This is a genomic window from Salipiger sp. IMCC34102 (assembly GCF_004145405.1).
Classification (GTDB): Bacteria; Pseudomonadota; Alphaproteobacteria; order Rhodobacterales; family Rhodobacteraceae; genus Loktanella.
In genome coordinates this window covers 112,015-166,824 of sequence record NZ_SELQ01000005.1, presented here as the reverse complement: position 1 = coordinate 166,824, position 54,810 = coordinate 112,015, and the positions used below count along the sequence as shown (strand labels likewise).

The 54,810-nt window shown below is 68.3% G+C and carries 56 protein-coding genes and 1 tRNA gene (2 of these 57 cut by a window edge); 35 read left to right on the top strand and 22 right to left on the bottom strand.

All coding sequences use genetic code 11. From position 1 onward, the window contains the following. On the bottom strand, positions 1-1,565 hold the 5' portion of the coding sequence (gene metG, locus EU805_RS12180) for a methionine--tRNA ligase (protein ID WP_129764252.1). 178 nt of this gene lie to the left of the window's left edge; 1,565 of the gene's 1,743 nt are visible here — the first part of the coding sequence; it begins with the start codon at positions 1,563-1,565; its stop codon lies beyond the left edge, outside the window. Between the two features lie 69 nt (positions 1,566-1,634). After that, positions 1,635-2,387 carry an SDR family NAD(P)-dependent oxidoreductase gene (locus tag EU805_RS12175; RefSeq protein WP_129764251.1) on the bottom strand — a complete coding sequence of 251 codons (753 nt, stop codon included), beginning with the start codon at positions 2,385-2,387 and terminating at the stop codon, positions 1,635-1,637. Between the two features lie 224 nt (positions 2,388-2,611). Here EU805_RS12175 and EU805_RS12170 point away from each other — a divergent pair, with 224 nt between their 5' ends. The 5 genes from EU805_RS12170 (at position 2,612) to EU805_RS12150 (ending at position 7,013) form a co-directional block, all read left to right on the top strand. Beyond that, complete coding sequence (locus EU805_RS12170; protein WP_129764250.1) at positions 2,612-3,655, top strand: aldo/keto reductase; 1,044 nt, start codon at positions 2,612-2,614, stop codon at positions 3,653-3,655. A 179-nt stretch (positions 3,656-3,834) separates the two neighbouring features. Beyond that, positions 3,835-4,743 (top strand): 3-keto-5-aminohexanoate cleavage protein, encoded by a 909-nt coding sequence (locus tag EU805_RS12165; RefSeq protein WP_129764249.1) that lies wholly within the window; start codon positions 3,835-3,837, stop codon positions 4,741-4,743. Further along, entirely contained in the window at positions 4,740-5,255 is a 516-nt protein-coding gene (locus tag EU805_RS12160) for a lipocalin family protein (protein WP_129764248.1), read from the top strand. The genes EU805_RS12165 and EU805_RS12160 overlap by 4 nt, the downstream gene beginning before the upstream one ends. Then, a complete protein-coding gene (locus tag EU805_RS12155) occupies positions 5,252-5,551 on the top strand; it encodes a hypothetical protein (protein WP_129764247.1) in 300 nt (99 codons plus the stop codon). Before EU805_RS12160 ends, EU805_RS12155 begins: the two co-directional genes overlap by 4 nt. A 1-nt stretch (position 5,552) precedes the next feature. Continuing rightward, on the top strand, positions 5,553-7,013 hold the full coding sequence (locus EU805_RS12150) for a carnitine 3-dehydrogenase (RefSeq protein WP_129764246.1): 1,461 nt from the start codon (positions 5,553-5,555) through the stop codon (positions 7,011-7,013). 6 nt (positions 7,014-7,019) lie between these two features. Here EU805_RS12150 and EU805_RS12145 read toward each other — a convergent pair whose 3' ends face one another. From EU805_RS12145 to EU805_RS12135, 3 genes are all read right to left on the bottom strand, one after another. Continuing rightward, positions 7,020-7,709 (bottom strand): NUDIX hydrolase, encoded by a 690-nt coding sequence (locus EU805_RS12145; RefSeq protein ID WP_129764245.1) that lies wholly within the window; start codon positions 7,707-7,709, stop codon positions 7,020-7,022. Further along, complete coding sequence (locus EU805_RS12140) at positions 7,687-8,082, bottom strand: DUF983 domain-containing protein (RefSeq protein ID WP_129764244.1); 396 nt, start codon at positions 8,080-8,082, stop codon at positions 7,687-7,689. Before EU805_RS12140 ends, EU805_RS12145 begins: the two co-directional genes overlap by 23 nt. A 269-nt stretch (positions 8,083-8,351) precedes the next feature. Further along, on the bottom strand, positions 8,352-9,749 hold the full coding sequence (locus tag EU805_RS12135) for a diguanylate cyclase (protein WP_129764243.1): 1,398 nt from the start codon (positions 9,747-9,749) through the stop codon (positions 8,352-8,354). A 75-nt stretch (positions 9,750-9,824) separates the two neighbouring features. Between EU805_RS12135 and EU805_RS12130 the strand changes: the two genes are divergently transcribed. The 3 genes from EU805_RS12130 (at position 9,825) to EU805_RS12120 (ending at position 11,590) form a co-directional block, all read left to right on the top strand. Continuing rightward, entirely contained in the window at positions 9,825-10,118 is a 294-nt protein-coding gene (locus EU805_RS12130; RefSeq protein ID WP_242494140.1) for a DUF3572 domain-containing protein, read from the top strand. Then, positions 10,115-10,816 carry an HAD family hydrolase gene (locus EU805_RS12125; RefSeq protein ID WP_129764242.1) on the top strand — a complete coding sequence of 234 codons (702 nt, stop codon included), beginning with the start codon at positions 10,115-10,117 and terminating at the stop codon, positions 10,814-10,816. Before EU805_RS12130 ends, EU805_RS12125 begins: the two co-directional genes overlap by 4 nt. 159 nt (positions 10,817-10,975) lie before the next feature. Further along, the gene (locus tag EU805_RS12120) at positions 10,976-11,590 is read left to right on the top strand and encodes a fasciclin domain-containing protein (protein WP_129764241.1); all 615 of its coding nucleotides are present in this window, start codon (positions 10,976-10,978) and stop codon (positions 11,588-11,590) included. A gap of 189 nt (positions 11,591-11,779) precedes the next feature. Here EU805_RS12120 and EU805_RS12115 read toward each other — a convergent pair whose 3' ends face one another. Beyond that, positions 11,780-12,811: a M42 family metallopeptidase gene (locus EU805_RS12115; RefSeq protein ID WP_129764240.1), complete on the bottom strand. Its 1,032-nt coding sequence runs from the start codon at positions 12,809-12,811 to the stop codon at positions 11,780-11,782. A 263-nt stretch (positions 12,812-13,074) separates the two neighbouring features. On the opposite strand from EU805_RS12115, the gene EU805_RS12110 reads away from it, so the two are divergent. The 4 genes from EU805_RS12110 to EU805_RS12095 all read left to right on the top strand — a co-directional run bounded on the left by EU805_RS12110 (position 13,075) and on the right by EU805_RS12095 (position 15,892). Then, positions 13,075-13,578: a YbjN domain-containing protein gene (locus tag EU805_RS12110; protein WP_129764239.1), complete on the top strand. Its 504-nt coding sequence runs from the start codon at positions 13,075-13,077 to the stop codon at positions 13,576-13,578. Positions 13,579-13,807: 229 nt separating this feature from the next. Beyond that, positions 13,808-14,626, top strand: a complete 819-nt coding sequence (gene proC / locus EU805_RS12105; protein ID WP_129764238.1) for a pyrroline-5-carboxylate reductase — start codon at positions 13,808-13,810, stop codon at positions 14,624-14,626. Continuing rightward, complete coding sequence (locus EU805_RS12100; RefSeq protein WP_129764237.1) at positions 14,616-14,957, top strand: tRNA-binding protein; 342 nt, start codon at positions 14,616-14,618, stop codon at positions 14,955-14,957. Before proC ends, EU805_RS12100 begins: the two co-directional genes overlap by 11 nt. Continuing rightward, entirely contained in the window at positions 14,954-15,892 is a 939-nt protein-coding gene (locus EU805_RS12095) for a D-glycerate dehydrogenase (RefSeq protein WP_129764236.1), read from the top strand. Before EU805_RS12100 ends, EU805_RS12095 begins: the two co-directional genes overlap by 4 nt. A 24-nt stretch (positions 15,893-15,916) precedes the next feature. Here EU805_RS12095 and EU805_RS12090 read toward each other — a convergent pair whose 3' ends face one another. Then, positions 15,917-16,405, bottom strand: coding sequence for a cytochrome b (locus tag EU805_RS12090; protein ID WP_129764235.1), 489 nt, complete (start codon positions 16,403-16,405; stop codon positions 15,917-15,919). A 32-nt stretch (positions 16,406-16,437) separates the two neighbouring features. Further along, positions 16,438-17,037: a thymidine kinase gene (locus tag EU805_RS12085; protein WP_129764234.1), complete on the bottom strand. Its 600-nt coding sequence runs from the start codon at positions 17,035-17,037 to the stop codon at positions 16,438-16,440. A 104-nt stretch (positions 17,038-17,141) separates the two neighbouring features. Between EU805_RS12085 and EU805_RS12080 the strand changes: the two genes are divergently transcribed. After that, complete coding sequence (locus EU805_RS12080) at positions 17,142-17,972, top strand: aldo/keto reductase (protein WP_129764233.1); 831 nt, start codon at positions 17,142-17,144, stop codon at positions 17,970-17,972. A 19-nt stretch (positions 17,973-17,991) separates the two neighbouring features. Here the strand turns inward: EU805_RS12080 and EU805_RS12075 are convergent, their stop codons facing one another. Then, complete coding sequence (locus EU805_RS12075; RefSeq protein ID WP_129764232.1) at positions 17,992-19,110, bottom strand: beta-ketoacyl-ACP synthase III; 1,119 nt, start codon at positions 19,108-19,110, stop codon at positions 17,992-17,994. A gap of 124 nt (positions 19,111-19,234) precedes the next feature. On the opposite strand from EU805_RS12075, the gene EU805_RS12070 reads away from it, so the two are divergent. Further along, complete coding sequence (locus tag EU805_RS12070) at positions 19,235-19,828, top strand: DUF805 domain-containing protein (RefSeq protein WP_129764231.1); 594 nt, start codon at positions 19,235-19,237, stop codon at positions 19,826-19,828. Positions 19,829-19,831: 3 nt separating this feature from the next. Here EU805_RS12070 and EU805_RS12065 read toward each other — a convergent pair whose 3' ends face one another. Next, a complete protein-coding gene (locus EU805_RS12065; protein WP_242494139.1) occupies positions 19,832-20,104 on the bottom strand; it encodes a hypothetical protein in 273 nt (90 codons plus the stop codon). Positions 20,105-20,553: 449 nt separating this feature from the next. Beyond that, positions 20,554-23,886: a carbamoyl-phosphate synthase large subunit gene (carB, locus tag EU805_RS12060; protein ID WP_129764229.1), complete on the bottom strand. Its 3,333-nt coding sequence runs from the start codon at positions 23,884-23,886 to the stop codon at positions 20,554-20,556. Between the two features lie 273 nt (positions 23,887-24,159). Here carB and aspS point away from each other — a divergent pair, with 273 nt between their 5' ends. Further along, entirely contained in the window at positions 24,160-25,938 is a 1,779-nt protein-coding gene (aspS, locus tag EU805_RS12055) for an aspartate--tRNA ligase (protein WP_129764228.1), read from the top strand. Position 25,939: 1 nt separating this feature from the next. Beyond that, positions 25,940-26,353 (top strand): acyl-CoA thioesterase, encoded by a 414-nt coding sequence (locus tag EU805_RS12050; protein WP_242494138.1) that lies wholly within the window; start codon positions 25,940-25,942, stop codon positions 26,351-26,353. Positions 26,354-26,533: 180 nt separating this feature from the next. Here the strand turns inward: EU805_RS12050 and EU805_RS12045 are convergent, their stop codons facing one another. Beyond that, positions 26,534-27,127 carry a L,D-transpeptidase gene (locus EU805_RS12045; protein ID WP_129764227.1) on the bottom strand — a complete coding sequence of 198 codons (594 nt, stop codon included), beginning with the start codon at positions 27,125-27,127 and terminating at the stop codon, positions 26,534-26,536. Positions 27,128-27,298: 171 nt separating this feature from the next. On the opposite strand from EU805_RS12045, the gene EU805_RS12040 reads away from it, so the two are divergent. From EU805_RS12040 to EU805_RS12030, 3 genes are read left to right on the top strand one after another with little or no spacing between them, the layout of a single operon-like run. Then, positions 27,299-28,684 carry a DUF1800 family protein gene (locus EU805_RS12040; protein WP_129764226.1) on the top strand — a complete coding sequence of 462 codons (1,386 nt, stop codon included), beginning with the start codon at positions 27,299-27,301 and terminating at the stop codon, positions 28,682-28,684. A gap of 2 nt (positions 28,685-28,686) precedes the next feature. Then, entirely contained in the window at positions 28,687-29,877 is a 1,191-nt protein-coding gene (locus EU805_RS12035) for a DUF1501 domain-containing protein (protein ID WP_129764225.1), read from the top strand. Continuing rightward, positions 29,874-30,599, top strand: coding sequence for a GNAT family N-acetyltransferase (locus EU805_RS12030; protein ID WP_129764224.1), 726 nt, complete (start codon positions 29,874-29,876; stop codon positions 30,597-30,599). The genes EU805_RS12035 and EU805_RS12030 overlap by 4 nt, the downstream gene beginning before the upstream one ends. Positions 30,600-30,701: 102 nt before the next feature. Here the strand turns inward: EU805_RS12030 and EU805_RS12025 are convergent, their stop codons facing one another. Next, positions 30,702-31,421: a response regulator gene (locus tag EU805_RS12025; RefSeq protein WP_129764223.1), complete on the bottom strand. Its 720-nt coding sequence runs from the start codon at positions 31,419-31,421 to the stop codon at positions 30,702-30,704. Between the two features lie 143 nt (positions 31,422-31,564). On the opposite strand from EU805_RS12025, the gene mce reads away from it, so the two are divergent. Both mce and EU805_RS12015 read left to right on the top strand, forming a co-directional pair. Continuing rightward, positions 31,565-31,969: a methylmalonyl-CoA epimerase gene (gene mce, locus EU805_RS12020; RefSeq protein WP_129764222.1), complete on the top strand. Its 405-nt coding sequence runs from the start codon at positions 31,565-31,567 to the stop codon at positions 31,967-31,969. Further along, positions 31,969-32,256 (top strand): DUF1467 family protein, encoded by a 288-nt coding sequence (locus tag EU805_RS12015; RefSeq protein WP_129764221.1) that lies wholly within the window; start codon positions 31,969-31,971, stop codon positions 32,254-32,256. Before mce ends, EU805_RS12015 begins: the two co-directional genes overlap by 1 nt. A gap of 1 nt (position 32,257) precedes the next feature. Here EU805_RS12015 and EU805_RS12010 read toward each other — a convergent pair whose 3' ends face one another. The 4 genes from EU805_RS12010 to EU805_RS11995 are packed head-to-tail and all read right to left on the bottom strand — an operon-like array spanning position 32,258 to position 34,937. Then, on the bottom strand, positions 32,258-32,968 hold the full coding sequence (locus tag EU805_RS12010) for an EI24 domain-containing protein (protein ID WP_129764220.1): 711 nt from the start codon (positions 32,966-32,968) through the stop codon (positions 32,258-32,260). Beyond that, the gene (locus tag EU805_RS12005; RefSeq protein WP_129764219.1) at positions 32,965-33,543 is read right to left on the bottom strand and encodes a nitroreductase family protein; all 579 of its coding nucleotides are present in this window, start codon (positions 33,541-33,543) and stop codon (positions 32,965-32,967) included. The genes EU805_RS12010 and EU805_RS12005 overlap by 4 nt, the downstream gene beginning before the upstream one ends. Positions 33,544-33,600: 57 nt before the next feature. After that, on the bottom strand, positions 33,601-34,701 hold the full coding sequence (locus EU805_RS12000; RefSeq protein WP_129764218.1) for a class II histone deacetylase: 1,101 nt from the start codon (positions 34,699-34,701) through the stop codon (positions 33,601-33,603). Then, positions 34,698-34,937 carry a hypothetical protein gene (locus EU805_RS11995; RefSeq protein ID WP_129764217.1) on the bottom strand — a complete coding sequence of 80 codons (240 nt, stop codon included), beginning with the start codon at positions 34,935-34,937 and terminating at the stop codon, positions 34,698-34,700. Before EU805_RS11995 ends, EU805_RS12000 begins: the two co-directional genes overlap by 4 nt. Positions 34,938-35,063: 126 nt before the next feature. Between EU805_RS11995 and EU805_RS11990 the strand changes: the two genes are divergently transcribed. Next, the gene (locus EU805_RS11990) at positions 35,064-35,756 is read left to right on the top strand and encodes a M48 family metalloprotease (RefSeq protein ID WP_129764216.1); all 693 of its coding nucleotides are present in this window, start codon (positions 35,064-35,066) and stop codon (positions 35,754-35,756) included. Positions 35,757-35,887: 131 nt separating this feature from the next. Here EU805_RS11990 and EU805_RS11985 read toward each other — a convergent pair whose 3' ends face one another. From EU805_RS11985 to putA, 4 genes are all read right to left on the bottom strand, one after another. Next, complete coding sequence (locus EU805_RS11985; protein WP_129764215.1) at positions 35,888-36,460, bottom strand: poly-gamma-glutamate hydrolase family protein; 573 nt, start codon at positions 36,458-36,460, stop codon at positions 35,888-35,890. A gap of 43 nt (positions 36,461-36,503) precedes the next feature. Continuing rightward, positions 36,504-37,454, bottom strand: a complete 951-nt coding sequence (locus EU805_RS11980; protein WP_129764214.1) for a class II glutamine amidotransferase — start codon at positions 37,452-37,454, stop codon at positions 36,504-36,506. Between the two features lie 206 nt (positions 37,455-37,660). After that, positions 37,661-38,374, bottom strand: coding sequence for a rhomboid family intramembrane serine protease (locus EU805_RS11975; protein ID WP_129764213.1), 714 nt, complete (start codon positions 38,372-38,374; stop codon positions 37,661-37,663). Positions 38,375-38,458: 84 nt separating this feature from the next. Next, positions 38,459-41,914, bottom strand: coding sequence for a bifunctional proline dehydrogenase/L-glutamate gamma-semialdehyde dehydrogenase PutA (gene putA / locus EU805_RS11970; RefSeq protein ID WP_129764212.1), 3,456 nt, complete (start codon positions 41,912-41,914; stop codon positions 38,459-38,461). Positions 41,915-42,042: 128 nt separating this feature from the next. Between putA and EU805_RS11965 the strand changes: the two genes are divergently transcribed. Beyond that, complete coding sequence (locus EU805_RS11965) at positions 42,043-42,507, top strand: Lrp/AsnC family transcriptional regulator (protein ID WP_129764211.1); 465 nt, start codon at positions 42,043-42,045, stop codon at positions 42,505-42,507. A gap of 126 nt (positions 42,508-42,633) precedes the next feature. Beyond that, positions 42,634-42,719, top strand: a tRNA-Leu gene (locus EU805_RS11960). A 32-nt stretch (positions 42,720-42,751) separates the two neighbouring features. Here the strand turns inward: EU805_RS11960 and EU805_RS11955 are convergent. Then, positions 42,752-43,615, bottom strand: a complete 864-nt coding sequence (locus EU805_RS11955) for a hypothetical protein (protein WP_129764210.1) — start codon at positions 43,613-43,615, stop codon at positions 42,752-42,754. Between the two features lie 117 nt (positions 43,616-43,732). Here EU805_RS11955 and miaB point away from each other — a divergent pair, with 117 nt between their 5' ends. The 11 genes from miaB to aroA all read left to right on the top strand — a co-directional run. Continuing rightward, positions 43,733-45,043 carry a tRNA (N6-isopentenyl adenosine(37)-C2)-methylthiotransferase MiaB gene (miaB, locus tag EU805_RS11950; RefSeq protein ID WP_129764209.1) on the top strand — a complete coding sequence of 437 codons (1,311 nt, stop codon included), beginning with the start codon at positions 43,733-43,735 and terminating at the stop codon, positions 45,041-45,043. 225 nt (positions 45,044-45,268) lie between these two features. After that, positions 45,269-45,799 carry an OmpA family protein gene (locus EU805_RS11945; protein WP_129764208.1) on the top strand — a complete coding sequence of 177 codons (531 nt, stop codon included), beginning with the start codon at positions 45,269-45,271 and terminating at the stop codon, positions 45,797-45,799. A gap of 12 nt (positions 45,800-45,811) precedes the next feature. Continuing rightward, entirely contained in the window at positions 45,812-46,144 is a 333-nt protein-coding gene (locus EU805_RS11940) for a hypothetical protein (RefSeq protein ID WP_129764207.1), read from the top strand. Positions 46,145-46,270: 126 nt separating this feature from the next. After that, a complete protein-coding gene (locus EU805_RS11935; protein WP_129764206.1) occupies positions 46,271-47,278 on the top strand; it encodes a PhoH family protein in 1,008 nt (335 codons plus the stop codon). Beyond that, positions 47,275-47,805: an rRNA maturation RNase YbeY gene (gene ybeY, locus EU805_RS11930; RefSeq protein ID WP_242494137.1), complete on the top strand. Its 531-nt coding sequence runs from the start codon at positions 47,275-47,277 to the stop codon at positions 47,803-47,805. The genes EU805_RS11935 and ybeY overlap by 4 nt, the downstream gene beginning before the upstream one ends. Next, complete coding sequence (locus EU805_RS11925) at positions 47,802-48,671, top strand: transporter associated domain-containing protein (RefSeq protein WP_129764205.1); 870 nt, start codon at positions 47,802-47,804, stop codon at positions 48,669-48,671. Before ybeY ends, EU805_RS11925 begins: the two co-directional genes overlap by 4 nt. 5 nt (positions 48,672-48,676) lie before the next feature. Next, entirely contained in the window at positions 48,677-50,206 is a 1,530-nt protein-coding gene (lnt, locus tag EU805_RS11920) for an apolipoprotein N-acyltransferase (RefSeq protein ID WP_242494136.1), read from the top strand. Positions 50,207-50,271: 65 nt separating this feature from the next. Further along, positions 50,272-51,456, top strand: a complete 1,185-nt coding sequence (metK, locus tag EU805_RS11915; RefSeq protein WP_129764204.1) for a methionine adenosyltransferase — start codon at positions 50,272-50,274, stop codon at positions 51,454-51,456. A gap of 247 nt (positions 51,457-51,703) precedes the next feature. After that, entirely contained in the window at positions 51,704-52,453 is a 750-nt protein-coding gene (locus EU805_RS11910) for a dienelactone hydrolase family protein (protein ID WP_129764203.1), read from the top strand. Positions 52,454-52,528: 75 nt separating this feature from the next. Continuing rightward, positions 52,529-53,260, top strand: a complete 732-nt coding sequence (locus EU805_RS11905) for a tRNA (guanosine(46)-N(7))-methyltransferase TrmB (protein WP_129764202.1) — start codon at positions 52,529-52,531, stop codon at positions 53,258-53,260. Positions 53,261-53,495: 235 nt separating this feature from the next. Next, on the top strand, positions 53,496-54,810 hold the 5' portion of the coding sequence (gene aroA / locus EU805_RS11900; RefSeq protein ID WP_129764201.1) for a 3-phosphoshikimate 1-carboxyvinyltransferase. Its footprint extends 35 nt past the window's final position; 1,315 of the gene's 1,350 nt are visible here — the first part of the coding sequence; its start codon is at positions 53,496-53,498; the stop codon falls past the right edge of the window.

Sequence of the window (54,810 nt, the reverse complement as noted above, 5' to 3'; positions counted from 1 at the left end):
GCCATCTCGGGAATGAAGGGCGCCGAGAGGATGCCGTAGAGCCGGATCAGGTTCAGACCGTGGCGCACCTGGCAGGCGGCCTGTTCGGGGTCGGTTTTGAAGGTCGTCCAGGGGGCGGTCGATTGCAGGTACTCGTTGCCAGCGACCCAGATCGCGCGCAGTTCGGCGGCGGCCTTGCGGACCTCGATGGCATCCATGTGACGGACGTAGGCGTCCATGCGGGACTGAAGTTCTTGCGTAAGCTCGGCCTCGGCCTCTCCCGGGGTGCCGCTGTCGGGGACGGCTTCGCCGAACTTCGAGCGGCAGAACTTCGTGATCCGGCTGACGAAGTTGCCCAGTACGTCGGCCAGATCCTTGTTCACGTCTTGCTGGAACGCCTCCCACGTGAACTCCGCGTCAGAGGATTCGGGCGCGTGGGACAGAAGCCACCAGCGCCAGACGTCGGCGGGCAGGATCTCCAGCGCCTGGTCCATGAAGACGCCGCGCCCGCGGGACGTGCTGAACTGACCGCCGTCGTAGTTGAGGTAGTTGAATGACTTGATGTAATCGACCAGCTTCCAGTCCTGGTCCGCGCCCATGATCGTGGCCGGAAAGGACAGGGTGTGGAAGGGCACGTTGTCCTTGCCCATGAACTGCGTGTAGCGCACGTCGTCCGCGCCCCGGTCGGTGCGCCACCAGCTTTCCCAGAGGCTGTCCTTGTCCGCGCCGTCCCCGGGGGCGGGGGCCTTGCCCGCATCGACCCATTCCTGCGCGCAGGCGATATATTCGATGGGCGCGTCGAACCAGACGTAGAAGACCTTGCCTTCCATGCCCGGCCAGTCCTGATCGCCGCGCTTGACCGGAATGCCCCAGTGCAGGTCGCGGGTGATGCCCCGGTCCTGCAGGCCCTCGCCGTCGTTCAGCCACTTCCGGGCGATGGAGGTCGTGAGGACCGGCCAATCGGTCTTGCTGTCGATCCAGGCGGCGATGTCGCCTTTCAGCTTGGATTGCTCGAGGTAGAGGTGCTTGGTCGAACGCACCTCCAGATCCGTGGCGCCCGAGATCGTCGAGCGCGGGTTGATGAGGTCCGTGGGGTCGAGTTGCTTGGTGCAATTGTCGCATTGGTCGCCGCGGGCGTCCTCGAAGCCGCAGTTGGGGCAGGTGCCCTCGATATAGCGGTCGGGCAGGAATCGGCCGTCGGTGACGGAATAGACCTGGTCCTCGGTCACTTCGCGGATCAGGCCGCGCTCGGCCAGGCGGCCGGCGAACGCCTGGGTCAGCGCGTGGTTCTGCGGGCTGGAAGAGCGTCCGAAGTGGTCGAACGACAGACCGAAGCGCGCGGCGATATCGGCCTGCACTTCGTGCATGCGCGCGCAATAGTCTGCCACCGGCTCGCCCGCCTTGGCGGCGGCGAGTTCCGCGGGCGTGCCGTGTTCGTCGGTGGCGCAGAGGAACAGGACCTCGTTGCCGCGCGCCCGCTGGTAGCGCGCATAGAGATCCGCCGGCAGCTGGCTCCCCACCAGGTTGCCCAGGTGCTTGATCCCGTTGATGTAGGGAATGGCGGAGGTGATGAGATGGCGGGCCATGGCGGGCGGGTCCTTGCGTTTGGCTGCGCCGGACTTACCCAGACCATGGCCCGCTGGCAAGGCGGGGCGCTATCGCGCGGTGTAGCCGCCGTCGACGAGGTGATGAGAGCCTGTCACGAAGGAGGCCGCATCCGACAACAGGTAAACCACCATGGAGGCGATCTCGTCCGCTTCTCCCAACCGGCCCATTGGGTGCAGGCCGACCAGCCCTTCGCGGGTCTCGTCGTCGAGGTTCTCCTCGATCAGGGGCGTGTTGATGTAGCCGGGGCAGACCGCGTTGACGCGCACGCCGTCGCCCGCGTGTTCGAGCGCGGCGGCCTTCGTCAGCCCCACGACCGCGTGCTTGGCCGCGACGTAGGCGCAGGACCCTTGCGTGCCGACGGTGCCGAGGATCGAGGCCACGTTCACGATCGCACCGCCGCCGCTGTCCTTGATGGCCGGTATGCCGAAGCGCAACCCGTGGAAGACACCCGTCAGGTTCACGCCGATCACCTTGTTCCAACTGTCGACCGGATAGGCGCCCGTCGGGGCCTGCGCACCGCCGATGCCCGCGTTGTTGACCAGCAGATGCAACCCGCCGTCGGCCGCAATATCCTTCATCATGCCTTCGACTGCCGCGGCATCGCTCACGTCGCAGGCGATCGCGCGGGCCTGGCCACCCGCGGTCTCGATCCGGTCGACGGTCTTCTGTGCCGCGTCCTCTTCGAGGTCGGCCACGATCACGCGCGCGCCGCTTTGCGCCAGCTTCTCGGCGATGGCGGCCCCGATGCCGGAGGCGGCACCGGTCACGAGGGCGGTCTTGTCTGTCAGGCGGATATCCATGGGGCGTTCCTTCGTTTGTCGTCATCCGGGCAACGGTTGGCAACGGTCGCAGGTTCCTGCCGCGCACGTGTGCCGATCCTCCCGGCGACTTGGCGCCCATGAGCGCGCAATCCTGCCGGGCGCGCGATTCGACCCGGCCCTTTCGCCGGGCGGCGCGCCCCGTCGCCCTTGCGGCGGCTGTCGCAGGGCGTAGGGTTGCGCGCGACATGACTTGGAGATGCGACATGGACAGGCTGACACTGGGACGCTCGGACCTGAAGGTCACCGACTGGTGCCTGGGCACGATGACCTTCGGGACCCATACCCCGGCGGAAGACGCACACCGGCAGATGGACATGGCCCGCGACGCGGGCATCGATTTCCTCGACTGTGCCGAGATGTATCCTGTGAACCCGGTCGCCAAGGACACGGTCGGCCTGTCGGAGGAGGTGCTGGGCGACTGGTTCGCCCGGACGGGACGGCGCGACGAATGGGTCGTGGCGACGAAGATCTCAGGCGACAACGGCGGCTTCGTGCGGGACGGCGAAGGTTACGGGCCGCACAACATCGCGGACGGCATCGACGGGTCCCTGCGCCGGCTGAAGACGGACGTGATCGACCTCTACCAGATGCACTGGCCGCTGCGGGGCTCCTACGCGTTCCGGCAGAACTGGACCTTCGATCCCTCTGGCCAGGACCGGGCGCAGACGCTGGATCACATGCACGCGGTTCTGCGCGCGCTGGGCGAGGCGGTGCAGGCCGGCAAGATCCGCGCCATCGGGATGAGCAACGAAAGCGCCTGGGGCATGACGAAGTGGTGCGATCTGGCCGAAGAGCACGGCCTGCCGCGGATGGTGTCGGTACAGAACGAGTATTCGCTGCTCTACCGCCTGTTCGACACCGACGCGGCCGAAATGGCGGTGAACGAGGACATCACGCTTTTGTCCTTCTCTCCCCTGGCCTGCGGGATGCTGACCGGCAAGTACCAGAACGGCGCCCGGCCGGAGGGAAGCCGCATGGCGATCAACGGCGATCTGGGCGGGCGCAACACCGACCGGGTCTACGATGCCGTGCAGGCCTACCTCGATATCGCCGTGCGCCACGACCTCGATCCGGTGCACATGGCGCTGGCCTGGCAACGGACGCGGCCCTTCGCGGTTTCGGCCATCTTCGGGGCGACGACCTCCGCCCAGCTGGAGCGGACGCTGGCCGGGCGCGACGTCACGCTGTCGGAGGCCGTGCTGGACGAGATCGACACCGCCCACCGCGCGCACCCGATGCCTTACTGAGCGGACCGCGGGGCCATGGCCCCACGGACGATACCTTTGCCGCACCGCTGCGGGCGTCGGTCAGGGGTGGAGATTGCGGGACGCCTCGCCGGCGGGGCGGATATTTGTGGAACAGAGAATGCGGCCGCGCTTGCCGGGGCCGCGGTGCGCGCCGCAAGATCGCGGGACAGGAGAGCGAGATGCCGTTGCAGATGAACCGCGAAGTTTTCGTGACCTGCGCCGTGACCGGATCGGGGGCGACGCAGGATCGCTCGCCCCACGTGCCCCGTTCGCCGGAACAGATCGCCGAAAGCGCCATCGCCGCCGCCCGGGCCGGGGCGGCGATCGTGCATTGCCACGTGCGCGATCCCGACAGCGGTGCGCCCTCGCGGCGGCGCGACCTCTACCGCGAGGTGACGGAGCGGATCCGCGCCTCCGACGTCGACGTGGTGTTGAACCTGACCGCCGGGATGGGCGGCGACATCGTCTTCGGCGGACCCGAGCGTCCCCTGCCGCCGGCGGCGGGCACCGACATGATCGGCGCCTCGGAGCGGCTGGCGCATGTCCTCGACTGCCGGCCAGAGATCTGCACGCTGGATTGCGGCACGATGAACTTCGCCGAGGCCGATTACGTGATGACCAACACCCCCGGCATGTTGCGCGCGATGGGGGCCGCCATGACGCAGGCGGGTGTGCGGCCCGAGATCGAAGCCTTCGACACCGGGCATCTGTGGTTCGCCAAGCAACTGGTCGCCGAAGGAGTGCTCACCGCCCCGGCCCTGGTCCAGCTTTGCATGGGCGTGCCCTGGGGCGCGCCGGACGATCTGCAGACCTTCCTTGCGATGCGCAACGCCGTGCCCGACGACTGGACCTTCTCGGCCTTCGGGCTGGGACGGCACCAGATGCCTTTCGTGGCCGCAAGCGTCCTGGCCGGCGGGCACGTGCGCGTGGGGCTGGAGGACAACCTGATGCTGGATCGCGGCACCCTCGCCACCAATGCCCAACTGGTCGCGCGGGCGGTGGGCATCGTCGAAAGCCTCGGCGCGCGGATCCTGACGCCGGCGGAGGTGCGCACGCGCCTTGGCCTGACCCGGCGGGACCCGGCATGAGGGCGCTTGTCGGGATCCTGCTGTTGGCGGGCTGTGCCGCAAGCGACCCCGCGCCGGTCGCCGAGGCACCGACCAGAGGGTTTCGGGATGCCTCCGTCCCCGTGGCCTCGGCGGCGCTGTTCGATCCGGATCGGTTTGCGGGGGACTGGCAGGTCGTGGCGCGCTACCCAGACGCCGACGATTGCGCGGCGCGGTCCGTGAGCTACGCGCGTGTCACTCCGACACAGCTGACGCTGCGCGAAGACTGTGCGGACGGCAGCCAAAGGGCGGGGCGCGCGCGCCATGCGGGACCGGGACGATTGCAACTGTCGCCGGACCTGGGTGGCGGCGCGCGCTGGGTGCTTTGGGTCGACGAAGGCTATCGCACCGCGGTGCTGGCCGATCCGCAAGGCACCGGCGCGTGGATCCTGGACCGAGGCGCCGCGATCCCACCGGACCGGCTGGCCGCGGCACGGATCGTCCTTGATTTCAACGGCTTCGATCTGAAGCCCCTGCAAGAGGTGACCCCATGACACGACGTTTGACACTTTTGGCACTGATGGCCGTGGCGGGATGCGAAGGGGGGGCGATGCTCGGCGCCGACGCAGGCGGCGCGGTGCAGGAACGGCTGGTCATCGGATCGTCCATGTCCTTCGAGGATTGCCGCGCCGGGGGCGGACTGATCATCCGCGACGCGGGCAGCCCGATGATCGCCTGCGACCCCTCGGTCAAGCGGCGACCGGTGCCGCAGACCGCCCCGGACACGGCCGTGGATGACACCGACCTGAACGCCACGCTGGAGATGCAAGACCTGGCGGAGGCACGCTGAGATGACCCGCAAGGCGGCCATCGTCGGTGGCGGAGTCATCGGCGGCGGGTGGGCCGCGCGCTTTGCCCTGATGGGGTGGGAGGTTGCCATCTTCGATCCCGTCCCGGGCGCGCGGACCCGGGCGGAGTTCGTTCTGGACAATGCCCGCCGCGCCCTGCCGGGCTTGAGCGACAGCGCGATGCCGCGCGAGGGCGAGATCACCTTTGCCGCGACCCTCGAAGAGGCCGTCGCAGGCGCCGACTGGGTGCAGGAGAGTGTGCCCGAACGGTTGGACCTCAAGCACGCGACCCTGGCTGCGATCCAGGCGGCCTGCCCGGCAGAGGCGATCGTCGGATCCTCCACCAGCGGGTTCAAGCCGTCGGACCTGCAGAAGGGCAGCGTCCGGCCCGAGCAGATCGTCGTCGCGCATCCGTTCAACCCGGTCTATCTGCTGCCGCTGGTGGAGCTTGTGGGATCGCCCGCGACGCCCGGGGACACGCTCGACTGCGCGGCGGAGGTTCTGACCGGCCTTGGCATGTACCCGCTGCGCGTCCGGGCTGAGATCGACGCCCATATCGCCGACCGTCTTCTGGAATCCGTCTGGCGCGAGGCGCTCTGGTTGGTGCGCGACGGGATCGCCACCACGCAGGAGATCGACGAGGCGATCCGCATGGGCTTCGGTCTGCGCTGGGCGCAGATGGGCCTGTTCGAGACCTACCGCATCGCCGGTGGCGAAGCCGGCATGTCGCATTTCCTGGCCCAGTTCGGCCCGGCGCTGGCCTGGCCCTGGACACGGCTGATGGACGTACCCGAGCTGGACGACGCGTTGATCGCGAAGATCGCGGCCCAGTCGGACGCGCAGTCGGGCGCGAGGGACGTGCGCGCGCTGGAACGCATCCGCGACGACAACCTCGTCACGCTTCTGCGCGGGCTGAAGGCGCGCGATCACGCGGCGGGAGCGGTGTTGAACGCGCAGGATGCCCGGCTGGACAGGCTGCCGCGAACGCTGGACGCGGCGGATGTCTCGGCACCGCTGCCCACGGTCGCGCGTGCGGTGCCGCTCGACTGGACCGATTACAACGGGCACATGACCGAAGCGCGCTACCTGCAGGTCTTCGGCGACGCGACGGACCGCATGATGCTGCTCGTCGGATGCACGCCCGACTACGTGGCCGCCGGGCACAGTTTCTTCACGGCCGAGACGCATATCCGGCACCTGGGCGAGGTCCGGGCGGGCGAAGGCATCCGCGTCGACAGCCAGGTGCTGGAAGGCGCGGGACGCAAGATGCACCTCTTTCACCGGCTGTGGGGGGACGACCGCCTGCTTGCGACCGGCGAGCACATGCTGATCCACGTCGACCTTGCCACGCGGCGGGCCTGCGCGCCGCTCGAGGCCGTGGCAGGCTCGCTTGCGAAGCTGGCGCAGGCCCATGCCACCCTGCCGCGGCCCGAAGGGGCGGGACGCGCGGTGGGCCGCAAGTAGGGTATTCTAGATCGGGCTTTTGCCGCCCAACCGGGTGACGAGGTGCCGTTCGTCGTCGTTGCGGAAGTAGGGGATGCTGAGCGGCGCCTGCGGGTCGGCCAGGTGGGCGATCAGTTCCCTCAGCGCCACTTGCGTGATGAACGGCAGATCGAGGTCCCGGACGGAGGGAAGCGGGATCCAGCGCAGGTGCGACAGCTCTCCGTCGGCGGTGGCGAAATCGTCGGGATCGCTTGCCAGGTCTTCGGCCTCGGCCAGAAAGAAGCGAGCGTCGAACCGGCGTGGACGCCCCTGCGGCGTGACGGCCCGGAAGAAGTAGCGCAGGGTCTGCGGGTCCGGATGGTGGCCCGTCGCGGCAAAGGCCTGCCAGGGAGGCGGTGCATCGGGCCACGGCGCGGGTGTGCCCAGGATCTGGCCGGTTTCCTCGTAAAGCTCGCGGATCGCGGCGCAGGCAAGGTCGCGGGGCGGGCGGAGGCTTTCGTTCGACAATGCCTTCGTTTGGGCGTCGGGCAAGGCGGGGCCGGGCAGGCCCGCGTCGCAGTCCTCGACCCGGCCACCGGGAAAGACGAACTTGTCGGGCATGAAGACCGCAGCCGCGCCGCGCTGGCCCATCAGGACCGCGGGGTCCGGATCGCGCCGGATCACGATCACCGTGGCGGCATCGCGGATGGCGGGGTCAGTCGGGGCGGCCGAAACCATACATGCCCTTCGACCACTGGATGCCGACCACGAGGCCCTTCAGTCGTGGAAGAAGGTAGAGCGACAAAAGCACCGTCGAGACGGTGAAGATCACCGCCAGCGTGACGGCCCCGGGGCGGAATTCGGTGAAGACCCAGATCATCAGGGGGGCCAGCAGGTGGCCCACCACCAGGATGGTCAGATAGGCCGGACCGTCGTCGGCGCGGTGCTGCGACAGGTCGGTCCCGCAGGCGCTGCATTCCGGCGTGACATGAAGATAGCCGTCGAACATCCGGCCCTCGCCGCAATTCGGGCAGCGGCGCCGGAAGCCGCGCAGCATGGCCGGTTTCATCTCGCGGTCCGCGACGGGGATGCGGGGGGGCGTCTGCGACATGGAGCTGGCCTTGGGTCTGGATCCGGGATGCGCCGAGTCTGCCTGCCCCCGCCGCCTGTCGCAATCGAAAACGACGCGGCGCCCCCCGCGACCGTTCGAAGCGATGTCGCCTGCCGGACCGGATCGCCCGCAGTTGCGATGCGGTGCCGTGGAGCGACAATCTCGCCCCGGTTGTCCCGAAGAACCCGGGTCGCAGCCGTCGTCTTTGTCGATCGGTCCGGCCGGCATCCTTTTCGCATTCCGAACCATGACGACCGGGGTGCGACAGGTCAGGCCGCCGCGATCTGATCGGCCAAGGACACGGTATCGCGCCCATCGGACTTCGAGCGATAGAGGGCGGCATCCGCTTTCTCGAAAAGCGCATCGAAGACGCAGCCCGATAGCGCGTCGCGTCGGTCGACGGTCACGCCCATCGAGATCGTCACCGCGATCTTTGTATCGGCCCCGCTGACGGCGAAGGGGCTGTCGCCGATCCGCCGCCGCATCCGGCCCGCGATCTCCAGCGCCTCCTCCACCGTGGTGTCGGGCAGGGCGATCAGAAACTCCTCCCCCCCGACGCGGGCGACCAGGTCGTCGGGCCGCGCGGCGGCGACCAGGCGCTCCGCCACGGCCCGCAGGACCTGGTCGCCCGCGGCATGGCCGTGACGGTCGTTGACGGATTTGAAATGGTCGATGTCGGCCAGGATGACCGCGTAGTCCATCCCGCTGTCCTGCGCGCGTTCGGCGATCCGTTCCAGGTGGGCCATCGCCGTGCGTCGGTTCGACAAGCCGGTCAGCGTGTCGCGCCCGGCTTCCGCCAGGTTGCGGTTCACCTGTTTCGTCAGCCGGTCGTGCATGTCCTTCACCTCGAGCAGGCGGCGGGCGCGGTGGCCCAGTTCCTGCTGATCGGTCTGCCCCACGATGACGTCGTAGGCGCCCAGGTCGAAGGCGAGTGCGGCGAGATCCTGCGATTCCGCGGACAACAGGACCAGCGTCGCCGCCCCGCGCGAACGTTCGCGCGCCCGCAGATCCGCCAGCCGGGCCGAAAGCTGCTGGCGATCCAGCGCGCCTTGCGTGGCATCCAGCACCACCAGATCGGGGGCCGGGCACGCCGGATCGTCGTCGGCGACGAAGAACAGCGGCACGCAGCGCACGCGCTGTCCCAGTCCCGCCTGCAGTGTCGCGGCCAATGTCGTCGCCACGTCGCCACGGTCGCTTTGCAGAAGGACGCAGGCGGGGGCGAACCGCGCCCGGCGGCTTTCGTGGAATCCCATGAACCGCAGCGTATCGGCCTGCAGATCGAGATCGCGCATGACCGTCGCGCGGCGCAGCAGGCTGCGGATGCGCGACATCATCAGCGCTTCCGGGACCGGATCGGGGATCACGTCCTCCGCCCCCAGGTCGAGGGCCGTGAACCGCGCGACGCTGGTGTCCGGCCCGCCCAGCATCAGGATCGGCAGGCTGCGCGTCGCAGCCTTCTTGCGCACCGAGGTGCACAGATCCTCGTAATCCGCTGTGTTGGCGGATGAGGCGAGGATGATCAGATCGGGCCGCCGTTTGTCCATCAGGTCATAGGCTTCCTTGCAGCTGTCGACGGCATCGACGTCGTAGCGGGCGGTCAGAAGCTTCACCCGCAGGATCGTACGGCGTGAATGGACTTCGTCGATGATCAGAATTCTGCTGGGCATGGCGTGGCCCTTCACTATTTGTTTCCCTATATTTTTAAGAGTTGACCCACATAACTTAAAAAAAGGTTCACACGCATGGGCGGCTTCGAGATGACGCCAGACCGGGCCGAGACACTGGCCTTGCAAGCCTTGGGGCACGTGGCCTCCGACCCGGATCTTGGCGCGGACTTCATGGGGGCCAACGGCCTCGATGCGCAGGATCTGCGGCGCGGTGCGCGCGACCCGGTGTTCCTGGCCTCGGTCCTGGATTTCCTGTGCCAGCGGGACGAGACGGTGATCGCCTTCTGCGATGCGCACGGCTGGCCCTACGATGCGCCGATGCAGGCGCGTTACGCGCTGCCGGGCGCGCAGGAAACGCATTGGACATGACGGACCTGGCAGGCCTGGTTTTCGACAAGGACGGCACGCTGTTCGATTTCAACGCGACCTGGGGCGCCTGGACCCGCCGGATGCTGGTCCGCGAATCGAACGGCGACCCGGGAATGGCGCACCGCCTGGCAGAGGCCCTGGGCTTCGACGCCGCGACCGAGCGGTTCCGCCCCGGCAGCGTGGTCATCGCCGAACCCGTGCACACCGTGGCCGATCGCATCATGGCGATCACCGGTGCCACCGACCGCGCCGCGCTGATCGCCCGCATGAACGCTCAGGCGGCCGAGGTGCCCCAGCGCCCGGCGGCCGATCTGCCGCGCCTTCTGGACCACTTGCGCGCCCGGGGGCTGACGCTCGGCCTTGCCACCAACGACGCCGAGGCGCCGGCCCGCGCCCATCTGCAGGCGGAGGGTATTACCGACCGGTTCGACTTCATAGCGGGGGCCGACAGCGGCCACGGCCACAAGCCGGGACCGGGGCAGCTGCTGGCCTTCCTCGATCGGACGGGCCTCGCGCCCGGGGCCTGTGCCATGATCGGTGACAGCACGCATGATCTTGAAGCGGGACGCGCGGCGGGGATGGTCTGTGTCGGTGTCCTGACGGGGCCTGCGCCGCGCGCGGAACTGACCCCCATGGCGGACGTCGTCCTGGACACGATCGCGGATCTTTTCGACTGGCTGGACGCGCGCACGGGATGACGCAAGCCTTCGGAGGGCTACCAAATCGCGCCTCGCCCTTTGCGCCCTGACGTGTTTGTGAACGCATTAAGGTTAACGTAACGAAACCTGTTGGACGGGGGCGACGTTTCTGGGTCATCGCAAGGCGGAAATGACCGCCCCGAAGAAAAGGAAATAGTAATGAACTTCAAGTCCAACATGACCGCCGCCGCCGCCGTTCTGGCCCTGTCCACCGGTGCGGCTTTCGCACAAGACAACCCGATGGTCGGTGGCGCCGAGATGATGCCCGACATGACCATCGTCGAGAACGCGTCCAACGCCGACAACCTGACCACGCTCGTCGCTGCCGTCGAGGCTGCCGGCCTGGTCGAGACGCTGTCCGGCGAAGGCCCCTTCACCGTGTTCGCCCCCACCAACGAAGCCTTCGAGGCGCTGGACCCCGCCCAGCTCGAGGCGCTTATGGCCCCCGAAGCCCAAGCCCAGCTGGCCGAGATCCTGACCTGCCACGTCGTGGCGGCGAACGCTGACTCGACCGCCATCGCCGGCATGATCGCCGACGACAACGGCGAGCACCCGGTCGAGACCGTCGGTGGTTGCACGCTGACCGCGATGCAGGACGGCGAGACCATCACGCTGACCGACGAGCGCGGCCAGGTGGCGACCGTGATCCAGGCCGACGTCATGCAGTCGAACGGTGTCGTGCACGTGATCGACACGGTGCTGCTGCCCGAGATGGCCGAAGCCGACATGGAAGCTGACATGGACGCCGACGCGGAAGCCGAAACCGACATGTAATCACGATCTTCGCAGGCGGTCCGCACCCCCACGGGCCCCGGTGAACAACGAAGCCCCCCGCGCATCACCTGCGCGGGGGGCTTTTGCGTTCTCGCGTTCCGATCTCTGAACGATCAGGCGCGCATGTTCCGGTAGGCCTTCCCCCGGTCGATCGCTTTACGGCGCCGGTCGGGGAGAGGCGCGAGCCGATCAGAACTCCGAGAGATAGGCCGTCAGGATCTTGCGGGCCGCCTCCAGGTCGCCGCGATGGATCATCTCTGTCACCGTGTGGATGTAGCGCGTGCCGACCACGATCCCGATCGCGCGCGCGCCCGCGGCAGCCTGTTGCGCGGCCGCCCCGTCCTGTCCGCCGGCGGCCAGCATCGTGCGCTGGTAGGGAATGCCCTCGCGGTCGGCCAGGGCGGCGAAGTCCTTAACCAACCGCGTGTCCGCGATGAAGGAACTGTCGCGCACGTGCAGTCCGAAGCCCTCGCCCTGCCGGGTCGTCGCAAGATGCTTGGCCACGCCGGGCGTGTCGACCGACAGGGTGGTGTCGATGCCGATCCCGATGTCGGGGCGGACGCGATAGGCGGCCGTCTTCGCCCCGCGCAGCCCGACCTCTTCCTGGCTGGTGAAGGCCACGTGAATCTCCGCCCCGCGGCCCTTGTCGCCGAGCGCCCGGATCGCCTCGATCCCGAGCCAGCAGGCGACGCGGTTGTCGAGCGCCTTGGAGACGATCTTGTCGCCCATCTCCAGCAGGGGCTCGTCCATCACCACGTAGTCGCCGATCTGGACGCGGTCCTTCACGGCCTTGCCGAGCCCGGTGTCGATGAAGAACTCGGCGATCTCGGGCACCTTCTTGCGATCCTCCTGGGAGGAGATGTGCACGGGCTTGCCCCCGGGGTTCATCACGCCCTTGAGATCACCGTCGTCCGTGCAGACCAGCACGCGGCGCGAAAAGAGGTTGCGCGGATCGAAGCCACCCACGGGCTGGACGTAAAGGAAGCCGTCCTCGTCGATATGGCTGACGAGAAAGCCGATCTCGTCCATGTGGCACAAAAGCATGATCCGCGGGGCATCCTCGGCGGTCGCGTCCCGGCGGCACAGCAGGCTGCCCATCGGGTCTGTCTCGACGTGGTCGAACAGACCCTCGATCTCGGTCTCGATCAGGGCGCGGACCCGGTCCTCGCGGCCGGGAACGCCGGGGGTTTCGCACAGCCGGCGCAGAAGGTCGATATTCATGGGGCAGGGCCTCTTTGGGAGAATTCGGCCGCACGCTAGGCCCTGGCGCGCGGCGCCGCAAGGTGGGCCGCCATAGGCCAAAAGGCGCGGATGGCGCACGAAAGCTGTGGACAACCCGTTCAGGGCGGTCCTTTTTTGCTTTACAGGGACTCCCCCTGCCGCCACGATATGTGGTGAGGACGTAACGGGAACAATACCCGTTCTAGAGCAGTCAACAAAGAGGGCCGGGCATGTACCCTGGGCCCCGCAGAAGGGTGAACACCGTGGCATTTGCAGAAAGCTTCGCGGACTTCGACGAAGTCCATCCGATCGACCTGGTCGAACACCTGGCCGAGCATCACGCCTGGGAATTCGACCGGACCCATGACGACCGCATCGCCATGGCGGTGGAAGGACAATGGCGCAACTACGCGCTGACCCTCGCCTGGTCGGACATGGACGAGACGCTGCAGCTGATCTGCACCTTCGAGATGGAACCGCCCGAGAAACGTCTGGGTGCGCTCTATGAGGCGCTCAATGCGATCAACGATCACGGGTGGGGCGGCAACTTCACCTGGTGGAACGATCAGCGGATGATGGTCTATCGCTACGGGCTGGTGCTGGCCGGCGATCAGGTCGCCACGCCAGAGCAGATCGACACGATGATCCACACCGCCGTCACCGCCTGCGAGCGTTACTATCCCGTCCTCCAACTCGTCACCTGGGCCGAACGTTCGCCCGAGGAGGCGCTCAAGATCGCCATGGCGGAAACCGTGGGCCGCGCCTGAGTTGGACCACGAAGTTTTGCGCCGCGCCTGTCGCGCGTCGCAGGCCATAGCGCGGGCCCGTGCGCAATGGCTCGCCTTGCTGCAGGTGGTGCGCCTTCGGGGCGGTTGTGACGTGAGTTTACTTGCCAGGTGAAGCCTAGGCGTGGCGCGCCGGTTCGGGCCGCGTGATCGGTTGAACCGGGGCAGGGCGCGGCCTAGCCTGTCCCGTGCGACGAAAAGGAGGTGCAGGGTGAATCTGGAAGAAGTTGCAGACCGCGGGTTGGTCCTGCTGGGATGCGGGCGCATGGGCTCTGCCCTGCTGGATGGCTGGCTGAAAGCGGGGCTTCCCGCAAGCTCCGTCTGGGTGCTGGACCCGGCCCCCGGCGACTGGTTGAGCGCGACCGGGGTGCAGGTGAACGCGGGCCTGCCTGAGGCCCCCGCCGTCGCCCTGGTGGCGGTGAAGCCGCAGATGATGGGAGAAGCCCTGCCCGCGATGCAATCCCTTGGCGGCGGTGCCACGCTTTTCGTCTCCGTCGCGGCGGGCACGCCGATCGCGCGGTTCGAGGCGGCTTTCGGCGCTCAAAGTCCCATCGTGCGCACGATGCCCAACACGCCCGCCGCCATCGGTCGCGGGATCAGCGCGCTCGTCGGCAACGCGGCGGCGACAGAGGCGCACCTTGCCTTGGCGGAGACGCTGATGGCGGCGGTCGGGCAGACCGTGCGGCTCGAAGACGAAGGCCAGATCGACGCGGTGACCGGCGTCTCCGGCTCGGGGCCGGCTTACGTCTTTCACCTGATAGAGACCCTGGCCGCCGCCGGCGTGGAACAGGGTCTCGACCCGGCCGTGGCGATGCAGCTTGCCAAGGCGACGGTCGGCGGGGCCGGGCAGCTGGCGGAAGACTCAAACGAGGACCCCGCCCAGCTGCGCCGCAACGTGACAAGCCCCAACGGGACCACCCAGGCCGCATTGGAGGTCCTGATGGACCAACAGACCGGCTTTCCGAAGCTGATCAGCCGCGCCGTCACTGCCGCTGCCGAGCGTGGCCGGGAGCTGTCCCGTGACGGATGAGATCGGCTTCGACGACTTCCTGAAGGTCGACGTGCGCGCAGGCACCGTCACCCGCGCCGAACCTTACCCGGAGGCGCGCAAACCCGCGATCAAGCTGTGGGTCGACTTCGGCGGCGAGATCGGGATCCGCAAGACCTCGGCCCAGATCACGGCGCATTACACGCCGCAGATGCTGGTGGGGATGCAGGTCATGGCGGTGGTCAACTTCCCGCCCCGCCAAATCGGCAAGTTCATGTCCGAGGTGCTCGTCCTCGGCTTTCCCGACGAGGCCGGCGAGGTCATCCTCGCCCGGCCGGACAAGACCATCCCGAACGGAGGGCGGCTGCATTGAAACGGCTTTTGCTGACCCGCGAATTCCCCGGTGCGCTGGATGTGGTCCGCGACCGCTTCGACGTGACCTTGCGCACCGACGAAGGACTCACGCCCGACGCCGCGCGCGATGCCATGGAAGAGTTCGACGCGATCATGTGCACCCTCGGCGATGCCTTCCCGGCGGAGGCCTTCCGGGACGATCTGCGCTGCGGGATGATCGCCAACTTCGGCGTGGGCTACAACCACATCGACGCCGAGGCCGCCCGCGCCGCGGGGATCACCGTGTCGAATACGCCCGGCGCCGTCACCGACGCCACCGCCGACATCGGGATGACCTTGATGCTGATGGCCGCCCGCCGCGCCAGCGAGGGCGAGCGCGTGGTCCGCTCCGGCGGCTGGACGGGATGGGGACCGGGCCAGTTCCTGGGCACGCATCTGACCGGCAAGCGGCTGGGGATCGTCGGCATGGGCCGGATCGGCCAGGCCGTCGCGCGCCGGGCGCACCATGGCTTCGGGATGCCGGTGATCTATCACAACCGCTCGCGCAAGCAGGTCGACGTTCCCTCCGCCCAGGTGGACGATCTGCACGGCCTGATGAGCCAGTCCGACGTGGTCGTGGTCACCGTCCCCGGCGGGGCCGAGACGCACCACCTGATCGACGCCGACGCCCTGGCGCGGCTTTCGGACGGGTCCGTCTTCGTCAATATCTCGCGCGGGGACGTGGTGGACGAGACGGCCTTGATCGCCGAACTCTCCACCGGGCGGATCCGCGCCGGCCTCGACGTCTACGAGAACGAGCCCGAGGTGCCGCAGGCGCTGCGCGACCTCGACAACGTGACCTTGCTGCCGCACCTGGGCACCGCCGCGCTCGAAGTGCGCGAGGCGATGGGCCGGATGGCGGCAGAGAACCTCCTGGCCTGGGCCGAGGGCGGGACGCCGCCCAACGCGGTCTGACCCGGCGGGCCGCGCGGACGTGGATCAGCGCGGGATCATCCGGCGGATCACCTGCCTGTCGCCCGCGATGAAGTGATGATAGCCCGCGCCTGCGATATGCAGCGCGATCAGCGCGATCAGCACCTTGCCCGTGGTCGCGTGGACCTGACCGATCCAGGCGGCCTTCAGTGCCCAGGCCAGCGCGCCGACGAAGGGCATGCCGATCAGGATCGCGTAGAACAGCCAGTGGGTGGCGCGGCTGGCCCACTGGACAAAGGGGGGCGCGCTGGCGGGGGGCGGGGGAATGTCGCTCGTCAGGCGGATCATCAGCCGCCAGAGCATCAGCACCGCGATGGTGGTCCCCAGCAGGGCGTGGATCACGGCGGCGGAATCCCAACTTGCATTGGCGGCTTCCATCCGGATGGCGAAGGCATGCCCCATGCCGCGGGCAAGGATCAGTTGCACCGCGACCAGCAGGGCGATGATCCAATGCAGCAGCTTGTGACGACGGCGATAGCGAAGGGTGTCCGACATGGCTTTCTTTCCCGAAGCGGTCAGCTGCGATCCTAGAGCAACCTGTCGGGCGCTGCATCCTCCATCGCGGCGCGCCAGTGTCGGCGGCAGAGCGAGACGTAGCGGTCGTTGCCGCCGACCTGCACCTGATCGCCCGCCTGCACCACCCGTCCGGACGCATCCTTGCGCACGACCATCGTCGCCTTGCGCCCGCAATGGCAGATCGTGCGCACCTCGCGCAGATCGTCGGCCAGCGCCAGCAACGTGGCCGAGCCGGGAAAGAGCTCGCCCCGGAAATCCACCCGCAGCCCGTAGCACATCACCGGAACGTCCAGGTCATCGACCACGTGGGCCAACTGCCAGACCTGCTCCGGCTCCAGGAACTGCGCCTCGTCGAGGAAGACGCAGGCGCAGGGGCCGTCCGCCAACCTCCGCTCGATGCGGGTGAAGAGGTTCTCGCCGGGCGCGAAGGTGTCGGCGGGGGCGCCGATGCCGATCCGGCTGGCGATCCGGCCCTGGCCGGCGCGGGTGTCGAGCCGGGCGGTCAGCAGGTAGGTCTGCATCCCGCGCTCGATGTAGTTGTGGCTGGCCTGCAGCAGCACGGTCGACTTGCCGGCGTTCATGGTCGAGTAGTTGAAATAGAGCTTGGCCATGGCCGCCGGGATAGCGCCCGTCCGTGTCCCATTGCAAGCGCATGTGATGCGGAACAAGGCCCCCACGGCCCGTGTTGGCCCGTGCAAAATCGAAAGGCACGAGAATGACCGACATTCCCAACAAGCAGTTTCACGACGGCCATGCGATCCCCGCCTTCGGCCTCGGGATCTGGCAGGTCGACAAGGCCGAATGCGCCCGCGTCGTCCGCGAGGCGATCGAGATGGGCTACCGGCACATCGACGGCGCCGCGGCCTACGGCAACGAAGAAGAGTTCGGCCAGGGCGTGGCGGACGCGGGCATCGCCCGTGACGACCTTTTCCTGACCTCCAAGGTCTGGAACGACGGCTTGGGCTACGACGAGACGCGCAAGTCCATCGACGAGAGCCTGCGAAAGATCGGCGTGGACCGCATGGACCTGATGCTGATCCACTGGCCCTTCCCGGCGCAGGACACCTACGTCGACGTCTGGAAGGCGTTGATCGACGCGCAGAAGGACGGGCAGACGACTTCGATCGGGGTGGCGAACTTCCACGAGCCGCACCTCGACCGCCTGAAGGAGGAAACCGGCGTCCTGCCGGTGCTCAACCAGATCGAGGTGAACCCCAAGATCCAGCAGCACGAGATGGCCCGCGTGAACGCCGCCCGCGACATCGTCACGCAAAGCTGGACGCCCCTGGGCAATGCCCGCTCCTTCGACGCGGACCCCATCAAGGCGGTGGCGGAACGGACCGGGAAATCCCCGGCGCAAGTGATCCTGCGCTGGCACCTGGATATCGGCAACGCGGTCATCAGCCGCTCGACCAACCCCGATCACCTCAAGGCCAACATGGAGATCTTCGACTTCGCGCTGACGCCGGACGAGATCGAGGCGATCAAGACGCTGGACGTCGGCGACCGCAGCGGTCCCGATCCCGACAGCTTCAACGGCAAGTAAGGCCGCGCGGGCGGGCCGTTCAGGCCCGCTCGACGATCACCGACCCGACCGAGTAGCCCGCCCCGAACGAGCAGATGATGCCCGTATCGCCGGGGGCCAGGTCGTCGGAATACTTCGAGAACGCGATGATCGACCCCGCCGAGGAGGTATTGGCGTAGTCCTGCAGGATGTTGGGCTGCTCCGCCTCGTCGGGCTCCCGTCCCATCACCTTGCGGCCGATGTAGGCGTTCATCGACTTGTTGGCCTGATGCAGCCAGAGGCGCTTGATGTCCTCCGCCGCCAGCCCTTCCTCGGCCATATGCGCGGCCATGTGGTCCGACACGAGCGGCAGCACTTCCTTGAAGACCTTTCGCCCGTTCTGCATGAATTGCATATCGCGGCGGTCCTCCTGCTGGTCGCGGGTGCGGCGCAGGAAGCCGTTGTTGTTGCGGATGTTGTTGGAATATTGCGTCGCGCACCGGGTCGACAGGATGCGGAAATGCGCGCCCTTCGCGTCGTCCGCCCGCTGCAGCACCGTCGCAGTGCAGACATCGCCGAAGATGAAATGGCAGTCCCGGTCGCGCCACTCGTGGTGGCCGGAGGTGATCTCGGGGTTCACGACCACCGCGCACCGCACCGAGCCGGCCGCGATCATGTCCGCCGCCGCCTGGATGCCGAAGGTGGCCGAGGAACAGGCCACGTTCATGTCGAAGGCGAAACCGCCCGCGCCGATCAGGTCCTGGATCTCGACCGCGACGGCGGGGTAGGGACGTTCCATGTTGGAGGCCGCGCAGATCACCAGATCGACGTCGGCCGCCGCGACCCCCGCCTGGGCCAGCGCCTTCCCGATGGCGTCCTGCGCCACTTCGGCCATCATCGACGGCGCGTCGTCGGCGCGCGCGCGAAAGCGCGGATACATGCGCGCGGGGTCCAGCACGCCCTCCTTGTCCATCACGAAGCGCCGCTCGATGCCGGAGGCCGCGACGATGAAATCCTCCGAGGAATGGGCCTTCGCCTCCTCTTCCCCCGCTTCGATCGCAGCGGCGTTCTCCGCGTTCCAGCGGTCGGCGTAGGCGTTGTAGGCGGTGACCAGTTCGGCGTTGGTTATGACGTCCGGGGCGGTGAAGACACCGGTTCCGGTGATGGCGGCGATATGCATGAAAATGTTCCTCGGTCTGGAGGCCGATCCTGCCGCCTGGGGCGCGATAAGTCCACCCGCGCAAGCGCTTTACAGTGCGGCGCACTTCGGGGCAGGTTTGGCGCAACCAAAAGCGGAGTGAGCGATGGCCCAGTGGTATTATGCCAACGCCGAGAGAGAGCACGGCCCCATCGACGAAAGCGAGTTTCCCGCCCTCGTCCGCTCGGGCGTGGTGACGCGCGACACGCTGGTCTGGACCAACCGCATGGCCGAGTGGGAGCCCGCGCATCGCCATGTCGAAGGGCTGACCCACGCCCGCCCCGCCGTCCCGCCCGCGGGGAACGATCTGCGCTACCCCGACACCGGGCGCAACTACCGCCGCGAAAGCGGGATGAAGGACGCCTTCGTGCAGTTCTTCCAGCGGTATCTCGATTTCAGCGGTCGCAGCAACCGGGGCGAGTTCTGGTGGTTCATCCTCGACAGCATCCTGGTGGGAGTTGCCCTGGGCATCCTCGACGTGATGCTCTTCGGCGAGGTGGGGGCAGAGATCGGCGTGCTGGGCAACATCTGGTCGCTGGTCATCTTCATTCCCAGCATCGCGCTGGCCGTGCGCCGCCTGCACGACATCGACAAGTCCGGTTGGTGGGCGCTGCTCATGCTGGTGCCGTTCATCGGATGGATCGTGCTGATCGTCTGGCACTGCCAAAAGCCCGACGACCACCCCAACCGCTTCGGCTGAGGATCAGCGAACGGGCACCGAGTAGAGCACGTAGCCCGGCACGCGCGCGACTTCCTGCCCGCCGGTGTCCAGCGCGAAGACGCCGAGGTTCTCCATCCCCGCCGGGCAGGCGACGAGGTCCGAGGCATCGCCCAGGAACTGGTTGGTATAGACATCCTCGCCGACCCTGCGGCACTGGTCGCCCTCGGCCCGATACCCCCCGCCGAACAGAGGAAGCTGGTAAGGCGTCGGGACCGCGCAGGCCGCCGCGAGCGCGAGGGGAAGTAGTCTGAGCATGACGGATCCTTTCGGTTGCATGGATCCTTCATAGCACGGATTGGCGGGGGGCCGTGAATCAGGCCGCGCGGGGGCGTGCTCTTGGGTCGCGTCGAGGGTTCAATGCATTCGCGCCAAGCGCGACGAAGCCGTTGGAACGAACCCGCAATTTGCTGACCCGCGGCCCCGCCCGTGATCGGCAAGAAAGGTCGACCGGACCTTTCGCCGGGCCATCGGCCCGGTCCGTCGATACCTCCGGTCCTGGGCTCCGCCCGTGATTTGCTCAATCCGTCCCCCGGACGGATTGCCGGGGCATCAGTTCAGGGCTCCGCCCGTGATTGCCACAAACGGTCCACCGGACCGTTTGCCAGCTACGCTGGACAGGCATGGCCTTGGGCCCTGGGCTCCGCCCGTGATTTGCGCAATCCGTCCCCCGGACGGATTGCCGGGCCATCGGCCCGGATCGCAAATCACCCCTGCAGGCTTCTGACGTCGATGGCGCCGTTGGCGCGTTCCTGCATCGCCATCACGGCGGCCTGGGCGGCGGCGGCGGTGGTGAAGTAGGGGATCTTGTCGTTCAGCGCGACGGCACGGATCTCGCGGCTGTCCTCGACCGCCTGCGCGCCTTCGGTGGTGTTCAGCACCAGTGCGATATGCCCGTCCTTGAGGCGGTCGACGATGGTCAGACCACCTTCGTAGACCTTGTTCACCACCTCGCAGGCGATGCCGTGGCCGTCGAGCCAGGCGGCGGTGCCGCGGGTCGCGACGATCTCCAGCCCGAGCGCCACCAGCCCGCGGGCGGCGGTCGCCATGGCGTCCGTCTTGTCGTCGTCACGGATGGAAACGAAGACCCGGCCTTCTTCCGGCAGATGCGTGCCGGCGCCCATCTGCGCCTTGAGGAAGGCGCGCGCGAAATTGCGGTCCCAGCCCATGACCTCCCCGGTGGAGCGCATCTCCGGCCCGAGGATCGTGTCGACGCCGGGAAAGCGGGCGAAGGGCAGGACGGCCTCCTTGACGCTGAACCAGGGCGTCTTGGGATCGGCCAGGGTGAAGGCATCGCCCAGCGGCAGGACGTCCATCGGGTTCTCGGTCTCGGGGTAGGGGGCGCGGTGCGGAAAGTTCGACAAGGGCTCCCCCGCCATCAGACGCGCGGCGATCGAGGCGATGGCAGAATCGGTGGCCTTGGCCACGAAGGGCACGGTGCGCGAGGCGCGGGGGTTCACCTCGATCAGATAGACCTCCTCGTCCTTCACCGCGAACTGGATGTTCATCAGGCCCACGACCCCCAGCTCCTTCGCCAGAAGCTCGGTCTGGCGGCGGATCTCGGCGATGATCGGCTCGGACAGGGAATAGGGCGGCAGCGAACAGGCGCTGTCGCCGGAATGGACGCCCGCCTCCTCGATGTGCTGCATGATGCCCGCGACATGGGTGGCCTCACCGTCGCACAGGCAGTCCACGTCGACCTCCACCGCGCCGGACAGGTAGCTGTCGAGCAGCACCGGGCTGTCGCCCGACACCACCACCGCATCGGAGATGTAGCGTTCCATCTGCGCCTGGTCGCGCACGATTTCCATCGCGCGGCCGCCCAGGACGTAGGACGGGCGGATGACCAGCGGAAATCCGATCTCGGCCGCGATCTCGAAGGCGCGCGCGTCGGTGGAGGCGATGCCGTTCACCGGCTGCTTCAACCCCAGCCGGTTCACGAGGTCCTGGAACCGCTCGCGGTCCTCGGCAAGGTCGATCGCGTCGGGCGAGGTGCCCAGGATCGGGATGCCGGCGGCCTCCAGGTCGTTGGCCAGCTTCAGCGGGGTCTGACCGCCGAACTGGACGATGACGCCGTGCAGGGTGCCGTTCTCCTGTTCGACGCGCAGGATCTCCATCACGTGCTCGAAGGTCAGCGGCTCGAAATAGAGGCGGTCCGAGGTGTCGTAGTCGGTCGAGACCGTCTCGGGGTTGCAGTTGATCATGATCGTCTCGTAGCCCTGCTCGGTCAGGGCGAAACAGGCGTGACAGCAGCAATAATCGAACTCGATCCCCTGGCCGATCCGGTTGGGGCCGCCGCCGAGGATCACGACCTTCTTGCGGTCCGACGGGCGTGCCTCGTCCTCGACCTCGCCCATCATCGGGGCCTCGTAGGTCGAATACATGTAAGGCGTCTGCGCCTCGAACTCGGCCGCACAGGTGTCGATGCGCTTGAAGACGGCGGTGACGCCTTCGCGGGTGCGCGACAGGCGCACCTCCGCCTCCGACTGGCCTGACAGCGTGGCGAGACGCGCATCGGTGAAGCCCATCATCTTGAGCTTGCGCAGGCCCGTGGCGTCGGTCGGAAGGCCGCCGTCGATGACGGCCTGTTCCGCGTCCACGATCTCGCGGATCCGGGAAAGGAACCAGGGGTCGAACTTCGTCACCGCCTGGATGTCGTCATCGGACAGCCCATGGCGCATCGCCTGGGCGATGATCCGCAGCCGGTCTGGGGTCTGGCGGGCCAGCGCCTTGGTGATCGCCGCGGCGTCCGGTGCGCCGGGGATGTCGATGTCGTCGAATCCGGTCAGCCCGGTTTCGAGCGAAGCCAGCGCCTTTTGCAGGGATTCGTGGATCGTGCGACCGATGGCCATGGCCTCGCCCACGGATTTCATCGCCGTGGTCAGCAGCGGCTCCGCGCCCTGGAACTTCTCGAAGGCGAAGCGCGGGATCTTGGTGACGACGTAGTCGATGGAGGGCTCGAAGGACGCGGGCGTGACCCCGGTGATGTCGTTGTCCAATTCGTCCAGCGTATAGCCCACGGCCAGCTTCGCCGCGATCTTGGCGATGGGGAAGCCGGTGGCTTTCGACGCCAGCGCCGAAGAGCGGGACACGCGCGGGTTCATCTCGATCACCACCATGCGGCCGTCGTCGGGGTTCACGGCCCATTGCACGTTGGAGCCGCCGGTCTCAACCCCGATCTCGCGCAGCACGTTGATGCTGTGCGTGCGCATGATCTGGTATTCCTTGTCCGTCAGCGTCAGCGCGGGCGCCACGGTGATGCTGTCGCCGGTGTGCACGCCCATCGGGTCCACGTTCTCGATGGCGCAGACGATGATCGCGTTGTCGGCGGTGTCGCGCACCACCTCCATCTCGAATTCCTTCCAGCCAAGAAGCGATTCGTCGATCAGGATCTGTCCGGCGGGAGAGGCTTCCATCCCGGTCCGGCAATAGTATTCGTACTGGTCGCGGTTGTAGGCCACGCCGCCACCGGTGCCGCCCAGCGTATAGGCGGGACGGATGATCGCGGGGAGCCCGACGTATTCGATGGCCTCGATCGCCCGTTGCAGGCCCGCCTTGATGTCGAACTTGCCGTTCGGTCCCTTGGGGGCGGTGACGATGGTGGCCTTGGGGTTCTCGATCCCCAGCCGATCCATCGCCTCGCGGAAGAGCTTGCGGTCCTCGGCCATCTCGATCGCGGCGCGCTTCGCACCGATCAGCTCGACCCCGTATTCGTTGAGCACGCCCATGTCGGCCAGCGCCAGAGCGGTGTTCAGACCCGTCTGGCCGCCCATGGTCGGCAAGAGCGCGTCGGGGCGTTCCTTGGCGATGATCTTGGCCACGATATCGGGCGTGATCGGCTCGATGTAGGTGGCATCCGCCAGACCGGGATCGGTCATGATCGTCGCGGGGTTGGAATTAACCAGGATCACCCGGTAGCCTTCCTCGCGCAGGGCCTTGCAGGCCTGAGCGCCGGAATAGTCGAACTCGCAGGCCTGGCCGATGACGATGGGGCCCGCCCCGATGATCATGATGGACTGGATATCGTCGCGCTTCGGCATCGAAAGGCTCCCCGTGGGTGGTCGCAAATTGTCCGCGTTATAGAAGGGCCGGGGGCGGGTGCAAGGGTTGGTCTTCGGCTTTCGGCAGACCGAGCGCCGATGCCTCCGGCGGGGGGTGAGCGCCGTCCCCGGAATTCGTCCAGTGAACGAATTCGGGCGCGAACGGGCAGAGCGCTGACCCGGCCTGGCAAAGGAAGGGGGCGCGCGCTTGACTTATGGAGGCGCGCGGGGTGTATCGGGGCGATTGTTTCATGCCGCACCCCGGAGGCCCCCATGCACGCCTATCGCTCCCACACCTGCGCCGACCTGACCGCCGCCAATGTCGGCGACACCGTGCGCCTGTCGGGCTGGGTCCACCGCGTGCGCGACCACGGGGGCATCCTGTTCATCGACCTGCGGGACACCTACGGCGTGACGCAGGTGCTGTGCGATCCTGACTCCTCCGCCTTTGCCGAGGTCGAGCGGGTCCGCGCCGAATGGTGCATCCGCATCGACGGCGAGGTGAAGGCCCGCGACCCCGAACTGGTGAACCCGAAGCTGCCCACCGGAGAGATCGAAGTCTTCGTCCGCGGCATCGAGGTGCTGGGCCAGTCGAAAGAGCTGCCGCTGCAGGTCTTCGGCGATCAGGACTACCCCGAGGAGACGCGGCTGAAGTATCGCTACCTCGACCTGCGGCGCGAGGCGATGCAGGCCAACATGAAGCTGCGCTCCGACGTGGTGCGCTCCATGCGGCAGCGGATGTGGGACCAGGGCTTCCGCGAGTTCCAGACGCCGATCATCACCGCCTCCAGCCCCGAAGGCGCGCGCGATTTTCTCGTGCCCTCGCGCCTGCACCCGGGCAAGTTCTACGCGCTGCCGCAGGCGCCGCAGCAGTTCAAGCAGCTGATCATGGTGTCGGGCTACGACAAGTATTTTCAGATCGCACCCTGTTTCCGCGACGAGGACCCGCGCGCCGACCGCTCGCCCACGGACTTCTACCAGCTCGACATGGAGATGTCCTTCGTCGAGCAGCAGGACGTCTTCGACGCGATCCAGCCCGTGATCGCGGGCGTCTTCGAGGAGTTCGGCGGTGGCCGCACCGTCGACCAGACGTGGGAGCAGATCAGCTACCGCGACGCGGCCCTGTGGTACGGCACCGACAAGCCCGACCTGCGCAACCCGATCAAGATGCAGGTCGTCTCGGACCACTTCCGCGACTCCGGCTTCGCAATTTTCGCCAAGCTGCTGGAGCAGGAGGGCACGGAGGTGCGCGCCATCCCCGCCCCGGGCGGCGGAAGCCGCAAGTTCTGCGACCGGATGAACGCCTTCGCCCAGAAAGAGGGCCTGCCGGGGATGGGCTACATCTTCTGGCGCGATCAGGGCGAGGGGATGGAAGCCGCCGGGCCGCTGGCCAAGAACATCGGACCCGAGCGCACCGAGGCGATCCGCGAGCAGCTGGGCCTCGGCGTGGGCGACGCGGCCTTCTTCCTCGGCGGCAAGCCCGACGCCTTCGAAGGCGTCGCGGGCCGCGCGCGGACCGAGATCGGGCGCGAGCTGGGGCTCATCGACGAGGACCGCTTCGCCTTCGCCTGGATCGTGGACTTCCCGATCTACGAGCGCGACGAGGAGACCGGCAAGATCGACTTCGAGCATAACCCCTTTTCCATGCCGCAGGGCGGGATGGCGGCGCTCGACGGCGACCCGCTTCAGGTGCTGGGCTACCAGTACGACCTCGCCTGCAACGGCTACGAGCTGGTGTCGGGCGCGATCCGGAATCACCGGCCCGAGATCATGTTCAAGGCCTTCGAGATCGCGGGCTACGGACGCGAAGAGGTCGAGAAGCGCTTCGGCGGCATGGTCAATGCCTTCCAGTACGGCGCGCCGCCGCACGGGGGCTGTGCCGCGGGCATCGACCGGATCGTCATGCTGCTGGCGGACGAGGCGAACATCCGCGAGGTCATCATGTTCCCGATGAACCAGCGCGCCGAGGACCTGATGATGGGCGCGCCGTCCGAGCCGCTGAACGAGCAGTTGCGCGAATTGCGCCTGCGCGTCCTGCCGCCCGAAAGCTGACATGGACCGGATGGACGAAACCCGTCCCGTGATCGACCCCGATGACGGGACGGTTCTGGCCATTCGCACCATCGCCATGCCGGGCGACACGAACCCCGCGGGCGACATCTTCGGCGGCTGGCTGATGAGCCAGATGGACCTTGCCGCCGGAAACATGGCCGGCCGCGTGGCCAAGGGGCGGGCGGCCACCGTTTCGGTCGACGCGATGACGTTCCACCGCCCCGTGAAGGTCGGCGACGAGGTCACGCTCTTCGCGCGGCTGATGCACCGGGGCCGGACCTCCATGCGGATCCACGTGGAAGCCTGGGCGCGGGATCGTCACGGCGACAGTGCGCACCAGGTGACGGCGGCGGATTTCACCTTCGTGGCCCTCGATGCATCCGGGGCCAAGCGTCCCCTGCCACCCGCCGATTGAACAAATGGCGCCCGCGTTGGTTGATCACGGTCTCAACCGGAGGAAACCGATGCGCAAATTGTTGAAGTATCTCGCCTTGTGGAAAGTCTTCCAGCGGTTCCGCCGCTCGCGTCGCGGACCGAATTGACATGAAAAAAGGGCGCATCCCCGCGGGGATGCGCCCTTTTTTGAACTATCGCGTCAGCTGCGCGCGATGAGATTCTTTTCGTAAAGGAACACCTGCGCGCCCACGGGCACGCGGGGATAGAGGTCGATCACCTGCTCGTTGGTCAGGCGCGCGCAGCCGTTCGAGACGTCGGTGCGGATCGTCGACGGCTTGTTGGTGCCGTGGATGCGCAAAAAGGTGTCGCCCACGCCCGGCTGGAACAGGTAGAGCGCGCGGGCGCCCAGCGGGTTCTCGGGCCCGCCCGGCATGCCGTCGGCGTATTGCGCGTAGGAATCGGGGTCCCGCTCGATCATGTCCTGCGTCGGCGTCCAGCTGGGCCATTCCTTCTTGGCGCCCACGTTGAACTCTCCGCTTTCGTAAAGCGCATCGCGGCCGACGCCGACGAAGTAGCGGATCGCCTGCGCGTCCGGCAGCGTCCAGTAGAGCGAGTAAACATCCGGCACGACGTGGATTTCACCCGGCGGCAGAGGGTTGTCGAGGCTGACCAGCTTGGGCGACAGATCGAAGGCGGGTTCTTCCACCTCTTCCTGCGCGCGCAGGACGGTGGGGAGGGTCAGCCCTCCAAGCCCCAAAGCGGTCGATGTCAGAAACTGGCGGCGGTCGATCATCTGCGATTCCTCTTGCAAGTCAATTCGACTATTTGCCGTTTTTAGGCGGTTTTTCAACCATTGCCACGCCCCGACGGCGATGTTGCGCCATGATAACCTCATGTTGAGCACGGGCCGTGGCGCCCGCACCGCGAAGCGCCTATATATGCGGGGCCGACAAGGACCCACACCATGGCCGCTTCCGCCTTCGATCCGATCATCGCCGCGACCCGTTTCGGGACGGGCTTGTCACCGAGGATAGCCCTACCTGCCTCGGTCGAGGCGATGCTGTCGCAGCTCGCCGGGCCGGACGTCGCCGCGGACGCCCTGCCGATCGCGGGCTTTCAGACGATGCGCCCCTCGATGACCGAATGGGTCGCGGCCTCTACCGGCGCCCGCGACGCCCGCGGCACCGACCGCGAGGAAGACGCTCGGGAAGCCTTCCAGGCGCTCAAGCGCGCAATCGACGACACCCGGCGCAGGCAGCATCTGCAGGCGATCGCCCGCGCGGTGACGACCGAGGATGGTCTGCGCGAGCGGCTGGTCGTTTTCTGGGCCGACCATTTCACGGTGAAGGCCAAGAACCAGTCCTTCCGCCACGCGCTCCATCCCTTCGTCGAGGACGCGATCCGTCCCCATGTCGCAGGCTCCTTCGCCGACATGGTCGTGGCCGTCACGCTGCATCCCGCGATGCTGACCTATCTCGACCAGTCGGGCTCGGTCGGGCCGAACAGCCCGGTGGGTGAGCGCAGCGGGCGCGGCCTGAACGAGAACCTCGCCCGGGAATTGCTCGAACTGCACCTTTTCGGCGTCGACGCGGGCTACGACCAGCGCGACGTGACCGAACTGGCAGAACTTCTCACCGGGTTGCGCTACGACCGGCGTCACGGCTTTTCCTACAGCCCACGCTGGGCCGAACCGGGGGCCGAGCGGGTCATGCGCCGCCGCTACAGCGACAAGGCGGACCTGAGCACCGTGACCACGGCCTTGCGCGACCTCGCGTCGCGGCCGGCCGTCTCGCGTCACATCGCGCGAAAGCTCGCGGTTCATTTCGTGGCAGAGGACCCTTCGCCAGGGCTCATCGACGCGATCTCCCTCGCGTTTCGCGAATCGGGTGGCGATCTGCTGGCGACGACGCACGCGCTCTTGTCGCATCCCGGCGCCTGGACGCCCGCGCGGCAGAAGGTCCGTCGGCCCGATCTTTTTATCGCATCCGCGTTCCGGGCCTTGGGCCTGCAGGCGGAGGACGTGCTTGCGATCGACCGCAAGAGCTACCAGCGCTGGATCATCCAGCCCATGACCATCATGGGGCAGCCCTTCCAGAACCCCACGGGCCCCGACGGCTGGTCCGAGGCGCCCGCCGACTGGATCACGCCGCAGGGCCTGGCGGGGCGTATCACCTGGGCGCTCGGCGCGCCCGATGCGCTGATGGGGGATCTGCCCGACCCGCGCGCCTTCGTGGCCACGGCGCTGGGGCCGTCCCCGGCGCAGAACGTCGTCTTCGCGGCAAACGCCGCCGAGACCCGTGCCGACGGTATCGGCGTGGTGCTGTCCTCGCCCGCGTTTCAAAGGATCTGATCATGGACCGACGCAATTTCCTGATCGGCGGCACCGCACTGGGCTGCTCGCTGGCGGCCAGCCCGCTCGTCACGCCGGTGGCCATGGCCGCGGGCCCCTGGGACAACCGTCTGGTGGTGATCGTCCTGCGCGGCGGAATGGACGGGCTGGACGCGCTGCGCCCCGTGGGCGATCCGGACTACGCCAGCCTTCGGCCCAACCTCGGCCAGGCGTCCGGCCTGTCGATCGATCCCTTCTGGTCGCTGCACCCCGCGCTGGAACCGCTTCTGCCGCTTTGGCAGGCGGGGGAACTGGGCGCGGTTCACGCGACCTCCACCCCCTACCGCGGGAAGCGCAGTCACTTCGACGGGCAGGACATCCTGGAAGCGGGCAGCACGGATATCGATGGCGTCAGCGACGGCTGGCTGAACCGGATGCTGGGCGCCGTGCCGGGCATGACGGCCGAGGTCGCCTATGCCATCGGGCAGGAGCAGATGCTGATCCTGACGGGCCCGAACCCGCGGCTGCGCTGGTCGCCGCAGGCCCGGCTCGACATGTCGCCGCAGGCCCGCCGCCTGCTGGAGCTGGTGCTGCACGACGATCCGATGTTCCGCAACGCGTCGCTGCAGGCGGTCGACATCGCGGACAGTCTCACCGAAGAGGCCCTGGCCGCCGCCACCGGCGAGGATGGCGCAACCTCGATGCGTGTCAGCCCGCGCGGCGATCACCGGGCGCTTGCGCAATTCGCGGCCAGCCGCCTGGTCGGGGACACGCGCATCGCCAGCTTCTCGCTCAACGGATGGGACACGCACAATGGCCAGGTCGGCAGCTTGCGCGGCGCATTGGGCCGCCTGTCCGAGACGATCCTTACGCTCAAGGACAACCTTGGCCCGGTCTGGGGCAAGACCGCGGTGCTCTGCATGACCGAGTTCGGCCGCACCGCACGCGAGAACGGGACCAAGGGCACCGACCACGGCACGGGCGGCACGATGTTCTATGCCGGTGGCGCGCTGCGGGGCGGTCAGGTGCTGGGCCGCTGGCCCGGCCTGGCGGAGGTCGACCTGCTGGACGCACGCGACCTGATGCCCACCTCCGACGTGCGGGCCGCTGCCGGATCCGTGATGCAGGGCCTCTTCGGCCTCTCGCGCGAGATGATAGAGACCACGGTCTTTCCAGGCGTGGACATGTCATCGGCCCCGCGGTTGACCCTGTGACCGCCCCCGTAGACCCGCGCCCACTGGGAGAGATCGTCAAGGGCTGGGCCCCGGTGCCCGCACCGCCCCGGAACCTTGCGCTGACGGGCCGCTGGTGCCACCTGCGGCCGCTCGACCCCGCGCGCGACGCGGCACCGTTCTTCGACCGCGTGGCGGCCCATCGCTGGCTGTTCGACTACCTTCCCGAACCGCCGCCCGCCCGGGTGGAGGACCTTCAGGCCGCGCTCGAAGCCTTGCCGCCGGCGCCGACCCTGCCGCTCGCGATCTGTGCTGCGGGATCGCAGGATCCGCTGGGCGTCGCCTGCCTGATGAGCGTCGATCCCGTCGTGGGCAGCATCGAGATCGGGCACGTCTGCCTCTCGCCCGAGCTGCAGGGCACGCCAGCCGCCACCGAAGCCATGGCGCTCATGCTGGGCTGGGCCTTCGGCGCGGGCTACCGCCGGATGGTCTGGAAGTGCAACGCGCTCAACGCGCCGTCCCGGCGGGCGGCCCAGCGGCTTGGCTTTTCCTTCGAGGGTGTGTCCCGCAACCATGTGATCGTGAAGGGCCGCAATCGCGACACGGCCTGGTTCGCCATGACCGACGCCGACTGGAGCACGCTGCACAAGGCCTTCGACGCGTGGCTTTCGCCCGCGAACTTCGACGCGGACGACCGGCAGAAGACACGTCTGTCGACGCTGACCGCGCCTGCGGTCGTGCAGCGCGACCCGACGCTGGGGTGACCTTCCTCACCACTTGCGCAACCCCACCGGGCGGCAGGCGCGTCGGGCCGAACCTGCCCCTGCTTCAGCCGCAGCGGTGGGCGTCCCGCCCGCCGGGGTCCGTTACAGCGCGGCTTTCGACCGTTCGAGCCGGGCGCGCACCAGTGCGGTGAGCCTGCTCAGGTGTGGCCCCGACCGACCTGTCGTCCCGGACGGCTGTCGCACCGCCTCGGTCGCGGCGAGCAACTCGTGATCCTCCGCGCTCACGGCGAGGCCCTGGAGGAACTGGATCGCATATTCCAGTGCCACGTCCGAGGTGTCGCGTTCCAGGAGGGTCGCCACGTGTTGCAGGTCGTCATGGTAGGCCAGCGGATCGGGGCGGACCCGTTCGGCGGTGACGGCCCGCGGTCCGGGGGGATGTCGATCCTTGGGCAGGTGCGACAGGATCGCGGTCTGGAACTCCGCGATGCTGCCGAAGGGTTTGGTCAGGAAGGCATCCGCCCCGGCCTCCACCGCGGAGGCGGCCAGGTCTGGATCGCCGGAGGTGGCGAAGATCACCTCGATCCGCGGCTGCGCCTCGGACAGTTGGCGAATGAGGTCCAGCCCGGAGCCGTCCGGCAGGCCGATGTCGACGATCACCACGCCCGGGCGATAGATCGACAGGTGCTTCATTGCGGCGCACAGGCTGTTGGCCCGCCTTATCCGCGCGCCTGACCGCATGCACATCAGACGCACTGCTTCGCAGGTGTAGCGGCTGTCTTCCACGATCAGGACGGTCACCCCCAAAAGCGGACGCAGGGCCGTCGGTGGCCGGGCCACCATGTAGTCGCGCAGATCGTCCATCGGGACATCCTTTCCTCAGGTTCGCGACCATAGAAGCAACAGAAGGTGAACGAGGGCTTAATGCCGCAGGGTTTCGATCCCGCACCGCTTGGCATCCAGCGCAGGGGCGCGCATAAGAACCCTGCATCGCAAGGGGGAGCACCATGATCGGTCGCCTGAACCACGTCGCCATCGCCGTCCCGGATCTCGAAGCCGCCGCGAACCAGTACCGCGCCGCCCTGGGGGCGGTCGTCGGCCCTGCCGTGGCGCAGCCCGACCACGGCGTGACCGTGATCTTCGTCGAACTGCCCAATACCAAGATCGAGTTCCTGCACCCCCTGGGCGCCGAGTCTCCCATCAACAACTTCCTCGACAAGAACCCCGCCGGTGGAATTCATCACATCTGTTACGAGGTGGACGACATCCAGGCCGCGCGCGACAGCCTGACCGCCAGCGGCGCCCGCGTCCTTGGCGACGGGACGCCGAAGATCGGCGCCCACGGCAAACCCGTGCTGTTCCTGCACCCCAAGGACTTCCAGGGCTGCCTGATCGAGCTGGAGCAGGTCTGATGAGCTGGGTCTCCGCCGTCGTCCTCTTCGCGGTCATCTGGTGGATGACCTTCTTCGTGGTCCTGCCCCTGCGCCTGACGACGCAAGGCGAGGACGGCGCGGTCGAGCCGGGCACCCATACCTCGGCCCCCGCCGACTTCAGCTTCAAGAAGAAGGCGAAGGTGACGACGCTGTGTGCCGCCGTGATCTACGTGGTGGTGGCCGGGATCATCCTGTCGGGCGCGATCGAGGTGCGCGACTTCGACTGGTTCAACCGCATGGGCGCACCCAGCCTGCGCCCGGAGTAGGTCACGAGGCCCGGATGGCACCCTCGGTCCGGCTCAGCCGGTGGTAGAGGTGCGTGAAGGTCGCGGCCCCGACGATCGGCACGAAAAGGTTCACCAGCGGGATCGACAGGGGCAGGGCCATCAGCACCCCGGCCGCCCAGATCGTGCCCATGTGCCGCTTGCGCAACCGCCGCGCGCCGTCCGGGCCTTCGCGGCGCAACGCCGCGACCTGGAAGTACTCGCGCCCCAGAAGGTAGCCGTTCAGCCCGTAGAAGATGAAGGGCGCGGCGAACGGCAGGAAGAGATAGAGGATCAGCGCACACAGGTTCGCCGCGATCAGCACGCCCAGGAAATTTACCGAATCCTTCACCCCGTCCCATAGCCCGGTCCCCGCGACCTGCGGCAGGGCAGGGTAGTGACGGTCCTCCACCGCCTCTGCCACGGTGTCGAGAAACAGCGACGTGATCGCCGAGGCGACCGGGATCATCAGGAACACCGACGCCACGATCATCCCCAGAAGCGACCCCCAGCCCAGCAGGTTGTCGATCCAACCGACCGGTCCGATCCAGGGCAGGGTGACGGGATCGGAGGCCACCAGCGAGATCCCGAACAGGATCAGCGCGTAGATCCCGGCCAGAAGCGCCAGAGTCAGGCTTACCCCCAGCCACAGGACCCGCCGAAAGCGAGGATCGGGCAACTGGTTCAGGGCCTTGACGAAGGCGCCGAGGATCATGCTTCGACCCAGGTGGTGATCGCATCGAGATCGGGACGCGGCCGGTCCGGCGGGGCCGAGGTCTCGGTCCCGATGTGGATGATCCCCGCAACCCGCTCGCTGGCCGAAAGGCCCAAGTGTTCCTGCACGAAGGACGGGTCGTGGCTGGCCCAGCCGGACAGCCAGTTGGCCCCGAAGCCCGCGGCGAGCGCGGCATTCGTCAGCGCAAGGCAGACGCCGCCGACGGCGTAGGTCTGCTCGACCATCGGGACCTTGTCGGATGCGACCGGAGACTCGACCACCACCACGGCCAAGTCCGCCGCGGCGAACCGGTCGCGCTGCTTGTCGGCCTTGTCCTGCGGAATCTCCAGCCGGGCGGCGGCCGCGGGGCAGGCCTCGGCCAGGCGGTCGAGGGCCGCATCGTTCAGCACCAGGAACCGCCAGGGCTCCAGCTTGCCGTGGTCGGGGCTGCGGGCGGCGGCGGTCAGGATCTCGCGCAGCGTCTCGCGGTCGGGCACCGGGGTCGTCAGGGTCTGCGCCGGGCGTGACCGTCGGGTCAGCAGAAAGTCGAGGGCGGCGGCGTTGCGGTCGGGCATAAAAGGCTCCTGTCTGTCGCGCCACAGATAGGCGCGAGGCCGGGGGGCCGCAACCGCTCAGAGGGTGGCTGCCAGATCCGCCAGCACGCCGTCCAGGTAGGCATCGAACCGCGCGTCGGGCTGGCGGGCGGTCATGACCTCTGCCAGCGGATCGGGGGCTGTGACGGCGCTGTCCGACAACGCCTCCAGCACCGCGTGGCCGCAGAAGGGGACGTAGGTTTCCGAGTAGCCGCCCTCGTGCACCAGGACGAGGCGTCCCCCGCAGACCTCATCCGCCACCACGCGGGTGCGGCGCGTCATCTCGCGGAAGGTCTCCGCCGTGGCGAGCATCCGGCCCAGGGGGTCGTTGGCGGCGGCGTCATATCCGCAGGCGACGACGATCACGTTGGGGCGGAAATTCCTGATCGCGGGCAACGCCAACCGGTCCATGGCGGCCAGGTAGCCGGTGTGCCCGGTGCCGGGCGGCAGCGGGATGTTCAGGTTGAACCCTTCGCCCGCACCGCGCCCCCGGTCGGCGCCATCCCCCGTATCGGTGGGATAGTTCCGCGCCTGGTGGATCGAGACGGTCAGCACCTCGGCGTCGTCGTAGAAGATCGCCTCGGTCCCGTTGCCGTGGTGCACGTCCCAGTCCAGCACCGCGACGCGCGTGGCGCGGCCTTCGGATTGCACGGCGCGGATCGCGATGGCGATATTGGCCAGCAGGCAGAAGCCGTTGGGGAAATCCGGCAGGCAATGATGCCCCGGCGGGCGCGACAGCGCGTAGGCATTGGAAAGGTCGCCGTCCAGCACGTCCCGCAGCGCCTGCAGCGCAAGACCCGCGGAGAGCGCCGCGATCTCGAACCCGCCGGGGCCGAAGGGCGTGCGGCGCCCCAGCTCGCCGCCACCGGCCTCCGAAAGGGCCTTGAATTCGGCGAGGTAGCTTTCGGGATGCACCCGCCGCAGATCGTCCCATGTGGCAGGCGGCGCAGCGCGCAGGTCCAGATCGCGCGCAAGACCGGTCACGTCGATCAGGTTCTTCAACCGGCGCTTCGTCTCGGGGCTTTCGGGCAGGCCACCGCTGGCCATCGGCTGCACGAGGCCGCCCACGGGCAGGATACCGGCGTAATTGCCGCCACCGTGCCAGAAGCAGCGCTCGTCCCAGTAAAAGCCCGTGCTCACCGCTCGGGGCCCTTCAGCTTGTAGACCCCTTCGGGCAGGTCCATCGCGGCGAAGAGATCGCGCACCTGGCCCAGCGACAGGGTGATGGTCCGGTTCTCTCCCAGCCGCGCATCGAACTGGCTGACGGTCACGCAATCGTCGAAGGTGTTGACGATTACGTCCTCCTGGAACGGCGGGCCGCTTTCGTCGACGAGGGTGACGGTCGTGGCGTCGAAGTCGTGCTCGATGCTGAACATGGGGCGAGCTTAGCCCGAGAACACACCAGCGCCAAGGGCGCACGCATCCGTCATCGGGGCGGGGGTGGCGTGCGCGCACGGGCGTGATAGCCTGAGGGCGACGCACCCCTTGCCTCGGACCCCGCGATGCTTCGATCCTGTCTTGCCGCCGTTCTGGCCCTGGGCCTTGCCGCCTGCGCGGCCCCGGACGTCGTCGTCCCGGACGACCCCGCGATCGAGTTCCAGGCCCGCAGCGCGGCCCAGCGCATCGTCGAGGTGACCCCCCGTGTCGAAGCCACCGCCGAGGCCGTCTGCGCCGAACGCGCGCCGCAGCTCAACTGCGATTTCGAGTTCCTGATCGACACCAACCCGCGGGCGGCGCCCAATGCCTACCAGACGGCAGCACCCGATGGGCAGCCGCTGATCGTCATCACCGCTCCACTGATCGTCGAGGCCCGCAACGAGGACGAGCTGGCCTTCATCCTGTCCCACGAAGCGGCCCACCACATCGAAGGGCATATCGCCCGGCAGCGCATCAACGCCCGCATGGGCGCCGCGATCATGGGGCAGAAGGCGGGCCTCGCCCCGGATCGGCGCAGCCTGCGCGACGCGGTGGCCTTCGGCGCGGCGGTGGGGGCCCGTACCTACGCCAAGGAGTTCGAGCTGGAAGCCGACCGCCTTGGCACCTTCATTGCCGCGCGCGCGGGCTACGATCCCCTGCGGGGGGCCGAGTTCTTCTTCCGCATCCCCGATCCGGGCAACGTGTTCCTGGGCACACACCCCCCCAACGCCGACCGCCTCCGCGCGGTGGCCGGGACGGCGGCCGCCTTGGGGCGCTGAGGGCGTCCCCGGTTCGGGGACCGCGACGTGAACGGCGCCGGACAGTCTGCCATGCGTCGCCCGCGTCGATCAGCACCGTGGTCAGTGTGTTTGAAAGACAGCGCGGATACGCCCGCGCGTCCTCGGATGGGTCATCCGGGCAGGGCGGACCGGATCGCCTGGCAGAAGGCACCCAGATCTTCCGCATCTCGCGCCAGCCTGCGCCGCAGCGTCATCGGCAGTTCCAGTTGCACCCCCCGGCCAGAGCGGGTCCGGTTGCAGATGTTGGTCTTATGCACGCCGGGCAGGCGGGTGTCGCGCGCGGCATCGAACCCCGCCGCCCCCAGCGCCGCCCCGATCGCATCGCCGAGCGCCTCATCCCGGCCGCCCAGCCAGACCGTGTCCGTGCCATCGTCCTTGCGCCCGTGCAGCGCCACCGCCGTCTCCGCCCGGCCCACGAGGGCCAGGGCCTGCGGCTCGTCGAACAGGTGGGACGTGATGTGGAAATCCCCGTGCGCCCCGGGATTGAGCGCCTCGAAGGCGTAGAAGGACAGGGTCTCTCCGGCGATGGCCTGCGCGATCATCGCCGTCTCGGGCTCGATGCTGCCGCCGTGCGGGGCCAGGATCACCACGCGGCTGCCGCGATCCTCGCACCGGATGCGGTAATCGACACCGGCCTGGGATGCCGCGGCAAGATCCGCGAAAGTGCTGTAGCGATCAGCCAAGGGTCACCTCCTCGCGGCAGTCGAGCTGTCAGACGTCGAGCTGTCAGACGTCGAGCTTCTGCACGCTCTTCGTGATTGTCCCGTCCTTGCGTTCCAGCATCACGATCTCGCCGAACGCGATCTGCAACCAGTCCGCTCCCTCCTCGGTCAGCGGCTCGGACGAGAAGATGGCCGAGGTCGCCTCGCCCTCGGGTGCCGTGTCGACCTCGTAGGAATTGGCGTGGTTCTCGAAGTTCCGCCCCGTAAGCAGATACATCGGCTCCAGCAGCATCGAGAGTGCGTAGTCGTAAGGCGCGCTCTCGCGCTTGCGCAGCTCCTTCCAGTCGCCGGCGGGGTCCGTCTCGCCGTTGTGGCCGCAGCCGTAGTTCACCCCGATGATCCGGTTCGGCGCCACCAGCGCGATCTTCAGCTTGGTCAGGGCGGCGAGGTCCAGCTTCGCCATCGCCTGCCGGATGAGCGTCAGCATCCGCTCGAAGGCCGTCTTCACCTGCGCGTCGCTGTCGCCCTCCAGCAAGGACAGGAGCAGCACGTAGAGGAATTCCGTATCCGTCGTGCCGCGCACCTGTTTGAGCCAGCGGTCCTTGCAATGGGGCAGAAGCTCGCGTTGCAGCAACCGCCAGTTCGGCAGGGCGCCGTTCTGCGCGATGATCCAGGGCGTGCCCTCGTAGGAGAAGGGGTGGCAGTTCTCGTCGGCCTGCACGACGCTGGCGTCGTAGGCGGAGGCGCGGACGTGCGACAGCAGCGTATGGCACTGCAGGCTGGGGATGATCCCCCGGGCATTGTCATCGTAGAAGGCGGCCTTGGGCCGGTGATAGAGCAGCGGATCCTCGGGCTTGAGCAGATGCGCGCTCCACATCCCGAAGCCCCAGCCGGCCAGTTGCAGGTGCGGGTGCAACTCCGGGTCGAGGCTTTGGTTGATGAGGCTGTTTTCCGGCGCGAGGAGCAGGCTGTCGAGGGGCAGTTCGGGCCCGATGTAGGCAAGGACGCGGCACATTTCGGTTTCCAGTCGTGTCAGCTTCGCAAGGCCCGGTGCGCCGCGTCGGACGGCGCCTTGGAGGGGCATGGATCGCGGTGTCTCACTACCCCTAGGCCATCCGCGCCCTGCCGGGCAACCGCATTGCGGGAATTCCGCCCTGCAACCGCCCCGGGACTGTGGACCGGGACGGGGCGAGCCCTATGGCGTGCAATGGCGCCGGTGACCTACCGCCGGACCTGCGGCACGCTGCTGCGCCGCCAGACGGCAGGCGGGTGATCGAGGTGCCCTTCGGTGCGGCGCCAGAACCGCGGACCGCCGAGGCGCAGCCAGACCGGCAGCGTCAGCAGCAGCCCCGCCACGAAACCGCCGTTGTGCGCCCAGTAGGCCACGCCGTCGCCGGGGCCGAACCCGCCCGCCAGTTGCAGCGCGAACCAGGCCACCAGCAACAGCCAGGCCGGCAGCGCGAAGACCGTGACGTAGAAGAACACGTCGACCCGCGCGCGCGGAAACAGCAGCAGGTAGCCGCCCATCACCCCCGCGATCGCCCCGGACGCGCCCACCGTCGGCACCGCCGAGAAGGGCTCCGACAGGACCTGCGCCACCCCGCCCGCGATCCCGCAGGCCAGGTAGAAGCCAAGGAAAGGCAGGCGACCCATCTTGTCCTCGAGGTTGTCGCCGTAGATGTGAAGGAACAGCATGTTGCCCGCCAGGTGCATGACCCCCCCGTGCAGGAAGGTCGAGGTCACGAAGCCGCCCCAACCCTCGCCGCCCGTCACCCGCGCGGGGATCAGCGCGAAATCGTAATAGAGCCGGTTGAGCGCCTGCGCATCCGCCCCCGCCACCACCGTCCACAGCCAGATCGCGACATTCGCCGCGATGAGCGCGTAGGTGACGTAAGGCACGGTGTGCGAGGGGTTGTGATCTCGGAACGGAAGCATCCGCCTACCGTGGGGCCCCAGGCCGTCGCGTCAAGACCGCACGAGGGTGACGCGCGGTCTTGCCTCACGCAAGGTACGGAGTTTTCAGCCCGACACCGCTGCCAGCAAGGCCGCGTTTCCGCCCGCGGCGGTGGTGTCGACGCAGACGTGGCGCTCGTGGGTGACGTGGGCCTTGTCGGGGACCGCGGTGACGAGACCGACGAGCGGCCCCGCGCGCCGCGCCAGCGCCTGCGCGTAGGCACGGCCCCGGCTTTCGTCGCCCCACCAGATCGCGCCGGCCAGACCGTCGAGGGCGGTCAGCGCATCCGCCGGAACCGCTCCTTGCGCGACGACCGGCTGGCCGCCCAGATCGCGGACGGCGCGCGCCTGCGCCTCGGCCGCCTGCGCACCCGGGCCGAGGCAGAGGATCGCGCCGCGGCCGTGGGTCGACCAGCGGTTCGATTCGCCCGTGGGGCCGGGCATGTCGAGAGGCTCCGACAGGGGGGCTTCGGGGATGTCCGCGATGGCCCTTTGCAGCCGCTCGACGTCGTCCGCCGCATCCCAACTGCCCGCCTCCGCGGCCGGGGCAGGGGCCTTGAAGCGCGGCAGGTAAAGCGGACCGCCCGCCTTCGGTCCCGTGCCGGACAGCCCCTCGCCGCCGAAGGGTTGGGAGCCCACGATAGCGCCGATCTGGTCGCGGTTGACGTAGATGTTGCCGCAGTGCACGCGGTTCACGATCGTCTCGACCCGGTCGTCTATCCGGGTATGCAGCCCGAAGGTCAGCCCGTAGCCGGTGGCGTTCACCGCGTCGATGACCGTCTCCAGGTCCTTGGCCTTGAACCGCACGACGTGCAGGACAGGCCCGAAGACCTCGCGCTCCAGCGCCTCGATGCCGTCGAGCGCGATGATCGTGGGCGCCACGAAATGACCCTGCGCGGGCACGGAAAGCTGGTGCAGCACGCGGCCCTCGGCGGCGGCGGTGACGATGTGATCCTCGATCCCCTCGCGCGCCGCCCGGTCGATCACGGGGCCGATGTCGGTGGACAGCGCCCAGGGATCGCCGAGCGTCAGCGCGTTCATGGCGCCCTTCAGCATCTCGATCATCCGGTCGGCCACGTCCTCCTGTACGTAGAGACAGCGCAGGGCGGAGCACCTCTGCCCCGCCGAGCGGAAGGCGCCGTTCACGATGTCGCGCACCGCGTGTTCCGGCAGGGCCGTGGAATCGCAGATCATGGCATTCAGCCCGCCCGTCTCGGCGATCAGCGGCGTGCCGGGGGCGCAGTGCTCGGCCATGGCGCCTGCTATCTTGCGCGCGGTCGCGGTGGAGCCGGTGAAGGCCACGCCCTTCACCCGCGCGTCGGAGGTCAGCGCCCCGCCCACGTCGCCGCCGCCGGGCAGCAGTTGCAGGGCGCTTGGCGGAACGCCCGCGCCATGCATCAGGCGCACGGCGATGGCGGCGATGATCGGGGACTGCTCCGCCGGTTTGGCCAGCACCGCGTTGCCTGCGGCAAGCGCCGCCGCGATCTGGCCGGTGAAGATCGCCAGCGGGAAGTTCCACGGGCTGATGCAGGTCCAGAGGCCGCGCGCCGCGAAATCGTCCTGCGCCTTGGCATGGGCCGCGTAGTAGCGCAGGAAGTCCACCGCCTCGCGCAACTCGGCCACGGCATCGGGCTGCGCCTTGCCCGCCTCGCGCGCGAGACAAGCGAAGATTTCACCGAAATTGGCCTCGAAGGCATCGGCGGCGGCATTCAGGATCCGCGCCCGCTCCGCCACGGGGACGTCCCAGGGCTCCGCCGCGTCGAAGGCCTTGGCCACGTCCTGCGGCGTCGCATGAGAGATCCGGCCAACCAGGTCCGTCGGACGTGCCGGGTTGAACCGCTCGATCTCCTCCCGCCCGGCTGTCGCCTCCGCGGCCAGCACCGGTCCCGCCGTCCAGACCGTGTCGGCGAACCCGCGCCTTGCCGCGTCGATCCGCTCCAGCGTCGGCCCGTGGGTCAGGTCGAACCCCTGCGAGTTCACCCGCTCTGGCCGGAACAGGTCCGGCGCGTGGGCAAGGTCGGGCATCCGGCCCACATCCGCGAACGGATCACCCGCCACCTTCTCGGGCGGGACGGAGTCATCGACGATCTGGTTCACGAAGGACGAATTCGCCCCGTTCTCCAGCAGGCGCCGGACGAGATAGGCCAGCAGGTCCTCGTGCGCGCCCACGGGGGCGTAGATCCGGCAGCGGGTGCCGCGCTCCTTCAACACGATGGTGTGCAGCGTCTCGCCCATTCCGTGCAGGCGCTGGAACTCGAAGTCCGCCGTGCCGCGTCCCATCTCGTCGGCCATGTCGAGGATGGCGGCCACGGTATGCGCGTTGTGCGTGGCAAACTGCGGGTAGATTCTGTCGGTCATCGCCAGAAGCTTGCGGGCATTGGCGATGAAGCTGACGTCGGTGTGCGCCTTGGCGGTGAAGACCGGGAAGCCGTCGATCCCCATGACCTGCGCGCGCTTGATCTCGGTGTCCCAATAGGCGCCTTTCACAAGCCGCACCATGATCTGGCGGTCCAGCCGTGCGGCCAGGTCGTGCAGATGATCGATCACCAGCCCCGCCCGCAGACCGTAGGCCTGGACGACGACGCCGAAGCCGTCCCACCCTGCCAGCGCGGGCTCCGAGAGAACCTCCTCGATTACGTCGAGCGACAGCGACAGCCGGTCGGCCTCCTCCGCGTCGATGTTGAACCCCATGCCGGCGGCCTTGGCGAGGATCGCGAGCGAGGTCACGCGCGGCACCAGTTCCGTCATGACCCGGTCGCGCTGGGCTTCCTCGTAGCGCGGATGCAGCGCCGAAAGCTTGACGGAAATCCCGGGGTTCTCGGCCACGGTGTCGTAGGTGCAATACTGCGCGATCACGGAAATCGCGCGCGAGTAGGCCAGCTGGTAGCCGCGCGCGTCGCGGTCGGTGCGCGCGGCCTCGCCCAGCATGTCGTAGGAATAGGTGTAGCCCTTTGCGCGCATCTCGTCCGCGCGCTTGAGCGCGGTCTCGATGGTCTCTCCCAGCACGAACTGGCGGCCCATCTCGCGCATGGCCCGCCCCACGGCGGTGCGGATCACCGGCTCGCCCAGGCGTTTCACCGCCCGGCGCAGGTGCCGCGTGATGCCGGGCCGCTCGTCGTCCAGCACGCGCCCCGTCAGCATCAAGGCCCAGGTCGAGGCGTTCACGAGGGACGAGGCCGAATGGCCCAGGTGCTGCCCCCAGTTCGAAGGGGCGATCTTGTCCTCGATCAGCGCGTCGATGGTGACCGCGTCGGGCACCCGCAAGAGCGCCTCGGCCAGGCACATCAGCGCGATGCCCTCGTCGGTGGAGAGACCGTATTCGGCCAGGAAGACCTCCATCAGGCCGGGCTCGGCGCTGCGGCGGATCTTGCGGACGAGCTCTGCCCCGCCCGCGGCGATCCGCGCGCGGTCCCCGGCGTCCAGATCGGCGGTCCGGACCAGGTCCTCGACCACGCGGGCCTCGTCGGCATACATCCTTGCGTCGATGCGGGACCGGAGGTCGTCCTGGGTGTCGCGGGGCATGGCGGGCTCCTGTGCGGGATGATGCGTCAGTCTAGCACGTTGCTTCGCGACAATCGGCCCGTTATGAGCCGTTTTGCGGCCTGATCGGCGCTCTTGGTGGGCGATCGGCAGTCGATTGGGGTAAATCAATGGACCGGTTCGACGTGAAGATCCTCGACGTGCTGGCCGTCGAAGGCCGGATCAGCGTCACCGCCCTGGCCGAGCGGATCGGCCTGTCGAAATCCCCCACCCAGGCGCGTCTGCGCAAGCTGGAGGCCGACGGCGTGATCCAGGGCTACCGCGCGATCTTCGATCCCATAGCCTTGGGCCGCGACTACGTGGCCTTCGTGGAAGTCCGCCTGACCGACACCCGCGAGGCGGCCCTCGCCGCCTTCAACCGCGCCGTGCTGGAGATTCCCCAGATCGAGGAATGCCACATGATCGCGGGCAATTACGACTACCTTCTGAAGGTTCGCACCCACGGCATGAGCGACTACCGCGCCGTCCTGGCAGAACATATCTCGAAACTGCCGCACGTGGCGGGGACATCGACCTTCGTGGCGATGCAGGCGATCAAGGAAGACGGCGTCACCCCCGTGCCCCCCAGCGCCTGACGCGCGCGGGCCCGTGCCGCGGCCTAGAATGCCCCACGCCGCGAACGCCCCGCGCCCCGAGAGTCCCGGGCCCCGACGCATCGCGTGCTTGATGCGCGCGCGCGGGCGGCGTAGCACGGGGCCCGTGCCTCCGTGGTGGAATGGTAGACACCGGAGACTTAAAATCTTCTGACCCTATGGTCGTGCCGGTTCGAGTCCGGCCGGAGGCACCAATCGCGCACCCGCGACGATTCCGCGGGGTGCCTCAGAACCATTGCCCCGGTTCCATGAGCCCCAGGTTCAGCAACTGCAGCGAGTTCCACTGGAACGCCGTGGTGTTGTGCCAGCGGAAGCTGTGGATCGCGGGGGCGGAGCCCGGGTTGCGGCGCAGGGCCTTCGCGGTGCGGAACGAGGCGACGCAGGCGGTCAGGCTGTTGTGCCAGGGACAGGCGTAGGTGTTCAGCTCTGCCACGTTCGTCGTGTGATCGGGCTGCAGGCGCAGACCGGCGCTCGCGCGGAAGATCCCCACCCGGTCGATCCGACGGCGCGGGCGGGGGATATGTTCCTCGTAGCGCCAGCGCAGGCCGCCGAAGAAGTCGTACTGCCGGTCCAGATCGTTGTTCCAGGCATCCCGCCGCGCCAGCGCGTAATAGCCCGACCGGTCGAGGCAGGCGGTCTTAAGGCTGACGGCGCCGGGGTGGTCCGTCAGATCGGCGGCGTAGAGGTCCACGACGAAGGTCAGCACGCTTTCGCGCCGCTCCTCGGCCACGAAGGCGCACATCTCGCCGATGCTGCGGGTCTCGCAGAACGGGAAGTAGAGGTATTCGGCGTTGTAGCAGTAGTGGATCCAGCGCCCCGGGGCACGGTCGATCACGCCGTTGACGATCGTCGTCAGCGCGCCCTCTGCCAGCGTGTTGGCGTGCACCCGCACCACGCGGTCCGCAAGGTCGGGCGGCAGGACGATCTGCGGCAGACCGAAGGCGATCACGTTGGGAAAGCCGATCTTCAGCAGATGCCGCAGAGTGCTCTCGACCTCGACCGCGTCCTCCATCAGCACGAGCGCGATCGCGCCCTTGGGCAACGGGTCGATCCCGGTATCCAGGAAACCTTGCAGCGTATCGTGGATCATGGGGCGTCGTGTCCGGTGGCGGGGATGCGCGGGACCGTCCCCGAAATGCGCGCGCATTGCAAGGTGCGGGCGGGCAGGGTAGGGACCGGGGCGATCCCCAAACGCAGAGTGTTCCCGATGTCCGCACCCCGCAAGCTCTTCGTAAAGACCTACGGCTGCCAGATGAACGTCTACGACAGCGAACGCATGTCCGAGGCGTTGGGCGGCCAGGGGTACGTCACGACCGACCGGGCCGAGGACGCCGACATGATCCTGCTCAACACCTGCCACATCCGCGAGAAGGCGGCCGAGAAGGTCTACTCCGAGCTGGGCCGCCTGCGCCCGCTCAAGGACGCCAACCCCGACCTCAAGATCGGCGTCACCGGCTGCGTGGCCCAGGCCGAGGGGGAGGAGATCATGCGCCGTGCGCCGGTCGTGGACCTCGTGGTCGGCCCGCAAAGCTACCACCGCCTGCCCGCGATGGAGGATGCGGTGCGCAAGGGCGGGCGTGCGCTCGACACCGACTTTCCGCTCGACGACAAGTTCGACACGCTGAAGTCCCGGCCCAAGGCGCGCCGCGCGCCCTCGGCGTTCCTGACGGTGCAGGAAGGCTGCGACAAGTTCTGCGCCTTCTGCGTCGTCCCCTATACCCGCGGCGCCGAAGTGAGCCGCCCCGCCGACCGGGTCCTGCGCGAGGCGCGCGAACTGGTCGAGGCGGGCGTGGCCGAGCTCACGCTTCTGGGGCAGAACGTGAACGCCTACCACGGGCACCCGGGCGGCCTCGCCGGCCTGATCTGGGAGCTCAACGAGATCGAGGGGTTGGAGCGCATCCGCTTCACCACATCGCACCCCAACGACATGGACGACGCGCTGATCGAGGCGCACGGATCCTGCCCGAAGCTGATGCCCTACCTGCACCTGCCCGTGCAGTCGGGTTCGGACCGGATCCTCAAGGCGATGAACCGCAAGCATACGGCGGACGGCTACATCCGCCTGATCGAACGCATCCGCGCGGCGCGCCCCGACATTCTGCTGTCGGGCGATTTCATCGTGGGCTTCCCCGGCGAGACCGAGGCGGACTTCGAGGCCACGATGAACCTGATCCGCACGGTCGAATACGGGCAGGCCTATTCGTTCAAGTATTCCACCCGTCCGGGCACCCCCGCGGCAGAGAAGCCGCAACTGCCCGAGGACGTGATGAACGACCGCCTGCAGCGGCTCCAAACGCTTTTGACCGAGCAGCAGCAGCGCCTGCAGGCCGCGATGGTCGGGCGCGAGGTGGGCGTTCTCTTCGAAAAGCCGGGCCGGATCGAAGGGCAGATGATCGGCAAGTCCGACCACCTGCACGCCGTCTTCGCCGAAGCGCCCGCCTCTGTCCGCGGCCAGGTCCGCCGGGTGCGCATCGTCGAGGCGGGGCCGAACTCCCTGAAGGGAATCGTCCTGAACTGAACGCCACCGGTCGAGCCCGATCGTGGCCCCCCGTTCCCGCCCCGGCGACAACCGCGGTTCAGCGCGAGAGTGTTTCATCTGCGTGGACAATAGGTGCCTGTTTTTGCTCGCTTTGCCGCGCAGACTTGCTATCTAGGGTCACGTAGGTGTGTATTTAACCAGATAGCCGCCCTTCAGCGGTGACGCGTGACAAGGGGAAGTGTAGTGACGCAAGGACTTTCAACGATGGCCAAGGTGCTTTGTGCCGCCGCGATCGCGGTCGGCAGTTTTGCCGCGCCCGCCGCGGCGCAATCCCGGGGCGAGATCTACAAGCCGACGATCTGGATCGATCCCGATGGCTGCGAGCATTGGGCGATGGACGACGGGGCCGAAGGCTACATGTCGCCGCACCGCCGCCGCGACGGCACGCCGGTCTGCCACCGCTCCGAGATCTGCGGCGTGATCCCGACCGACACGCTCTTCGCGACCGACCGCTACCACATCAGCCCCGCCGCCCGCGCGCAGTTGCAGACCTTCTTCCGCAGCGCCAACGCCTTCGGTTTCATGATCTACGGTCACACCGACAGCCGCGCCTCGGATGAATACAACATCCGCCTGTCCAACAACCGCGCCGCCGCCGTGGCCGACGTGGCCCAGTCGATCGGCGCCCGCGTCGTGGACGTGAAGGGCTTCGGAGAGCGTCAGCCGAAAGCGACCAATTCCACCGCCGCCGGGATGCAGCAGAACCGCCGCGTCGAAGTCTACTGCATTCGCTGAGGAGAGCCTGACATGACCCCCGTGAAATTCCTCGGCCTCGCCGCCGTCGGCCTGACCCTCAGCGCCTGCGCCGAACTCGACCTCGCCGCCGTGCCCGGTGACAAGACCCGCGACCGCGGCATCAATTCGCACCACCTGTCGACCATGGTCGCCGGCATCTGGGTCGATCCCAACGGCTGCGACCACTGGATCATCGACGACGGCCTCGAAGGCTACATGTCCGAGCGGATGACCCCCGACGGACGCCCCGTCTGTTCCGGCGTGGCCCCGCCCGAGACGGTCGTCGGACCGTTCAAGGCAGGCTCTCGCGTGCCCGACCCGGTCCGGCCCTCGAACTACCGCTAGGCCGCGACCACGCGGACCCCATGATCCGAAAGCCGCAGACACGCTCTGCGGCTTTCGTGCTTTACGGGTTGTCATCTGCGGCGACGGTGCCACCTTAGGCATAGACATTTTGACCCGGAGACCTGATTGCCCACAGGCACGCTTCCCCCCGCAGATGCCGGCAGCCCGGACCACGTCCTGGAATTGCCCGACAACTTCCTGCTGATCGACCTGTGCGGTCAGTACGATCAGAACCTGACCGCCATCGAAAGTGCGCTCGGCGTGCAGATCCTGCGGCGCGGCAACCGGCTGGAGGTGCTGGGCGAGGACGCCGCCCGCGCCCAGGCGATCGAGGTGCTGCGCGGCCTCTACCAGCGGCTGGAGGCGGGCCGCACGCTGGAGCCCGGCGACATCGACCGCGCCCTGCGCATGGGCCCCGACGAGGGTGCCATCCAGCCCGGCGACCAGAAGGAACTCTTCAAGGGCGCCACCGGCGACCGGGTGGAGATCAAGACCCGCAAGAAACTGGTGGAGCCGCGCACCGACGCGCAAAAGGCTTACGTGCGCGCGCTGTTCGAGAACGAGCTCGCCTTCGGCATCGGCCCCGCGGGCACCGGCAAGACCTACCTCGCCGTGGCCGTCGCGGTGAACCACTTCATCCAGGGCAACGTCGACCGCATCATCCTCAGCCGCCCCGCCGTCGAGGCGGGCGAGAAGCTGGGCTATCTGCCCGGCGACATGAAGGACAAGGTCGATCCCTACATGCAGCCGCTCTACGACGCGCTCAACGACTTCTTCCCCGCCAAGCAGGTCGCCAAGCTGATCGAGGAGAAGCGGATCGAGATCGCGCCGCTCGCCTTCATGCGCGGCCGCACCCTGTCGCGCGCCGCCGTGGTGCTGGACGAGGCGCAGAATGCCACCACCATGCAGATGAAAATGTTCCTCACGCGCCTGGGCGAAGGCTCCCGCATGGTCGTGACCGGCGACCGCACCCAGATCGACCTGCCGCGCGGCGTGAACTCCGGCCTCTGGGACGCCGAACGCCTGCTCAAGAACATCCCCAAGATCAGCTTCAACTACTTCACCTCCAAGGACGTCGTGCGCCACCCGCTGGTCGCCGCGATCATCGAGGCCTACGAGGCCGATCAGACGTGACCCCGCAGATCGACGTGCTGGTCGAGGATCCGCGCTGGAATGCGCTGGATCTGCAGGCACTCGCCGGTCCGGCCTGTGCCGCCGCGCTGGCCGAGGTGGGCCTCGATCCGCGGGACTGGGAAATCAGCCTGCTCGCCTGCGACGACGCGCGCATCGCGACGCTCAACGGGGACTTCCGCGGCAAGCATGGCCCCACCAACGTGCTCTCCTGGCCATCGGACGACCGCGCGGCGGGGATCGACGGCGAAATGCCGCTGCCGCCGGAGCCGCCCGATCCCGAGCTCGGCGACATCGCGATCGCCTACGAGACCTGCGCGAGAGAGGCGCAAGAGGCGCGAAAACCGCTCGAACAGCACGTCACGCACCTGCTTGTGCACGCCACGCTGCATCTGCTGGGCTTCGATCACGAGCGCGACGCCGACGCCGCCTTGATGGAAGGCTTGGAACAGGGAATACTAGCCGCTATGGGACATCCCGACCCCTATGCCGACACGGGCACGGGGCAAACCTTGGCAGAGGACCGATGACCGACAGAGACTCCGGCGGCGACATACGCCCTGAGGACGACGCCGACGACGACAGTCGCGGCTTCTTCGCGCGCCTGTTCGAGGCGCTTTCCCCCAACGACGACACCCGCGACCTCACCCCCGAGGCGTTGCGCGCCACCGGGGCCGCCGCCCCCATGCTGGGGATGCTGAACCTGCGCCGGATGAAGGTCGAGGACGTCTCGGTTCCCAAGGCCGACATCGTGGCAAGCCCGGTCACCGCCTCCAAGGACGAACTGGTCGAGGTCTTCCGCGAAAGCGGTCTCACCCGCCTGCCGGTCTTCGACGGCACGCTGGATACGCCGATGGGCTTCGTGAACCTCAAGGACTTCGCGCTGAAGTACGGCTTCAACGGCGACGCGACAGCCTTCGACATGCGCGCGCTGCTGCGGCCCTTGCTCTACGTGCCGCCGTCGATGGCGCTGGGGATTTTGCTGGCCAAGATGCAGAACGAGCGGATCCACATGGCGCTGGTGATCGACGAATACGGCGGGACCGACGGCCTCGTGACGATCGAGGACCTGATCGAACAGGTGGTCGGCGCGATCGAGGACGAACACGACGTCGAGGAGGTCCAGAACTGGACCGAGGAGGCGCCCGGCGTCTACATCGTGCAGGCCAAGACCGCCCTCGAGGAGTTCGAGGCCGAGATCGGCATGAACCTCACCGCCCACGAGGAGATCGACGAGGAGGAGATCGACAGCCTGGGCGGTCTGGTCTTCATGCTCACCGGCCATGTTCCCGTGCGCGGCGAGGTCATCCAGCACCCCGACGGCCCGGAGTTCGAGGTCGTCGACGCCGATCCCCGCCGCATCAAGCGGCTGCGCGTGCGCATGCCGCAGGACTGAACGGCGTGACGCCCGTGGGTTCTGGCCGGGTCTGGGCCCGGCACCGGGTCGCGCGTCTGGCGATCTTCGCGGCCCTGGGCGTCTTCACGGCCCTTGGGCAGGCCCCCATCGACGCCTGGCCCCTGGCCTGGATCGGCTGGGCAGTGGCCCTGGGGCTGCTGGCCTCGGCCCCCGGCATGGCGGCGCTCGCGACGGGCACGCTTGTGTTCGGTCTGGGCTACTTCGGCTTCACCCTGCGCTGGCTGGTGGAGCCGTTCCTGGTCGATGCCGCAACCTGGGGCTGGGCCGCGCCCTTCGGCGTCAGCCTGATGGCCTTGCGCGAAACGCTCTTCTGGGTGGCCGGCGTGCTGGTCGCGCGCGTGCTGGCACCGGGGCGGCTGTCGGGCCTGGTCCTCGCGCTGACCCTGGCCGAGGCGCTGCGCGGCTACCTCTTCACCGGGTTCCCCTGGGGCCTCATCGGCCACGCGCTGATCCCCAGCCAGTTGCTGCATCTCGCGGCCTTCGGCGGCCCGCACCTTCTGACACTGGTGCTGCTGACCTGCGCCGCGGGGGCCGTCCTTCTGGCACGCCGCCGCTGGATCGGTGCTCTGCCGATCCTCGCCGCCGGTGTCGCGATGCCGCTTCTAAACCAGGGTACGGCGCCGGCGCCGGATCCCGACGCCCCCGTCATCCGCATCGTCCAGCCCAATGCCCCGCAGGACGAAAAGTGGGACCCCGCGCAGAACGCCATGTTCTTCTGGCGCATGGTGGAGTTCACCCAGGCCGAACCGCGCGCCGACCTCGTGGTCTGGCCCGAAACCGCGATCCCCGTGCGGCTCGACTACGCGCAGCCCGAGCTCGACATCGTCGCAGACGCGGCAGGCGGCACGCCGGTGGTCACCGGCATCAACCGCGCGGTGGAGGGTGAATACTTCAACAGCCTGATCGTACTGGGCCGGGGTGGCGCGGTCAGGGACGTCTACGACAAGGCCCACCTCGTGCCCTTCGGCGAATACGTCCCCTTCGGAGACCTGCTGAAATCCATGGGCGTGCGGGGGCTGGCGCCCTCGGACGGCGGAGGTTTCGCCAAGGGCGCGCCGGGGCGCGGGCTGGTGGATCTGCCCGGAGTGGGTCTCGCCCGCGCGCTGATCTGCTACGAGGGCATCTTCGCCGAGGAAATCACGCTGCCCGGCCCGCGCCCGCGGCTCTTGCTAATGATCACCAACGACGCCTGGTTCGGCAAGGCGGCGGGCCCCCAGCAGCACCTGGCCCAGGCGCGCCTGCGCGCGGTGGAGCAGGGGCTGCCCATGGTCCGCTCGGCCAACACCGGCATCAGCGCGATGATCGACGGGCGCGGCCGAGTGATCCAGAGCATCCCGCTGGGGCAGGCCGGCGCCCGCGACGTGGCCCTGCCGCAGGCGCTGCCGCCGACGCTCTACACCAAAGCGGGCGACTGGCCGGTGCTGATCCTCGTGGTCGCGGGGCTGGCGGGGCTGGGGGCGCTCCGGTGGCGCGCCGGCGCTTTGCGGCTTGACCGTCCGGGTGCGACTCCGTAGCCAGCTGCGATCGGCCCCGCCAACGGCTTCCTGACGGCGCGGCGACGTTTGCATCGGAGCATTTCATGGCACGCCAGGACTACATCTTCACCTCGGAATCCGTTTCCGAAGGGCACCCCGACAAGGTCTGCGACCGCATCTCGGACGCGGTGCTCGACGCCTTCATCGGCCAGGAGCCAGAGGCGCGCGTCGCCTGCGAGACCTTCGCCACCACCAATCGCGTCGTCATCGGCGGAGAGGTCGGGCTTGCCGACAAGACCAAGCTGAAGGACTACCTCGCCGCCGTGCCCGAGATCGCGCGCGCCTGCGTCAAGGACATCGGCTACGAACAGGACGAGTTCCACCACGAGACGGTGCAGATCGACAACCTCCTGCACCCGCAGTCCGCGCATATCGCGCAAGGCGTCGATGCGGGCTCCAACAAGGAGGAAGGCGCGGGCGACCAGGGGATCATGTTCGGCTACGCCTGCACCGAGACGCCCGACCTCATGCCCGCCCCGATCCAGTACGCCCATGCGATCCTGCGCCGCCTGGCGGAAGCGCGCAAATCCGGGGCGGAGCCGCTCCTGCGCCCCGACGCCAAGACCCAGATCAGCCTGCGCTACGTGGATCGCAAGCCGGTGGAGGCGACCCAGATCGTCCTGTCCACGCAGCACGAATCGCAAATGCAATCGCAATCCGACATCCGCGCCATCGTCGAACCCTACATCCGCGAAACGCTGCCCGACGGGCTGATCACCGACAAGACCGAATGGTGGGTGAACCCGACGGGCACCTTCGTGATCGGCGGCCCCGACGGGGACGCAGGCCTCACGGGGCGCAAGATCATCGTCGACACCTACGGCGGGGCGGCGCCCCATGGCGGCGGTGCCTTCTCGGGCAAGGATCCGACCAAGGTCGACCGCTCCGCGGCCTATGCCGCGCGGTATCTGGCCAAGAACATCGTCGCCGCGGGGCTCGCCACCCGCTGCACGCTGCAGTTGAGCTACGCCATCGGCATCGCCCGTCCCTTGTCGATCTACGTCGACCTGCACGACACCGGAGAGGTCGATCCCGCCGCCATCGAGCGGATCATCCCCGACGTCATGAACCTGACGCCGCAGGGCATCCGCACGCATCTGGGCCTCAACCGCGCGATCTACGCGCGCACGGCGGCTTACGGCCACTTCGGCCGCGCACCGGAGGCCGACGGCGGGTTCTCGTGGGAGCGCACCGATCTGGCCGAGGCACTGCGAAGCGCGCTTTCGTGAGGCGGGCGGGGGCGGACCGTCACCCGCCCCCGTGCCACCGCGCACCTGGGACTGCCAAGCGAAGTCCGACCTCACCGTCTCGCGCGTCCCCTGCTTCTTCTGGCCAAAAATATCCGCCCCGCCGACGAGGCGTCCTGCATCCTCCGCCCGCCGACGGCTTGCAATGGCACGTCCCCGTGACCGCTCTCCCCTTTTCGTGGCACAGCCCTAGGTCCTGCCGGGAACCCAAACCTCGAAAGGACTTGCCATGAGACGTCTCACGCTTTCCGCCATCGCGGCCCTGACCGCCACCACCGCCACCGCCGAGATCGTCGGCGAATACCACAGCTACACCGTGGGCGACGAAAGCTTCGAAGGCTACGTCGCCACCAACACCGACCTCAACACACCGCTGGGCACGGTGCTGATCGTCCACGACTGGGACGGCATGACCGAATACGAGGAACGCCGGGCCGAGATGCTGGCCGAACTGGGCTACACCGCCTTCGCCATCGACGTCTATGGCGCCGACACCGACCCGCAGGGGACCGAGGACTACCAGGCGCTGTCCGGCGCGCTCTACGAGGACCGCGATCTTTTCCGGACCCGCCTGATGGGCTCGATCGAGGAGGCCGCCAACATCACCGGCGCGACCGACAACATCGTGATGCAGGGCTACTGCTTCGGCGGGGCGGCCGTGCTGGAAGCCGCTCGGGCCGGGGCCGACCTCGACGGGTTCGTCAGCTTCCACGGCAGCCTCGATCTGCCGGAGGGGCAGGATTACGCCTCCGTGACCGCACCGATCATGGTGTTCCACGGCTCCGCCGACCCGGTCTCGGGCATGGATGCGCTGGGCACGCTTCTGTCCGATCTGCAGGAGGCGGGCGTCGAGCACGGGGCGCAGGTCTTCGGCGGCGCGCGCCACAGCTTCACGGTCTACGGCTCGGACGATTACGACCTGGAGGCCGACCGCGGGTCCTGGGACGGGCTGCAGACCTTCCTCGAAGAGACACTGTAACCGGGCCACCTCCCACTTGCAGAGCCCCGTGCCGCCCGCTTGCGCGGCACGGGGCGTTTCGGTAAGGCGCGGGCCATGACCGACAGACACCCCTCCGGCGCGCCCTGGCGCAACTTCTACGGCCGTTTCAAGGGCAAGACGATCCGCGCGAGCCAGAAGGACTACCTCGACAACGACCTCGAGGCGCTCTCTCCCGGACCCATCGGCTGGGACGTGAATCCCGACCGCAAGCCCCTCGACCTGAGCACCGTCTTCGGTGCCAAGGACGTCTGGCTGGAGATCGGCTTCGGCGGTGGCGAACACCTGCTGGGCATGGCCGAAGCGAACCCCCATATCGGCCTGATCGGCTGCGAGCCCTTCATCAACGGCGTGGCGATGCTCCTGGGCAAGGTGCGCCGGAGCGCGGTGGAGAACCTCAGGATCCACCCCGGCGACGTGCGCGACCTCTTCGACGTGCTGCCTGCCGCGAGCCTGTCCAAGGCGTTCCTGAACTACCCCGACCCCTGGCCCAAGGCGCGGCACCATCGCAGGCGCTTCGTGACGCCGGAGCACCTGCTGCCGCTGGCGCGCGCGATGAAACCGGGGGCGGAGTTCCGGGTCGCCACTGACATCCCCGACTACGTGCGCCAGACGCTGGAAGAGGTCCCGCCCGCGGGCTTTATCCGCGACGAGAGCGCGACCGCCGACATCCACACGCCCTGGGCGGACTGGATCTCCACCCGCTACGAACAGAAGGCCTTGCGCGAAGGGCGCAAGCCGCATTACCTGACCTTCCGGCGGAACGGGGACGACGCTGCCGTCGCCTGACGGCGCCGGAACGCCCCGCCCACCGTCCCCTGGCGCTTCACTGAGGGTTCGGCGCCGCTTGCAGGCGCGGGATCTGGATATTTACAGCCAGAAGAAGCGAGGGACGGCACTTCGCGTCTTTCCCTGTGACCGTGTCGGATCAATGACGAGGCGGTCTCGCGGCCTTCGGCGATGGGCGATGGACCCTGCGGCGCGCTTGGGCTAATCGGGGAGCGTCCCAGACCAGAGGTTTCCCATGTCCGGCCACGGCACCCCGATCCCGATGACCTCGCGCCGCTGCGGCCCGCTTGCAGGCACGGCGCAGGTGCCGGGCGACAAGTCGATTTCCCACCGCAGCCTGATCCTGGGCGCGATGTGCGTCGGCACCACGCGGATCACCGGCCTGCTGGAAGGCGATGACGTGCTGGACACCGCGCGGGCCATGCGCGCCTTCGGCGCGCGCGTCACCGATCACGGCGACGGGGCCTGGTCGGTGGAGGGCGTGGGGGTCGGCGGCTTCGCCGAACCCGACCGGGTGATCGACTGCGGCAATTCCGGCACCGGGGTGCGGCTCATCATGGGGGCCATGGCGACCGCGCCGATCACCGCGACCTTCACCGGGGATGCCTCGCTCAACGCGCGACCCATGGGGCGCGTCACCGATCCGCTGGCGCTCTTCGGGGCGCGGGCCACGGGCCGGGCAGGGGGGCGCCTGCCGCTCACGATCGAGGGCGCCCGCGATCCCCTTCCGGTGCAGTACACCGTGCCGGTCCCCTCCGCGCAGGTGAAATCCGCCGTCCTGCTCGCCGCCCTCGGCGCACCGGGAGAGACGATCGTCATCGAGCGCGAGCCGACCCGGGATCACACCGAACGGATGCTGGCGGGCTTCGGCGCGGAGATCGAGGTCGAGGACACCGACGAAGGCCGCATCATCACCCTGCAGGGCCAGCCCGAGTTGCAGCCGCAGGACATCGCCGTGCCGCGCGATCCCAGTTCCGCGGCCTTCCCGGTCTGTGCCGCTTTGATCGTGCCGGGCTCTGACGTGCTGGTGCCGGGCATCGGGTTGAACCCGACGCGCGCGGGGCTCTTCACTACCCTGCGCGAGATGGGCGCGGACCTGACCTACGAGAACGAGCGCGAAGAAGGCGGCGAACCGGTGGCCGATCTGCGCGCGCGCCACTCGCCAGACATGACCGGCATCCGCGTCCCGCCCGAGCGGGCGGCGAGCATGATCGACGAATACCCGGTCCTTTCGGTCGTGGCCGCCTTCGCGCGCGGCACCACGGACATGCCGGGGGTGAAGGAGCTTCGGGTCAAGGAAAGCGACCGGATCGACGCCATGGCGCAGGGCCTGCGCGCCTGCGGCGTCGCGGTTGAGGACGGCCCCGACTGGTGGCGCGTCGAAGGCACGGGCGCCGTGCCGGGCGGGGCCACCGTCGAAAGCCGGCTCGATCACCGCATCGCCATGGCCTTCATGGTGCTCGGCATGGCCAGCGAGACGCCGGTAACGGTCGACGACGGGCGCCCCATCACGACCTCCTTCCCGATCTTCGAGACGCTCATGGGCGATC

Excerpts from the sequence above, each read along its gene's own strand:
- EU805_RS11990 (WP_129764216.1), top strand. The coding sequence starts at position 35,064 with ATGCTTCGATCCTGTCTTGCCGCCGTTCTGGCCCTGGGCCTTGCCGCC.
- EU805_RS11940 (WP_129764207.1), top strand. The coding sequence starts at position 45,812 with ATGACCCCCGTGAAATTCCTCGGCCTCGCCGCCGTCGGCCTGACCCTC.
- EU805_RS12010 (WP_129764220.1), bottom strand. The coding sequence starts at position 32,968 with ATGATCCTCGGCGCCTTCGTCAAGGCCCTGAACCAGTTGCCCGATCCT.
- EU805_RS12160 (WP_129764248.1), top strand. The coding sequence starts at position 4,740 with ATGAGGGCGCTTGTCGGGATCCTGCTGTTGGCGGGCTGTGCCGCAAGC.
- EU805_RS12065 (WP_242494139.1), bottom strand. The coding sequence starts at position 20,104 with ATGCTCAGACTACTTCCCCTCGCGCTCGCGGCGGCCTGCGCGGTCCCG.
- EU805_RS11975 (WP_129764213.1), bottom strand. The coding sequence starts at position 38,374 with ATGCTTCCGTTCCGAGATCACAACCCCTCGCACACCGTGCCTTACGTC.
- EU805_RS11980 (WP_129764214.1), bottom strand. The coding sequence starts at position 37,454 with ATGTGCCGCGTCCTTGCCTACATCGGGCCCGAACTGCCCCTCGACAGC.
- EU805_RS11925 (WP_129764205.1), top strand. The coding sequence starts at position 47,802 with ATGACCGACAGAGACTCCGGCGGCGACATACGCCCTGAGGACGACGCC.
- EU805_RS12035 (WP_129764225.1), top strand. The coding sequence starts at position 28,687 with ATGGACCGACGCAATTTCCTGATCGGCGGCACCGCACTGGGCTGCTCG.
- EU805_RS12140 (WP_129764244.1), bottom strand. The coding sequence starts at position 8,082 with ATGTCGCAGACGCCCCCCCGCATCCCCGTCGCGGACCGCGAGATGAAA.
- EU805_RS12170 (WP_129764250.1), top strand. The coding sequence starts at position 2,612 with ATGGACAGGCTGACACTGGGACGCTCGGACCTGAAGGTCACCGACTGG.
- EU805_RS12080 (WP_129764233.1), top strand. The coding sequence starts at position 17,142 with ATGACCGACATTCCCAACAAGCAGTTTCACGACGGCCATGCGATCCCC.
- EU805_RS12070 (WP_129764231.1), top strand. The coding sequence starts at position 19,235 with ATGGCCCAGTGGTATTATGCCAACGCCGAGAGAGAGCACGGCCCCATC.
- EU805_RS12165 (WP_129764249.1), top strand. The coding sequence starts at position 3,835 with ATGCCGTTGCAGATGAACCGCGAAGTTTTCGTGACCTGCGCCGTGACC.
- EU805_RS12155 (WP_129764247.1), top strand. The coding sequence starts at position 5,252 with ATGACACGACGTTTGACACTTTTGGCACTGATGGCCGTGGCGGGATGC.
- EU805_RS11995 (WP_129764217.1), bottom strand. The coding sequence starts at position 34,937 with ATGTTCAGCATCGAGCACGACTTCGACGCCACGACCGTCACCCTCGTC.
- miaB (WP_129764209.1), top strand. The coding sequence starts at position 43,733 with ATGTCCGCACCCCGCAAGCTCTTCGTAAAGACCTACGGCTGCCAGATG.
- EU805_RS12130 (WP_242494140.1), top strand. The coding sequence starts at position 9,825 with ATGGGCGGCTTCGAGATGACGCCAGACCGGGCCGAGACACTGGCCTTG.
- EU805_RS12015 (WP_129764221.1), top strand. The coding sequence starts at position 31,969 with ATGAGCTGGGTCTCCGCCGTCGTCCTCTTCGCGGTCATCTGGTGGATG.
- EU805_RS12145 (WP_129764245.1), bottom strand. The coding sequence starts at position 7,709 with ATGGTTTCGGCCGCCCCGACTGACCCCGCCATCCGCGATGCCGCCACG.
- metK (WP_129764204.1), top strand. The coding sequence starts at position 50,272 with ATGGCACGCCAGGACTACATCTTCACCTCGGAATCCGTTTCCGAAGGG.
- EU805_RS12075 (WP_129764232.1), bottom strand. The coding sequence starts at position 19,110 with ATGCATATCGCCGCCATCACCGGAACCGGTGTCTTCACCGCCCCGGAC.
- EU805_RS12135 (WP_129764243.1), bottom strand. The coding sequence starts at position 9,749 with ATGCCCAGCAGAATTCTGATCATCGACGAAGTCCATTCACGCCGTACG.
- EU805_RS12050 (WP_242494138.1), top strand. The coding sequence starts at position 25,940 with ATGGACCGGATGGACGAAACCCGTCCCGTGATCGACCCCGATGACGGG.
- EU805_RS12120 (WP_129764241.1), top strand. The coding sequence starts at position 10,976 with ATGAACTTCAAGTCCAACATGACCGCCGCCGCCGCCGTTCTGGCCCTG.
- aspS (WP_129764228.1), top strand. The coding sequence starts at position 24,160 with ATGCACGCCTATCGCTCCCACACCTGCGCCGACCTGACCGCCGCCAAT.
- carB (WP_129764229.1), bottom strand. The coding sequence starts at position 23,886 with ATGCCGAAGCGCGACGATATCCAGTCCATCATGATCATCGGGGCGGGC.
- EU805_RS12090 (WP_129764235.1), bottom strand. The coding sequence starts at position 16,405 with ATGTCGGACACCCTTCGCTATCGCCGTCGTCACAAGCTGCTGCATTGG.
- EU805_RS12040 (WP_129764226.1), top strand. The coding sequence starts at position 27,299 with ATGGCCGCTTCCGCCTTCGATCCGATCATCGCCGCGACCCGTTTCGGG.
- EU805_RS12115 (WP_129764240.1), bottom strand. The coding sequence starts at position 12,811 with ATGAATATCGACCTTCTGCGCCGGCTGTGCGAAACCCCCGGCGTTCCC.
- mce (WP_129764222.1), top strand. The coding sequence starts at position 31,565 with ATGATCGGTCGCCTGAACCACGTCGCCATCGCCGTCCCGGATCTCGAA.
- EU805_RS11945 (WP_129764208.1), top strand. The coding sequence starts at position 45,269 with ATGGCCAAGGTGCTTTGTGCCGCCGCGATCGCGGTCGGCAGTTTTGCC.
- EU805_RS11955 (WP_129764210.1), bottom strand. The coding sequence starts at position 43,615 with ATGATCCACGATACGCTGCAAGGTTTCCTGGATACCGGGATCGACCCG.
- EU805_RS12085 (WP_129764234.1), bottom strand. The coding sequence starts at position 17,037 with ATGGCCAAGCTCTATTTCAACTACTCGACCATGAACGCCGGCAAGTCG.
- EU805_RS12045 (WP_129764227.1), bottom strand. The coding sequence starts at position 27,127 with ATGATCGACCGCCGCCAGTTTCTGACATCGACCGCTTTGGGGCTTGGA.
- EU805_RS11965 (WP_129764211.1), top strand. The coding sequence starts at position 42,043 with ATGGACCGGTTCGACGTGAAGATCCTCGACGTGCTGGCCGTCGAAGGC.
- EU805_RS12005 (WP_129764219.1), bottom strand. The coding sequence starts at position 33,543 with ATGCCCGACCGCAACGCCGCCGCCCTCGACTTTCTGCTGACCCGACGG.
- putA (WP_129764212.1), bottom strand. The coding sequence starts at position 41,914 with ATGCCCCGCGACACCCAGGACGACCTCCGGTCCCGCATCGACGCAAGG.
- EU805_RS12125 (WP_129764242.1), top strand. The coding sequence starts at position 10,115 with ATGACGGACCTGGCAGGCCTGGTTTTCGACAAGGACGGCACGCTGTTC.
- EU805_RS12175 (WP_129764251.1), bottom strand. The coding sequence starts at position 2,387 with ATGGATATCCGCCTGACAGACAAGACCGCCCTCGTGACCGGTGCCGCC.
- EU805_RS12025 (WP_129764223.1), bottom strand. The coding sequence starts at position 31,421 with ATGGACGATCTGCGCGACTACATGGTGGCCCGGCCACCGACGGCCCTG.
- EU805_RS11905 (WP_129764202.1), top strand. The coding sequence starts at position 52,529 with ATGACCGACAGACACCCCTCCGGCGCGCCCTGGCGCAACTTCTACGGC.
- EU805_RS12150 (WP_129764246.1), top strand. The coding sequence starts at position 5,553 with ATGACCCGCAAGGCGGCCATCGTCGGTGGCGGAGTCATCGGCGGCGGG.
- EU805_RS11910 (WP_129764203.1), top strand. The coding sequence starts at position 51,704 with ATGAGACGTCTCACGCTTTCCGCCATCGCGGCCCTGACCGCCACCACC.